The following is a 57,440-nucleotide window of genomic DNA, read 5'->3' as shown; positions in this document are numbered from 1 at the left end:
TGCCGGCGCGCAGACCCAGCGCCTGCGCCGCCTGCTCCGATAGCACGCCCCCTGCGGCGTAAGACGGCGCGAGCGGCGCGAACCACTCATGCGGAATTCCGAGCCGGGCGAGCAGCGCCGCGTCCCACACGCCGGCGGGATCGGCGAGCGCGGTGGCGCAGGCATCGGACGGATCGGTCGCGATCGCGCCGCCCAGCGCGACGCGCAGCCAGTCTTTCGGTTGCAGCGCCCAACGAGTGCGGCTCGCGGATTGCGGTTCGTGCAACACGATCCAGCGCAGCAGCGGACCGGCCATGCCGGGCGCAACCGGATTCGGCTGCGGCTCGGGCCACTCGCCGAGCAAGGCCAGCGCGCGCGTGTCGGGCCACAGCATGGCGGGCCGCACGGCTTCGCCCGCTTCGTCGATCAGCACGACGCCGTGCATCTGCCCGGAAAAGCCGATGGCCCGCACATCGCGGCGCAATCCGTCAGGCAAACGCGCGGCGGCTTCGCATAGCGCGCGCCACCACGTTTGCACCGACGTCTCGGCCCAACCCGCATGCGGCGTTTCGATTGCATAAGCGACGCTCGCCACCGCCCGCTCGCGACCGTTTTCGTCGACGATCGCTACTTTGAGAGAGCCGGTGCCGAGGTCGATGCCGAGAAAACTCATGGATGATTGTGCGTGAAATTGTGGACCGAGATGGGCACGCGAAAGCGTGCTCAAAAAGCGTATTTTCCCTGACCGGCGCACCGCTTCGGAAACGCGCCCGAATGCACGCAAACAATCCCGAATCGCGGGTTAACCCGTCTACGCTGCGAGCCGCGTCAAAACAGGACTATGCGCCCAGTGAGATACACCTCATTGATTCTCACACATATCGCGTCAAGCCGGGTTCGCACGGCGCGCGGCGTCGCATCGCTGCTGCAAGGGGCTGACCGCCGATGGGCGACGTTCACACCTTTATGTTGGCTTTCAAAAGGCGCGCTCGCATATCGTCACCGGGAATGCCGGAATAGGCCCCAGTGGTCTTGTTGCACCTTTTCGTCCCCGATACCTTGGAGCCATCCCAAAAACCAGATGGTGGAGACAGACGATATGCAATCGAACACGGTTCACCCGTGCGACGAGCGACTGCCCGCAGGCCAGTTGCTCACCCTCGGCATTCAGCACGTTCTGGTGATGTACGCCGGCGCGGTCGCGGTCCCGCTGATCATCGGCGCGGCGCTCAAGTTGCCGAAAGATCAGATCGCGTTCCTGATTAGCGCCGACCTGTTTTCCTGCGGCATCGCCACGCTGATTCAGACACTCGGTCTGTGGATTTTCGGCATCCGTCTGCCGGTCATCATGGGTTGCACGTTCGCGGCCGTCGGTCCGATGGTCGCGATCGGCACCAATCCTTCGCTCGGCATTCTCGACATCTTCGGCTCGACCATCGCGGCCGGTGTGGTCGGCATCCTGCTCGCGCCCGCCGTCGGCAAGTTGCTGCGCTTCTTCCCGCCGGTCGTGATCGGCGTGGTGATCTCGGTGATCGGTCTGTCGCTGATGGAAGTCGGCATCAACTGGGCGGCAGGCGGCGTAGGCAATCCCGATTACGGCAATCCGGTCTATCTCGGTCTCTCGCTGATCGTGCTGATGCTGATTCTGTTGATCAACAAGTTCGCCAAGGGTTTCCTCGCCAATATCTCGGTGCTGCTCGGTATCGTCGCGGGCTTCGTGATCGCGCTGGTGCTCGGCCGCGTGAACATGGAAGGCGTCACGCATGCGCCGTGGGTCGGCTTCGTCATGCCGTTCCACTTCGGCCTGCCGCACTTCGACCCGCTGTCGATCGCGACGATGGTCACCGTCATGTTCGTCACCTTCATCGAATCGACCGGTATGTTTCTCGCGGTCGGCGACATGGTGGATCGTCCGGTCGATCAGAAGACGCTGGTGCGCGGTCTGCGTGTCGACGGTCTGGGCACGTTGATCGGTGGCATCTTCAACTCGTTCCCGCATACCTCGTTCTCGCAGAACGTCGGCCTGATTGGCGTGACTGGCGTGAAGAGCCGTTTTGTGTGCGCCATGGGCGGCGTGATCCTGGTGCTGCTGGGTCTGTTCCCGAAGATGGCGCAAGTGGTCGCATCGGTGCCGCCGTTCGTGCTCGGCGGCGCGGGCATCGTCATGTTCGGCATGGTCGCGGCGAACGGCATCAAGGTGCTCTCGAAGGTCGACTTCGTGAAGAACCATCACAACCTGTTCATCGTCGCGGTCAGTATCGGGCTGGGTCTCGTGCCGGTGGTGTCGCCGCACTTCTTCTCGAAGCTGCCGCCGGCGCTCTCGCCGCTGCTGCATAGCGGGATTCTGCTGGCTTCGGTGTCGGCGGTCGTGCTGAACCTGATCTTCAACGGCGTGAAGAGCGAGAAGAAGGCACGCTGCGAAATTCGCAGCGCCGGTCACGATTTCGACGGACGCGGCGGCAATGAACCGCGAAGCGACGAGATGCTGCGCGCCGCGGACCTGCACTGAGCGGCACGCAATCAGGCGCCGCGCGAGCCACTTCGCGCGAGCGCCGCGGATAAAAAAAGCCACGGCATGCCGTGGCTTTTTTTATGACCGGCTGCGCACGACGGTTTCGCTGAAACAGAGAACCGCCGTGCGCGCCTCAAACTACAAGACTCAACCCGCCGTAGCCGCCGAAGCCGCCACCGGCGCACTCGCTGCGCCGTAGTCAACCGGTGCGTCGGCCGGACGCGGCTGATCGCCGTTATGCTCGACCCAGCCGCCACCAAGCGCCTGATACAACGTCACGAGGTTCTGCAGACGTTCCATCCGGGCAGTGACCAGCAACTGCTGCGACGAATACAGATCCGTCTGCGCGGTCAGCACCGACAGATAACTGTCGACGCCGTTCGTATAGCGCAGATTCGACAGATCCAGCCGGCGTTGTTCCGCAAAGGTATTGCGCTCCAGCGCCTGGATCTGCTGATCGTAAGTGCCGCGCGCCGCCAATGCGTCCGCGACTTCGCGGAAGGCCGTCTGGATCGCCTTCTCATACGTGGCGATCTGGACTTTCTTCTGGATGTTGGCGAGATCGAGGTTGGCGAGATTCTGTCCGCCCTCGAAAATCGGCAGCGTGATCGACGGCGCGAAGCTCCACGCGGCCGAACCCGGCTTGAACAGACCGCCGAGCGACGGACTCAGCGTGCCGAAGCTGCCCGTCAGCGACACCTTCGGGAAGAACGCGGCACGCGCTGCGCCAATGTTCGCGTTGGCGGCCAGCAGATTCTCTTCGGCCTCCATGATGTCGGGACGACGCGTCAACAGATCGGACGGCAGACCCGCCGGAATGTCCGTGAGCAGATTCTGGTTGTCCAACGTCATGCCCGGCGGCAGATCCTCCGGCAACGGCTCGCCGAGCAACAGCACGAGCGCGTTATCCGCCTGAGCCCGCAGACGCTGCTGCTGCTGCAGGTTGGCCAAAGCCTGCTCGACCACCGTTTGCGACTGACGCAGATCCAGTTCCGAACCCGTACCGTTGTCGAATTGCAGCTTGGCGATCCGATACGATTCCTGCGAAGTCTTCAGCGTGTTCTGCGTGACCTTCAACAGATCGTCGAGTTCGAGCACCGTCATGTACTGGTTCGCGACCTGCGAGACCAGCGAGATTTCCGCCGCCTTGCGGGCTTGAGCCGTGGCCAGGTACTGCGCCAACGCCTGATCCTTCAGGCTTTGAATCCGCCCGAAGAAGTCGATTTCCCACGACGCATTCAGACCCACCGAGTACGAGTTGGAAATCGTCTGGCCGAAGACCGACAGGTCCTTCGGTGTACGCGATTTGCTTTGCGAAGCCGCAGCGTCGAGCGTCGGCAGCAATTCGGCGCGAACGATCCGGAACTGCGCCGCCGACGCCTGCATGTTCAGCACCGACACGCGCAGATCGCGGTTGTTCTTCAGCGCGATCTCGATCAACCGCTGCATGCGCGGATCGACGAAGAAATCGCGCCAGCCGATATCCGCCGCGGCCTGGCCGTTGGCGGTGCGCGCGGCGCCGGTCGCGCCGGGCTGTTGCTGGACCGGCTGGGTCGCGCCCGGCTGCGTGTCGTACACGCCGCCGGTCGGGAAGGTGCTCGTCGTGGGCACGGCGGGGCGCTCGTACTTCGGCGCCATCGTGCACCCAGCGGCGAACAGCGCGACCGCCACTGCAATCAGAGAGTGTTTTTGCATCTCAATGTCCGTCCTTGCCCGAGCCTTCACCAGTTGAACCGCCACCTTGCGGGTCATGCGGATGGTGCTGGTTGTAGTGTGCGAGCGCCTCATCCGGGTCTTCCTTCTCACCGCCGAATTTCGCGCGGATCACCACGAAGAACATCGGGATCATGAAAATCGCGAGGAAGGTCGCCGTCAACATCCCGCCGATCACGCCGGTACCGATCGCGTGCTGGCTGGCCGAGCCCGCGCCGTTACTGATGGCGAGCGGCATCACGCCGAGAATGAACGCGAGCGAGGTCATCAGAATCGGACGCAACCGCAGACGCGCTGCTTCCAGCGCCGCCTCGATCGGCCCCATGCCTTCACCCTGCTGCAACTCGCGGGCGAATTCCACGATCAGAATCGCGTTCTTCGCCGACAGACCCACCGTGGTCAACAGACCCACCTGGAAGAACACGTCGTTCTCGAGCCCACGCAGCGTGGCGGCCAGCAGTGCGCCGATCACACCGAGCGGCACCACCATGATCACCGAGAACGGGATCGACCAGCTTTCATACAGCGCCGCGAGACACAGGAACACGACGAGAATCGAGATGCCGTACAGAATCGGCGCCTGCGAACCGGACTGGCGTTCCTGCAACGAGAGGCCCGTCCATTCGTAGCCGACACCCGCCGGCAGCTTCGCCACGAGCGCTTCCATCGCCGTCATGGCCTGACCGGTCGACTTGCCCGGCGCCGCCGCGCCCTGGATTTCCACCGCGGAAATACCGTTGTAGCGCTCCAGCTTCGGCGAACCGTAGGTCCACGTGCCGCTGGCGAACGACGAGAACGGCACCATGCCACCCGCGGTATTGCGTACGTACCACGCGTTCAGGTCTTCCGGTTTCATACGGAACGGCGCATCGCCCTGCAGATACACCTTCTTGATCCGGCCATCGGTATCGAGGAAGTTGTTCACGTACTGCGACGCCCACGCGATCGAGAACGTCTGGTCGATCGCGGACAGCGACACGCCGAGGGCCGAAGCTTTCTCGTGGTCGATGTTCACCTTGAACTGCGGCGTGTCATTCAGGCCGTTCGGACGCACCTGAGCCAGCGTCGGATCTTTCGCCGCCATGCCCAGCAACATATTGCGTGCTTCCATCAGCTTTTCGTGACCGACGCCCGCGCGATCCTGCAATTCGAAGTCGAAGCCCGCGGCGGTGCCGAGTTCAGGAATCGACGGCGGATTCACCGGATACACCAGCGCGTTCTTGTAGCTGCCGAAGTGCATGAAGAGACGGCCCACCAGCGCCTGCACCTTCTGGTCCGAGTGCTGACGCACCGCGTAGTCCTTCATCCGCACGAACACGAGACCCGCGTTCTGGCCCCGACCGGCGAAGCTGAAACCGTTCACGGTGAAGGTCGATTCGACGATGCCCTTCTCGGTATTGAGCAGGTAGTCGGACACGTCCTTCAGCGCGCGCGCCGTGGTTTCCTGCGTCGAACCCGACGGCGTTTGCACCAGCACGAACATCGTGCCCTGGTCTTCGTCAGGCAGGAACGACTTCGGCAACTTCACGAACAGCAGGCCAACCGCGAAGATCACCACCATATAGATGATCAGCCAACGGCCCGAGCGCTTGATCACGTGGTGCACGCCCGAGTGATACTTGTCGCGGCTCCGGTTGAAGGTGCGGTTGAACCAGCCGAAGAAGCCGGTGGTCTTTTCCTGGTGACCCTTTTCGATCGGCTTGAGGATCGTCGCGCACAATGCCGGCGTCAGAATCAACGCGACGAGCACGGACAGCACCATCGCCGCCACGATCGTCAGCGAGAACTGCCGGTAAATGGCGCCGACCGAACCGCCCGAGAACGCCACCGGCACGAACACCGCCGACAGCACGAGCGCCACGCCGACCAGCGCGCCGGTAATCTGATCCATTGCCTTGCGGGTTGCGTCACGAGGCGATAAGCCCTCCTCCTGCATCACCCGCTCGACGTTTTCCACCACCACGATCGCATCGTCCACCAGCAAGCCGATTGCCAGCACGAGCCCGAACATGGACAGCGTGTTGATCGAGAAGCCCACCAGACCCATGATCGCGAACGTGCCCAACAGCACCACCGGCACGGCGATCGTCGGGATCAGCGTGGCGCGCAGGTTCTGCAGGAACAGGTACATGACCAGGAACACCAGCACGATACCTTCGAGCAGCGTCTTGACCACTTCCTCGATCGACAGGCGCACGAACGGCGTGGTGTCGTACGGATACTGCACGACCAGACCGTGCGGGAAGTACTTCGACAGTTCGGCGACCTTCGCGCGCACCGCCTTGGCGGTGGCCAGCGCGTTCGCGCCGGTTGCGAGCTGAATACCGAAGCCTGCCGTCGGCTGGCCGTTGTACTTGGTGTCGAAGTTGTAGTTTTCGCCACCCAGCTCGATGCGCGCGACGTCCTTGATACGAACTTGCGAACCGTCCGTGTTCACCTTCAGCAGCACGTTGCCGAACTGTTCAGGCGTATTCAGCAGCGTGGCTTCCGTGATGGTGGCCTGCAGCACCTGGCCCGGCACCGACGGCGTGCCGCCGAGCGAACCGCCCGCGACCTGCACGTTCTGCGCCGTCAACGCGGTTTCCACGTCCACCGGCGTGAGGCCGAAGTTGGTCAGCTTGTTCGCGTCGAGCCAGATCCGCATCGCGTACTGCGAGCCGAACAGCGTCACCGTGCCCACGCCGTCGATACGGCTGACCGGATCCTGAATGTTCGACGCGACGTAGTTCGCCAGGTCGTACTTGTTCATGCTGCCGTCTTCGGACACGAACGCCATGACCAGCAAGAAGCTGCTGCTCGACTTCGTGACCTTGGTGCCCAGCTGCTGCACGGCTTGCGGCAAGAGCGGCGTGGCGAGTTGCAGCTTGTTCTGCACCTGCACCTGCGCAATGTCAGGATTGGTGCCGGCCGCGAACGTCAGCGTAATGGTTGCCGTACCCGAATCGTCCGAGGTGGACGACAGGTACAGCAAGTGGTCGAGACCACTCATCTGCTGCTCGATCACCTGCGTGACGGTGTTTTCCACCGTTTTCGCCGATGCGCCCGGGTACGTCGCGCTGATCTGCACAGCCGGCGGCGCGATGGTCGGGTATTGCGCAATCGGCAACGTAAAGACCGACGCGATACCCGCGAGCATCAGAATGATGGCGATCACCCATGCAAAAATCGGGCGATCAATGAAGAACTTTGCCATGAGGCGGGCTCCCTGTTATTACGCGCCCGATGCGGCGGAGGCAGGTTGTGCCGTCTGCGCAGCACCGCTGGCGGCCGGCGCGCCCTGAGCGGAGGCGTCGGAAGCGGGTGTGGCGGGAAGTTGCGCGGCGACGGTCTTGACCTGCATGCCGGGCTTCGCCTTGTCGGTGCCCTGCACGATCACGCGGTCACCCGGATTCAGGCCGCTTTCGACCACCCAGTTCGAACCGTAAGTGCCCGACGTAGTCAACTGACGCAACACGACCTTGTTGTCGTTACCGACGACCAGCGCGGTCGGCTGACCCTTCTGGTCGTGCGTCACGCCGACTTGCGGCACGACGAGCGCGTGGTCGTTGACACCTTCTTCGATGCGCGCGCGCACGAACATGCCCGGCAGCAGCACCTTGTCGGCGTTCTTGAAGATCGCGCGCACCGTGACCGAACCGGTTCCCTGGTCGACGGTCACGTCGGTGAACTGCAGCTTGCCCTTTTCCGAATAGGTGCGGCCGTCTTCGAGAATCAGCGACACCTTGGCGGCGTCCGGACCGCTCGTCTTCAGACGGCCTTCCTGCATCTCGCGGCGCAGCTTCAGGCCGTCGAGGCTCGATTGCGTCAGGTCCACATAGACCGGGTCGAGTGTCTGCACGGTGGCCATCAGCGTGGCGGCGCTAGCCTGCACGTAGGCGCCGGGCGTGACTTGCGAGATGCCGACCTGGCCGCTCACCGGCGACACGACGTCCGTGTAGCCCAGATTGATCTGCGCCGTGTCGACCGCCGCCTTGCCCGCGGCCACGTCTGCCGCGGCCTGGCCTTCCGAGGCCACCGCGTTGTCGTAGTCCTGCTTGCTGACCGCGTTGGCGGCAACCAGCACCTTGTAGCGATTGGCCTGCGCGGTGGTGGACACGAGGTTGGCCTGCGCCTTCGCGAGCGTTGCCTTGGCGTTGTTCAGCGTGGCGATGTACGGCGCCGGATCGATCTTGTACAGACGCTGCCCCGCTTTGACCTGGCTGCCTTCGGTGAACTCGCGGCGCAGCACGATGCCGTCGACCCGTGCGCGCACTTGCGCGACGAGGAAGGCGCTCGTGCGGCCAGGCAACTCGGTGACGACGGGCACGGCCGTCGGCTGGACAGTGACAACGCCGACTTCGGGCGTTTGTGGCGGCGGCGCAGATTGTTTTGGCCCGCACGCTGCCAGCAATACGGCAGCCGTCGCGGCACTGATTAAGCGGAATGGAACCCGTTCGACGCGCATGGAGCGACCTCTGTCTAAGACTGAGAGAATGAAAAAGTGCGTGCATCCCTACGCCGGGGACGGTTGCGCACACATGCGTCTCGCGACGCTGACCGGATGCCCCATGCACGCAAACCGAACCTGCTGGGCATCCTCAACGAAATGCGCCATACCGGGGAAATGCCGCACGGCGCCGCCCATTCCGGCACGGCGCAAAGAGCGTTTTGAAAGGCAACAGTGACGGATATTAACGTGTCGTCACGGCTTGGGCTATCCGATCGTGGGATGCTATTATATATACATTCACGAATGCATGTAAAAGTGCGTTTACATCTCTTGCGGGCGGGGGGCTCGCAAGATCGCTTCACAATTCGCTCAGGCGTAGTCAGATTGTCATCGGGCGCACTTAAAAGCGCCCGGGAAAACCCCACAATCAGGGCAGGTCATTCCAATATGGTCCGAAGAACCAAAGAAGAGGCGCTGGAGACGCGCAATAGCATTCTCGACGCCGCCGAGCGCGTTTTTTTCGAGAAGGGTGTTTCGCGTACGTCGCTCGCCGACATCGCGCAGGCTGCCGGCGTTACGCGCGGCGCGATTTACTGGCACTTCGCCCACAAGAGCGATCTGTTTACGGAGATGTTCGACCGCGTGCTGCTGCCGCTGGACGAACTCAAAGCCGCCTCGCTCGACCCCAACGAGCCCGATCCGCTCGGGCGCCTGATGGAAATCTGCAAGGTCTGCCTGCGCGACACGGCTAACGATCCGCGTCGCCGGCGCGTGTTCGACATCCTGTTTCTGAAATGCGAGCTGGTCGAGGAAATGGGCCCGGTGATGGTCCGCTATCAGACCAATATGCGCGAAGGGCTCACGAAAATCGAAGGCGGTCTGCGCAACGCCATCTCCAAGGGGCAAATGCCCGCGGATCTGGATACGAAGCTGGCGGCGGCCATGGTGCACGCGTTTGTCAGCGGTTCGCTGCGCGACATGCTGTTCCTGCCCGACGCCACGGATTTCGGCACCCACGCCGTACAGATGGTCGAAGGCATGTTCGACGCGCTGAAGCTGAGCCCGGCGTTGCGCAACGGGCATGCGCGGCGCACAGCCGGCGCTTAATTACGCCGCGGCCCGCCTGGCTCGGGCCTGCTGATTCGACGCATAGATATTGCCGCGCGGGAGCGCTGCCCCGCCCTCCACTGCCCCGATCCACTCGTCCGTGCTCGCCACCGCCGCGAAGCGCGACTGCAGCACCACGCTGAATACCCGGTGAATCTCCTGCGCGCTGGCGAAACCCGCGCTGTTTTCATACGGCACCGAGCCCGTCGCGTCGTGCAGAAACTCGACGGCGAGCCCGGCGTGAACCGCGTGGTTGATGGTCGACGCGTCGCAGTTGTGCGTCATATAGCCCGTGACCGTCAGCGTGTCGATTTGACGCGCGGCGAGCCAGTCGGCCAGATCGGTGCCGGTAAAGCCGCTCGGCAGGGACTTCTCCACGTAATGATCGCGAGCCCGCTCGCCCACCACCGGATGCAGTTCCGCCCCACTGCTGCCACGCGCGAATAACGGCGAGCTGGCCGGCGCCAGATTCTGCACGACAACGACCGGCACGCCCGCGGCGCGCGCCGCATCCATTGCACGGCCAATGTTGGCGAGCGAGCTTTGCACGTCCGGGTATTCGATCGGCAGATCGCCGCTCACGTATTCGTTCTGCACATCGATGACGATCAGCGCGCGGCGCGGTGTGGCGGTCATGGCAAGACTCCTCGGTCGGGTAAAGGGATGGTTGGCGCCGCGCAGACTGATCCGGTCGGGGTTGGCCTGAGAACGAGCCGCGGCGATAACTGCATTGTTCCCCCGCCGCCCACGTCGCGACAGCGACCCGAATGACAAGATTCGCTAGAATCGGGCCATCGTCGGATTTCACGAGGTGACTGATGGCCACGCCCGTTTCTTCTGCCGCGACGCACGGCGCAGCGCCCCGGCACGTCGTCGCGGTGGTCGCCTTCGACCGCATCAGTCCGTTCCACCTCTCGGTGCCGTGCGTAGTGTTCGGCGAGGACCGCAGCGGCGGCGGCGTGCCGGAGTTCGACTTCCGCGTCTGCGCCGCCGAAACGGGCGCGCTGACCACCACGGCCGGCTTTTCGATCGGCGTCACGCATGGACTCGAAGCGCTGGCCGATGCCGGCACGATCATCGTGCCGAGCTGGCGCGACCCAGCCGAAACGCCACCGGCCGCGCTGCTCGATGCGCTGCGCGCCGCCCATGCGCGCGGCGCGCAACTGGTCGGGCTGTGTCTCGGCGCATTCGTGCTGGCGGCCGCCGGCATCCTCGACGAGCGGCCGGCCTCGACGCACTGGGCATGGGCCGACGACTTCGCGCGCCGCTATCCGCGCGTGCGCCTCGACCCCAACGTGCTCTATGTCGACGACGGCAACGTGCTGACCTCGGCCGGCACGGCCGCCGGCCTCGACTGCTGTCTGCACGTGATGCGCAAGATGTGCGGCGCGCAAGTGGCCAATCATGTGGCGCGCCGGCTGGTGGTGCCGCCGCATCGGCAAGGCGGCCAGGCGCAATACGTTCAGCAGCCCATGCCGCCGAATGTGCGCGGCGACCGGCTGTCGGGCCTGCTCGACTGGGTCAGCGGGAATCTGGCATTGCCGCACACGCTCGACTCGCTGGCCGGGCGCGCGCTGATGAGCCGGCGCACTTTCACGCGACGCTTCCGGCTCGCCACCGGCACGACCGTGGGCGCATGGCTGCTGGCGCAGCGGCTCGCACGCGCGCAGCAACTGCTGGAGGGGACCGACGAGTCGGTGGAAGCGATCGCGGGAATCGCGGGCTTCGGCTCGACCGCTTCGCTAAGGCAACATTTCGCGGAGACGTTTCGCACGTCGCCGTCCGCATGGCGAAGAGAATTTCGCGGCGTCTAACCGCGCGAACGCGGCGCTAGTTGCGCCGACGACGTTTCGTAGCAGCCCAACGGAATTTCGTAGTCGCGCCGGCGCGACAGCAGCGATACGCGCCCCGCGCACCGGAACGACGCCAAAGCGACGCCAGAGCGACCCAGCGACGAATATCAATGCTCGCTGATCCAGCGCGCCACATACAACAGCAGCGCCACCAGAAAGATCATCGCCGCCCAGGCCCAGTTCGGCACTGCGTGCGGACTGGGCTCGTGATGCGAGACCCCGTGCGAGTGTCCATGCGACGCACTTGCCGCGCGACCGGGCAACGCATTGCCGTGGTCCGGGCGCACGCGCCGCGCCATGCCGCCGAGTGTGATCGGCCGCAGAAACACATGCTGACGGCGCACCGCCGAGCCCCGCGCACGGTTAGGCCCTTGCCCATGCTTGGCGCGCACGACAGCGTCGAACTCGGAGAAGAAGTCGTCGGCCAGTTGATGCAGGGCGTTTTCGAGTTGACGTGTCGGCAGTTCGGCGAGCGGGCCGGACGAGGTTGCCCAGATCGTGTAGTCGATCCGCGTGCCGCGCGCCTTGTCGGCGCCATGCCCGCCTTCGTCGGCGCGCAAGCGCACTTCGATCTGACCGCGCAACGCGCCGATGCCTTCGGCGCGCGCCTTGAAGTTGATGGTGCGGCGCTGCGCGTCTGCCGGGCCGGAATCCTGCCCGGCCACGTGGGCGCGTGCTTCATAACGCGCGCGCAGCGGGCCGAGCGGCACCGTCATGATCAGCTCGTATTCGCCATGCGCAAGGCGCGTGAACGACTCGCAGTTGTCGAGGCTGGCGCGTAATAGCGCGAGGTCTTGCAACGCCTCCCAAACCTCAGACGGCGCAAGCGGAATCCGTAACGCGTCGTTCAGTTCCATGGCAGCCTCCCCGATGAACGCGCGACAGCGGGATCAGGACGTCTGATCGATGCGGTCGACGCGCGATGCGTAAAACGCGAGATACCCTTTGATCGTGGCCGCCGACTCGAGCGGCGTTTCGTAGCTCCACACGGCGTTTTCGATCAGGCCGTCTTCCGTGCGCAGATGGAAGTACGACGCCTCACCCTTGAACGGGCAGTGCGACGTATGCGCCGATCGTTCGAGCCGCGCCATGTTCACGTCCGAACGCGGAAAATAGAACACGTCCGGCAAACCGGTTTCCGCCAGTGTCAGTCCCGCCTGCGTATCGGCCATGGTCACACCGCCGTGTATCACCCGCACCCGGTGATGGTTGCCGGTGATCACGATGGTGTGCCCGCCCGCACTCGTGCCCGGGCTTCCGTGAGGTGTCAAGGCATCGCTCATGTCTCGGCTCCGTGATGGTGTGCGGTCGTGCAAACAGTAAAGCCACGGGGCGTGCCCGTGGCTTCATTATCGGCCAAAGTCCGGCCGATTGCGCGACGTTCCTGCGCGGGGTACGAAGCTAGCCGCAACTCCGCGCAAAACGCCCTCACGCTTATTGCGTGTTCCAGTAGAACGCGGCCTTGGCGGTACCCTTGGCCGGGATCGTCACCGCCTTGGACTGGTCGCGATCCTTGTATTGCGCATGCACCGTGTAGCGGCCCGGGCGCAGTTTGACCAGCATATACGGCCCGCGTGACGTAGTCGTCAGCACTTCGCCGTTGTGCGCATCGACCACGCGCACGTGGACGTCGGCGAGAAAGTCGGAACCGGGGCCGGTGAAGCGCAGCGACAGTGGCCACTGGCTTTGCGCCTGCTGTAACGCCTTCGATTCGTCGAGGCCGACGCCGCCCGACACGAACGAGACATCGCCTTGCTGCTGGATTTGCGGCAAGCCGCCACCATTGGCATTACCCGCGCTGGTTTGATCGGTGGTCGTGCCGCCGGTCGTGTCGCTTGCCTGCTGCGCATACGCGCCACCCGCCAGACCGAGCGTGAGCGCTGCGCATACCGCAGCGGCTACGAGCCTTCGCTGATTGCGTTGGGTTTTCATCGGTTCGCTCCTTGTTGAGGTCTTATCCCTGCTTCTCCGGCACCCCGCGATGGGCCCGGACCAAGGTAGACGCAACCTGCGTGCCAAGCCGCCGGCGCGTCCTCTGGAAAACCGCTGCGCGCCACGCCGGGTAGCGCGCAACGCCCTGCTTCAATAGTTGGCACCAAATGAAAATTGCCGGTCCGCTGGCAGTAAATGCAACGGGACCGGCAAGCATTACTTCAATTCGCGGGCGAATCGGCTAGCCGTCGGTCAAACCGCCGCCCGGCCGCCGACCGGTACAGCCGCCGCGCTCACCCGATCAGCCGAGATCGACCGGGACGAAGATCTGCGCGTTGTCGCGCTGGATCAGCAACGCGATGCTGTTGCCGGCACCGGCGATCATCTGCTTCAACTGATCGACGCTCGAAATGGGCCGCCCGTTGACCGCCAGAATCACGTCGCCCGGCTGGATGCCGGCGCTTTCCGCCGCGCCGCCTGACTGCTGCACGAGCAGACCGTGCGACACCGACGCACCGCTCTTTTCTTCCGGCGTCAGCGGCCGCACTGCCACGCCGAGGCGGCCTTGCAACTGGGTCGGCTGATCGGCCTTGTCTGACGCCACCTTCGCATCCGACAACGAGCCGATGGTCACCTTCAGGTCCTTGGTGGCCTTGTCGCGCCATACCTGCACGGTCGCCGAACTGCCCGGCGCGAGACCCGCAACCTGCGACGGCAGATCGGACGAGTCGCCGACCGGCTCGCCGTTCACCGACAGGATCACGTCGCCCGGCTGCAGACCGCCCTTGGCGGCCGGGCCGCCCGGATCGACCGAGCTAACCAGCGCACCTTGCGGCTTCTGCATGCCGAACGAATCGGCCAGTGTCTGGTTCATGCCCTGCACCGCCACGCCGAGGCGGCCGCGACTCACGTGACCGGTCTTGACGATGTCGTCCTTGACCTTGATCGCTTCATTGATCGGGATAGCGAACGAAAGGCCCTGGAAGCCGCCCGTCTGCGAATAGATCATCGAATTGATGCCGATCACTTCGCCTTGCAGATTGAACAACGGGCCGCCCGAGTTGCCGGGGTTCACCGGCACGTCGGTCTGAATGAACGGCGTGTAGTTTTCGTTAGGCAGCGAACGCGACTTGGCGCTGATAATGCCCGAGGTCACCGTGTTGTCGAAACCGTAAGGCGAACCGATCGCGACGACCCACTGGCCGACCTTGCTTTGACGGGGGTCGCCGATCTTCACGGTCGGCAGATTGCTCGCGTCGATCTTCAGCACGGCGACGTCGGACTGCTTGTCGGCGCCGACCACCTTCGCGCGGAATTCGCGCTTGTCGGTCAGCTTCACCGTGACGACGTTCGCGCCGTCCACCACGTGCGCATTGGTCAGGATGTAGCCGTCATTGCTGACGATGAACCCCGATCCCAGGCTCGCGCTCGGCTGATCGGGCGCGTCGCCGCCGTCGCCGCCCTGCATGCCGGGCATGCCGCCGAAGAAGTGCTTGTAGAACTGGTAGAACGGGTCGCTCGGATCGATCGGCAACTGGTTGCCGCCGCCGTTGCCATTACCGGAATTGCCGCGCAGCGCCGTCTGCTTGACGACATGTTTCGCGCTGATGTTGACGACCGCCGGGCCGTAGGTTTCGACGAGGCCCGAGAAGTCGGGAATGCCGGTTTTGGCGGCGGCTTCGGCGGGCATCATCGCGGCTTGCGCCGGCGTGATCACCTGCGGCGCGGGCACGTCGCGATGCCCCGCCACATAGCCGGCGGAGAGCGCCACGGCGACAGCCACTGCAACAGCGCTGCGGGACAAGGTTTTCGCGTTCATCGTGTACTCCTGACTGGGAGAAAGAGACTTTGGATGTCTCGAAGCGTACGTGGCGTCACTTAAAAGAGTCTTAAGCAGCGACAGATCGCTTCCATCCTATTTTCGAGGCGCTATTGCAGCGTTGCACAAGCCTCGATCAAAGCCTCTTACGAACTGAAAGCCCGTCCTTCAAAAACGCACGCTGACCTGCAAGCCGCCCGCCGGCGATTCGTCGAGCAACACGGCGGCATGATGCTGCACGGCGATGCGGCGCACGATCGCGAGACCCAGACCGCTGCCCGCCACGTCGGTCCGCGCGCGGTTCGCACTGGCGCCCGCGCGATAGAAACGGTCGAACACGCGATCGCGTTCCTCCGGATCGATCCCCGGGCCGCTGTCGGCGATCCGCACGACCGGGTGTCCCTCTTCCACACGCAGAACGACATCCACATGTCCGCCGCGCGGCGTGTATTTGGTTGCGTTATCCACGAGATTGTTGAACATCACGCGCAGCGCGTCGGCGTCGCCGATCACGGTGGCGGACTCTGTCGCCTCGATGCCGAGATCGACGCCGCGATTCTGCGCGAGCGGCGCGTAAGCCAGCACACATTCTTCGAGCAGCGCGCGCAGATCGATCGCGTCGGTGGCGGCGAGTCCGTCCGGCTCGGAACGCGCGAGCGCCAGCAGTTGTTCGGCAAGACGCGTGGCGCGCGTCACCCCCGCTTGCAGATCGGCGAGCGCTTCGCTGCGGCCGGCTTCGTCTTTCGCGCGCGCCACGAGTTGCGCCTGAATCTGCACGGCGGCCAGCGGCGTGCGCAATTCATGCGCCGCGTCGGCGACGAATGCCTTCTGAATATCGAGCGCGGTGGCGAGCCGTTCGAGCAGCCCGTTCAGCGCGCGCACGAGCGGCTGCACTTCGAGCGGCAGACGCTGGTCCGGCAAAGGATCGAGTGCCTCGGGATGACGCGCGTCGAGTGCGCTCGTCACGCGGCGCAGCGGCCTGAGTCCGCGTCCGACGATCACCCACACCGCGAGCCCCAGCAACGGCAGCAGCACGATCAACGGCCACAGCGTGCGCAGCGCGACATTCGCGGCAAGCCGGTTACGCACGGACACCGGCTGCGCCAGCTGCACCACGTTATCGCCGACGATCGCGCCATACACGCGCCACTCGCCGCGATCCGTGTGCTCGGTCGAAAAGCCGAGCTCGGCGCGCGGCGCGAGCGGCGCACGCGGACGCGAGTAGTACATCAGCACGCCGTTGCGATTCCAGATTTGCAGCACGATGCCTTCGTCGCCGGTGTCGCGCGAACCCAGCACCTGCGAGAACGGTTCCGACGGCAGCGCCGCGGCGATCTGCTCCAATTGGTAATCGAAGAGTTCGTTGGCTTCGGCAAGCGCTTGCCGGTAAATCAGCCAACCCGCGATGCCGACACCGAGCAGCACCAGCGCCAGCAGCCAGACCAGCAATTGACGGCGGATCGAACGCATCGGCTCAGGCGTCCTTAGCGATCATGTAGCCCAGACCGCGTACGTTGCGGATCAGGTCCGCACCGAGTTTCTTGCGCAGCGCGTGAATGTAGACCTCGACGGTATTGCTGCCGATCTCCTCACCCCAGCCGTACATTTTTTCTTCGAGCTGGCTCTTCGAGAGCACGGCGCCGGGACGCGCGAGCAGCGCCTCGAGCAGCGCGAATTCACGCGCCGACAACGCCACCGGCGAGCCGTCGAGCGTGACCTGATGCGAGGCGGGATCGAGCGTCAGATTGCCGAGGCGGATGGTCGAATCGCTGCGCCCGGATTGACGGCGAATCAGCGCGCGCATGCGGGCGCCGAGTTCGTCGAGATCGAAAGGCTTGACGAGGTAGTCGTCGGCGCCGGCGTCGAGGCCCTTGACGCGATCCGCCACGGCGTCGCGCGCGGTGACGATCAGCACCGGCAACGCATGGCCGCGTGCGCGCAGCATGCGCAGCACGTCGAGACCGTCGCGCTTGGGCAGCCCCAGGTCGAGCAGTACGAGATCGTAAGGCTGGCTGGCCGCCGCGCTGAGCGCTGCTTCCCCGTCTTCCACCCAGTCGACCGCGAAGCCTTCGCCGCGCAGCGCCTTGCGCACGCCTTCGGCGATCATCCGGTCGTCTTCGACTAGCAAGATGCGCATGGTTATCCGTTCCGAATCGTTCGATGATGCCGCATTCTAGCGCCCGCCTCAGGCATGTGCGGCGCGTGGCGCATTTTCCACCGCAGCCTCGCGGCATGTCACTACAATGGGCGCTTTGCGTCGCGCGGCCGGCGATTCGTCCGTGTATCACGCGACGCCCTGCCGCAACCCGGATTACCGCGTGCCCCACGCCCTGACATTTTGCTTTTTCGCCCGTCCATGACGCACGCTTTTCTGTCTTATCTCGCACGCCGCGTGCGCCTTGCCGCGCAGCGTCCGGGTTTCCCGTCTGCTTCTACTGCTTCCACTGTTCCCACCGCTTGCGCATCTCGGCTGCCTCGCCGCTTCGCGCCGCGCGTGAGCGCCTGGCTGATCGCCTGCGTCGCGCTCGGCTGCAGCGCCTCGCTGCCGCTCGCCGCGCAGGCTCGCGTCAAGGCCGCGCATCCGAGCGTCAACGTCACCACGGTATTGCCGCCGCAAGTGATGGCCGGCTTGCAGCGCGCACACGTGCCGCTGTCGTCGATCAGCGTGGTGGTGGAGAAAGTCGGCGACCGCACGCCGATCGTCGCGCTGAACGCCGGCAAGCCGATGATGCCCGCCTCGACCATGAAGCTCGTCACCACCTACTCGGGGTTGTCGATCCTCGGCCCCGACTACCGCTGGCGCACGAGCGCCTATACGGACGGCACGGTCGACGCCAACGGCGTGCTGCACGGCAACCTCTACATTCAGGGCACGGGCGACCCGAAGCTCGTGCCGGAAGAACTGATCGATCTCGTCCAGAAGATTCACAAGGCGGGCATCAACGGCATAGACGGCGCGCTGGTGCTCGACAAGCGCTACTTCGATCCGTCCACGCGCGACCTGCCGCCGTTCGACGATGACGCCACCGCGCCGTACAACGTCGGCCCCGATCCGCTGCTCTACGCGTTCAAATCGCTGTCCTTCACACTGACGCCGTCGCCCGACGGCAGCGTCGCGATCGACGTGCTGCCCGCGCTCGCGCAGTTACAGATCGACAACCAGATGCACGCTGTCAACGGTCCATGCCGCGGCGATGCGGCCTCCGTGTCGCCCACCGTCACGCCGCAGCCGAACGGCACCGTCGTCGCCTCGTTCGACGGCGACTACTCGGTGCGCTGCGGCCCGCGCACGATCAACGTCGCGGTGCTCGATCACTCGGCATTTTTCGCGGGCGGTTTTCTCGCGCTGTGGCAACAGACCGGCGGCACGTTCAGCGGCGCGACGCGCGAAGGCGCCGTACCGGTGGGCGCCAAACTCGTGGCGACACACCAGGGGCCGATGCTGTCCGACATCGTTCGCGACATCAACAAGTTCAGCAACAACACGATGGCGCGCAATCTGTTCCTGACGATCGGCGCGGCCGAGGAAAAGGGTCCCGCCACGCCCGCCAAGTCGGCGCGTGCAATCGAGGCGTTTCTGCGCCGCGACAGCATCAACATGGAATATCTGACGCTCGATAACGGCTCGGGCCTCTCGCGCGACGAGCACATCACCGCACTCGCGCTCGCCGATCTGCTGCAACGGGCCAACGCGAGTCCGGTCGCGCAGGTGTTCGTGGAGTCGCTGCCGATCGCGGGCGTGGACGGCACCATGCGCAATCGGCTGACCAACCAGGGCGCGGGCGGCAACGCGCATATCAAGACCGGCACGTTGCGCGACGTTCGGGCAATCGCGGGCTATGTGGCCTCGGCTGACGGCAATAGTTACGTGGTCGTCAGCCTGATCAACGATCCGCATTCAGAAGCCGCTCGCGCCGCGCATGATGCGCTGCTCGAATGGGTGTACCAGGGCCCGTCTCAAGGTTTCACCAAAGTTTCCGATCCCGTCGTCGAACCGCGCAGCAGCAAGCCCAGGAAAAACCCGCACCAGCGCGGCGCTCACTGAGTGTTCCTTCTAGCGAAGCCGCGCGCGGCAACGTCCTCTAGCGTGTACGCTGTCGGGCAGTGTTTGAGGCGCGCGTAAAACGCTGGACGTGGCGCCGGGACCGCACACCGCTGACGGTCCACTCGAACAATAACGACAACACCGCTCGCGCACCGCGCGGCGGCCAGGGACCACGGAGGAAGACACCATGCAATTCGATGCCGAATTGCTGCTGCTCGCCATGGCGCCAGTCTTTCTCGCATGCATCGGCTGGGAGGCGTGGCACCTGTTGCGCACGCGCCCTGGCGCGCAACTCTATAGCTGGCGCGACACGCTCTGCAACACGGCGCTCGCGCTGATGCACCAGGGCGCCGACAAGCTCGCGTGGCTCGCCGTCATTCCCGTCTACGCGTTCTTCTACGATCACTACCGCATCTACACGTGGCAGGCGAGTTGGGTCTCGTTCGTTGTGCTGTTCGTCGCTCAGGATCTGCTCTACTACGTGTTCCATCGCTGCAGCCATCGCGTGCGCTGGCTATGGGCCGCGCATGTCGTGCATCACTCGTCGGAGCGCATGAATTTTTCGACCGCGTTCCGCCAGAGCCTGATGTATCCGATCGCGGGCATGTGGCTGTTCTGGACACCGCTTGCCGTGCTCGGCTTTCCGCCGAAGCAGATCGTCGCGATCGTGCTGATCAACCTGGGCTTTCAGTTTTTCGTGCATACGCAGGCCATCGGCAAACTCGGCTGGCTCGAATACGTGTTCAACACGCCGTCGATCCATCGCGTGCACCACGCGCGCAACGACCGCTATATCGACCGCAACTATGCCGGCGTGCTGGTGATCTGGGATCGCCTGTTCGGCAGCTATGTCGAGGAAGACGAGCGCGATGCGCCGGTCTACGGCATCGTCGAGCCACTTCACACGTACAACCCGCTGAAGGCGACGTTTCACGAATGGGCGTCGATGGGCGCCGACTTCGCGAGCGTGCGCGGCTGGCGCAACAAGCTGCGCGCACTGTTTGCGCCGCCCTCGTGGGCGACGGATTATCACGCGCGGCGCGCCGCCGGTTCATCGGCGTCGCACGCGGATTCAAGCGGAAATTCGAGCGAAGCGATTCGCGTGAATCAAGACCATACGGCCGCGTTTCAAACACCGCGCAGGCCGTAGAAGATTCTGTAAGCTGTCGTCACGCCGCCTAAGCGGCGGGCGCTGCCTGCAACACATGGCATAAGGGCCAAACATACGAGGAGATGTAGTCAACATGAAGCAAACAGCATCGCGGAAACAACATTGGCTGCGCGTGACGCAGATCGCCATTGCCAGCACGGCGTTCGCCCTGCTCGCGGCTTGCGGCGGGGGTAGCGACAACAACAATGCGAGCAGCACGCCTGCGGGCGGCGTCAAGTTGCAGGTCGTGTCGTTCGGCGACAGTCTCTCGGACGTCGGCACGTACGCGCCGGTGATTCAGGGGAGCTTCGGCGGCGGCCGCTTCACGACGAACCCGGGTGAAGTGTGGACCCAGAAGGTCGCGGAATACTACGGCGACACGTTGAAGCCGGCGTACCTCGGCGGCTTTGGCCAGCCGCTGGTCGCAGCGGGCGGCTACGGTTACGCGCAGGGCGGCTCGGACGTCGTGAACGCGCAAGGTCAAGGCTGGGCGCCCAACAACATGGCCGCGACGACCGTGCCGGTCGTGACGCAGGTGGCTAACTACCTGGGTGCGCATACGAGCTTCAATGCGAACCAGCTCGTGCTGATCAACGGCGGCGCGAACGACATCTTCCAGTTCGCGGGGACCACCACCAATCTGACAGCGCTCGGCGCCGCGCTCCAGACGCAATACCCGCAACTCGTGCAGGCCGGCAAACTGCCGAACTCGCAGGCGGGCCAGGTCGCGTTTATCGTCGGCTACCTGCAGCAGTTGCCCAACCCGCAGATCGCGCAGGCCGCCACCCAGCTCGCGGCGCAAGTGCAGACCATCGTCAACTCGGGCGCGACCCACGTGGTGGTGTCGACGGTGCCGGACATCGGCAATACGCCGCTCGGCGTGTCGGCCAACGCGTCTACGCCTGGCACGGCTGCGCTGCTGTCCGGGATTACCGCGGCGTATAACTACCTGCTGGTGCAGAACCTGACGGCCCGCGGCCTGGTGGGTACGGGCAAGGTCATCGTGGCCGACGCCTTCACGTGGCTGGATCAGCAGTTGCCGAACTACCAGGCGCTGGGCTTCACGGTGTCCAACACCGGCACGGCGTGTAACCTGGCGTCGATGCAGAGCAACGCAACCGCTTACGCCGCCGCGAACCCAAGCGCAACGAACGGACTGACCCCGGCTCAATACGGCGCACAGTTTGGTTCGTCGCTGTTCTGTTCGCCGCAGACCTACACGGTGGCTGGCGCTGACCAGACTTACATGTTCGCGGATACGGTTCACCCGAGCACGCACCTGCACGCGTTGTTCGCGCAGTACGTGCAGCAGCAGATCGCGGCAACGGGGTTGGGCAAGTAATCAGGTAACGCGGCAGGTAACGCGGCGGATCCGGCGATCCGCCGTCGCCTTTGCGACGATGACAGGCCCGGCTGAGTTCAACCGGGCGCTGTCGACGCTATCCCTGCGCTTCGAACGCAGCGGCCGCCCGCCCCAACCGGTCATTCACCGCGATCCACTCGATCGTATCCGGCAGCTTCTCGATAAGAATTCGCGAGACGTTCGCGCGGTCGAGCGCCCTCAGCAAGCCATATAGTTCACGCGCGTAGACATGCGGATCTTCCGGTGCGGCGATGAAATGCACGCCCTCGGCATCGGCCCAATGTCCCGCGCGGGAAGCGCGCGCAACCAATGCCACGCGCTCATCCGCTTGCCGCGCGGCAAGCAATGTCTCCAGCGCGTTGAACGGCAATAGCGCCAACGGCGTGCTCGGCGCGTAATGCGCCTTCAACGTGCCGGAAGCGCGCGGCGCAGTCGCGTCCGAGCCGTCTGGCAAACGCGGCGCCTCGCCGAGCACCTCGGCGATATCTTGCGGCGTCACGCGCCCCGGCCTCAACAACGCCGGAAAGCCGCGCGACAAATCCAGAATGGTCGATTCGATACCGACGTCCGACGCGCCGCCGTCCAGCACATGAATCGTGTTGCCGAACTCGTCCCGCACATGTTGTGCCGTGGTTGGGCTCACATGACCGAAACGGTTCGCCGACGGCGCCGCGACACCGCCATGTCCGCCGCGCAATGCGCTGAACGCCTCGAGCAAGGCTTGCGCGACCGGATGCGACGGACAGCGCAGCCCCACCGAATCCTGGCCGCCGCTGACTGCCGCCGGAATGCGCGCGGCGCGCTTCAGGATCAACGTGAGCGGCCCGGGCCAGAACGCGTCGATGAGCCGCTGTGCCTCCGCGGGCAAGTGCTCGACCCAGTAGTTCGGATCGCCGTGCGGCGCGAGATGCACGATGACCGGATGATTCGCCGGCCTGCCCTTCGCCGCATAAATCCGCGCGACCGCGTCGGGATTCTCCGCGTCGCCGCCGAGGCCGTACACCGTCTCTGTCGGAAAAGCGACCAGCTCCCCCGCGTCGAGCAGAGCCGCCGCGTGTTCGATCTGCGTGGCGCTCACAGGCAATGCGCCTTCGGCAGGTTTCTGTTGATCCGGCATGGCGCTCGTGTCAGCCCGTGATGATGTGCAGGAGACGCGCGCAATCGCGCGCAGCCGTGCGAGCTTCTTCGAGCGTAGCGGCCGTGAAGTTCACGTGGCCCATCTTCCGGCCACAACGCGCCTCCTCCTTGCCGTACAGATGCAAACGCGCTGCCGGCATCGCGGCGACTTCCTGCCACGGCGGCGTGACGGCCGGGCGCTTCGGGCCGTCGGGAAACCACACGTCGCCGAGAATGTTCAGCATTACCGCCGGCGAGTGCTGGCGCGTGTCGCCAAGCGGCATGCCGGTCATGGCGCGCACCTGCTGCTCGAACTGGCTGGTCGCGCAGGCGTCGACGGTGTAATGGCCGGAGTTGTGCGGACGCGGCGCCATTTCATTGGCGACCAGCGAACCGTCTTCGAGGATGAAAAACTCGACGCACAGCACGCCCACGTAGCCGAGCTTGTCGGCGATTTGCAGCGCGGCCTGTTGCGCTTGCTGGACCAGTGTCGGGCTCGCGTCCGGCGCCGGGACGATGGTGTGCGACAGCACGCCGTCGCGATGCGTGTTCTGCGCAAGCGGATAGACCACCGAGGCGCCGCTCGCCGCCCGCGCGATCAGCGCGGACACTTCGAACTTCAACGGCAAGCGCTTTTCCAGCACGCAGGGCACGCCGGCGAGCGAAGCATGCGCCTCGCGCACTTCCTCGGCGTTGCGCACGCGAATCTGGCCTTTGCCGTCGTAGCCGAGGCGCGCGGTCTTGAGAATACCCGGCAGCACGGCTTCGAGCCTGGCGTCGTCGAGTGCGGCCAGCGCGTCCGACGATTCGATCACCACGTGCGGCGCGACCGTCACGCCCGATGAGGCGATGAAGCGCTTCTCGGCAATGCGGTCCTGGGCCACGGCGACGCAGCGGCCGGCCGGACTCACGAAGGTGGTCCGCGCGAGGAAATCGAGGCTCGCGGCAGGCACGTTCTCGAACTCGGTGGACACTGCGGCGCACAGCCGCGCGAGTTCGGTCAGCGACGCTTCGTCGGTGTATGCCGCACGCAGATGGCGATCGGCGACGGCGCCCGCCGGACTGTTTTCGTCCGGATCGAGCACGGCGACGCGATAGCCCATGGCCTGAGCGGCAAAACAGAACATGCGGCCGAGCTGGCCGCCACCGACCATGCCAAGCCATGCGCCGGGCAGAATCGGTGAAACCGGTGTGTTGTCTGGGTTCATCTTAGTGGTCGGTCGCGGCCGGGTGCTGTGTGCAATGCGTGCTTGCAATGCGATGGCAGGCACCCGGCCGGGGGTCTGACAGGGAACGTCTTCAAGCAATCAGTCTGTGCGCTTACAGCGCCGGCAGCACCATGGCGTGGGCCGCTTCATTCTGGCGCACGCGGAATGCAGCCAGCTTTTCCGCATACTCGTTGCTCGTGCCGCTCAGGAGCGACACGGCGAACAGCGCCGCGTTCGCCGCGCCGGCTTCACCAATCGCAAACGTGGCAACCGGCACGCCCTTGGGCATCTGCACGATCGAATGCAGCGAATCGACGCCCTTCAGGTACTTGCTCGCCACCGGCACGCCGAGCACCGGCACCGTGGTCTTGGCGGCCAGCATGCCCGGCAGGTGCGCCGCACCGCCCGCGCCCGCGATGATCGCGCGAATGCCGCGCTCGCGCGCGCTTTCAGCATAGGCGAACATTTCGTCGGGCATGCGGTGCGCGGACACGACCTTGGCTTCGTAGGGCACGCCGAATTCCTGCAGAATGGCCACGGCGTTTTTCATGACTTCCCAGTCGGAACTGGAGCCCATCAGCACGCCGACAACCGGCGCGCCATGCGTGTGGGCGGTTTGAGCTTCACTCATCTTACGGCTTCCTTGTTTCTTGAGAGCGCCCCCGGGACCGTCGCTTCGCGCCGGGTTCCGGGAGGGCGATCCCTCAATCCCTCAAGGCGTCTTCCTTCGGGGCGAGGGACTTTCTTTGGCGAGGGACTTCCCGCGCAGCGGCACCCCTGCGGCGGCCTTTTCTCAGGCTGCGCAAATCCAGGCGGTGCGCGTAATCAGGCGAGCTTATGTCCGGTCAGGCGCTCGAGCGCTTCCTGATACTTCTCGCCCGTCTTCGTGACCACCTCGTCCGGCAGCTTGGGCGCCGGCGGCTCTTTCTTCCACGGCTGGGTTTCGAGCCAGTCACGCACGAACTGCTTGTCGAACGACGGCGGGTTGGTGCCGACCTGGTACTGGTCCGCCGGCCAGAAACGCGACGAATCCGCGGTCAGCGCCTCGTCCATCAGGTACAGCTTGCCGTGGTTGTCCAGACCGAACTCGAACTTCGTATCCGCGATGATGATGCCGCGCGTGGCCGCGTAATCAGCGGCTTCCTTGTACAGCTTGATCGAGATGTCGCGGATCGTGGCCGACAGTTCGGTGCCGATGCGGCGCTCCATCTCGTCGTATGTGATGTTTTCGTCGTGGTGGCCCATTTCGGCCTTGGCCGCCGGCGTGAAAATCGGCTCGGGCAGCTTCTGCGCGTTCTGCAGACCCGGCGGCAGTTCGACGCCGCACACCGAACCGGTTGCCTGGTAGTCTTTCCAGCCGCTGCCGGCCAGATAGCCGCGCACCACGGCTTCGACGAGGATCGGCTCGAGGCGCTTCACCACCACCGCGCGGCCCTTGACCTGCTCGACTTCGTCTGCCGCCACCACGGATTCGGGCGCGACGCCCGTGAGGTGGTTCGGCACCACGTGCTTGAGTTTTTCGAACCAGAAGTTCGCCATTTCGTTGAGCACGCGGCCCTTATTCGGAATCGGCTCGCCCATGATGACGTCGAACGCCGACAGACGGTCGGTCGTGACGATCAGCAACTGGTCGTTGCCCACCGCATAGTTGTCGCGGACTTTACCGCGGCCGAGCAACGGCAGCGAGCGGAGCGTGGATTCGTAGAGGGTAGACATCGTCGTGGTTCGCTAAAAGTGAGGCAAAAAGTGTGACCGGAACAAAAGGGAAACGCCGTTCCCCGGATGATGCGGGAACGGCGATCTAACGACAACCTGGCCAAACGGCCAGGCGCAGACATAGTGATAGCTTAGCGGACGACTTGCGCGAGCTCGCCCGATTTGTACTTCTCCGCGATTTTATCAAGCGTGACCGGCTTGATCTTGCCGGCCTGGCCTTCACAGCCGAATTGCGTGTAGCGCTCGATACATATCTTCATCGCCGCTTCGCGCGCCGGCTTCAGGTAGTCGCGCGGATCGAACTTGCCCGGGTTGGTCGCCATGTAGCGGCGGATCGCGCCGGTGATCGCCAGACGCAGGTCGGTGTCGATATTGACCTTGCGCACGCCGTTCTTGATGCCTTCCTGGATTTCCTCGACCGGCACGCCGTAGGTTTCCTTCATGTCGCCGCCGAATTCGCGGATTTCAGCCAGCAATTCCTGCGGCACCGACGACGAACCGTGCATGACCAGGTGCGTGTTCGGAATGCGCTGGTGAATTTCCTTGATGCGCTGGATCGACAGAATGTCGCCCGTGGGCTTTTTGCTGAATTTGTACGCGCCGTGCGACGTACCGATCGCGATAGCCAGCGCGTCGCACTGGGTCAGCTTGACGAAGTCGGCTGCCTGCTCCGGATCGGTCAACAGTTGCTCGCGCGTCATCGTGCCTTCCGCGCCGTGGCCGTCTTCCTTGTCGCCCTTCATGGTTTCCAGCGAACCGAGCACGCCCAGTTCCGCTTCCACCGTGATACCGATCGAATGCGCCGCTTCCACGACCTTGCGCGACACCTCGACGTTGTACTCGTACGATGCGACTGTCTTGCCGTCGGCTTCGAGCGAACCGTCCATCATCACGCTGGTGAAGCCGCTGCGGATTGCAGCCATGCAGACCGCCGGCGACTGGCCGTGATCCTGGTGCATCACGACCGGAATATGCGGATACGATTCGACCGCGGCTTCGATCAGGTGGCGCAGGAACGCCTCGCCCGCGTACTTACGCGCGCCGGCCGATGCCTGCATGATGACCGGTGCGTTGACCTTGTCGGCCGCCGCCATGATCGCCTGCACCTGCTCAAGGTTGTTCACGTTGAATGCCGGCAGGCCGTAGCCATTTTCAGCGGCATGGTCCAGCAGTTGACGCATTGATACGAGAGGCATGCTTAACTCCTTAGATTGAAACGAATTCTTGTGCCGTCGGCATCTTTTGGGCGATTTTATCGCGAAGCAAGCCGCATACCCGTTCACACCTTCCCTAAAGCGCGGAGCGGTCCTACCCGCTGCAACGCGCGATTGGAGCCGGTGCGCCGCCTCTCGCGGGGCATGGCAGCCTGCTTCGCCCAATCAACTGCGTGCCGATCGAGCCATGGGGGTCGATCCGATCAATACGGCTCGCCCACCCGTACGATCTTCAGCGTATTCGTACCGCCGGCTTGCCCCATCGGCTCGCCGACAGTCAGCACCACCATATCGCCGCGCGACGCGTAACCCTTGCTCACCACGGTTTCCAACGCCTGCTGCAACGCAGTGTCGCGGTCGGTGTTGGTGTCCAGGTGCAGCGACGTCACGTTGCGATACAGCGCCATGGCCCGTTCGCTGCCGACGCGCGGCGTGAGCGCGAAGATCGGCACGTGGGTCGAGTGACGCGACATCCACAGCGCGGTCGAACCGGATTCCGTCAACGCCACGATCGCCTTCGCACCCAGATGAAACGCGGTGAAGAGCGCGCCCATGGCGATCGACTGGTCGATCCGCGTGAACGTGCGGTCGAGGAAATCCTTGTCCAGCTCCGACTGCTCCGACTTCTCGGCTTCGATACAGATCGCCGCCATGGTCTCGATGGTCTGCACCGGATACTTGCCCGCCGCCGATTCCGCCGACAGCATCACCGCGTCCGTGCCGTCCAGCACGGCATTCGCGACGTCCGACACTTCGGCGCGGGTCGGCACCGGCGCGTGGATCATCGACTCCATCATCTGCGTGGCGGTGATCACGAACTTGTTCGATTCGCGTGCCATACGAATCATGCGCTTTTGCAGCGCCGGAACTGCGGCATTCCCCACTTCCACGGCCAGATCGCCGCGCGCCACCATGATGCCGTCTGATGCGTCGAGAATCCCTTGCAGCGCCGGAATGGCTTCCGCACGCTCGATTTTGGCGATCATCTTCGGCTTGATGCCGAACGGCGCGCCGGCGATGTTCGCCAGCTGGCGGGCCATTTCCATGTCGGTGGCGTTCTTCGGGAACGATACCGCGACATAATCGACGCTGAGCGACATGGCGGTGCGAATGTCTTCCATGTCCTTGGCGGTCAGCGCGGGAGCGGACAGGCCGCCGCCCTGGCGGTTGATGCCTTTGTTGTTCGACAGCTCACCGCCGATCTTGACGACCGTGTGGATCTCGTTGCCGATCACACGCGAGACGTCCAGCACGATCAGGCCGTCGTTGAGCAACAGCACGTCGCCCGGTTTCAGGTCGCGCGGCAGGTCCTTGTAGTCGAGACCGGCGCGTTGCTCGTTGCCGAGTTCGCAGTCCGCGTCGAGCACGAACGGCTCGCCGGCGACCAACATGATCTTGCCGTTTTCAAATTTGCCGACCCGGATCTTCGGGCCTTGCAGGTCCGCCATGATGGCGACTTCGCGGCCGGCCTGGCGGGCCGCCTCGCGCACGAATTCGGCGCGCTGGCGGTGGTCGTCGGCGGTGCCGTGCGAGAAATTGAGCCGCACCACGTCCAACCCTGCCTGAATCATTTGCAGCAGGATTTCCGGCGTATTGGAAGCCGGTCCGATGGTAGCGACAATCTTGGTGGCGCGATGCATGAGTCTCCTCGTCTGGGTGAGATCGCTGGAAAGAGCGCTGCGAGTCGGATGCGGAGGCTGCGCACCGAAGGATGCTGCCGGGGGCTGCGCGCCGGTTGAAACCAGCGTCGCTTTATGGGGTGAAGCGGTATTCGAGACCAGCACGGGGCGCGCTGGTGGGGGGACGAGTTCTTCGTCGGGGAGTTCTGCGGACGGCGAGGCGGTCTCTCCAGCATCTGCGCTGGACAATTCCGCTGCCTCACTGACAGTGGTCAACTCCGCGAACGCGAGGGACGCCCGGGATACTTCCTGCTGCTGGCTAGCTGAACCGACCGCGGCATCAACCGCGGACTCGAGCGCTGCCGGCGTGGCCGCGGAGCGCGCCGCGCGCTCCCCTGCCGATTCTGCCGCGAGATTGCGCGGCTTGCCGCCGCGCGCTTTTGCAGACTTTGCCGTTGGGGAGCGCGTCGCCACGTTAAGCCCGCGATTCCAGAACTTCGACCGCCGGCAGCTTCTTGCCTTCGAGGAACTCGAGGAAAGCGCCGCCGCCTGTCGAGATATAGCTGACCTTGTCGTGGATGCCGTACTTGGCGATCGCAGCGAGCGTATCGCCGCCGCCGGCAATCGAAAACGCCGCCGATTTGGCGATGGCGTCCGCCAGCGTCTTCGTGCCGTTGCCGAACTGGTCGAATTCGAACACGCCGACCGGACCGTTCCACACGATCGTGCCGGCCTTTTCCAGTTGCGCGGCGAGCACCTTGGCCGTTTCCGGCCCGATGTCGAGGATCAGGTCGTCGTCCTGAACGTCGGCGACTGCCTTGACTTCGGCCTTGGCGGTCGGCGAAAACTCCTTGGCCGTGACCACGTCGGTCGGGATCGGCACGGAGGCGCCGCGGGCTTTCGCGGCGTCGATGATGGCTTTGGCTTCGTTCACCAGATCGGCTTCGGCGAGCGACTTGCCGATCTTCAGGCCCGCGGCCAGCATGAACGTGTTGGCGATGCCGCCGCCCACGATCAGCTGATCGACCTTGTCGGCGAGCGACTTCAGAATGGTCAGCTTGGTCGACACTTTCGAGCCGGCCACGATCGCCACCAGCGGACGCTTCGGCGCGCCGAGCGCCTTGCCGAGCGCTTCGAGTTCGGCCGCGAGCAGCGGGCCGGCACATGCGACGGGCGCGTACTTGGCGATGCCATGGGTAGTGGCTTCGGCGCGGTGCGCCGTGCCGAATGCGTCGTTCACGTAGATATCACAGAGCTTCGCCATTTTTTGCGCGAGCTCGTCGGAATCTTTCTTTTCGCCCTTGTTGACGCGGCAGTTTTCCAGCAGCACGACCGAGCCCGGCGCGACGTTCACGCCGTTTTCGACCCAGTTCGCCACCAGCGGCACGTCACGGCCGAGCAGTTCGGCCAGACGCCTGGCGACCGGCGCGAGCGAATCTTCCGGCTTGAAGTCGCCTTCGGTCGGGCGGCCCAGGTGCGACGTGACCATCACGGCGGCGCCTGCGTCGAGCGCTGCCTTGATCGCCGGCACGGAGGCGCGGATACGGGTGTCTTCGGTGATGTTGCCTTGATCGTCCTGCGGCACGTTCAGATCGGCGCGGATGAACACGCGTTTGCCGGATAGCTTGCCTTCGGCGATCAGATCGGAGAGACGCAATACCTTGTTCATGGGCGTGTGTGTGCGAGTTGATGGAAAGGCGTTGGCGGACGGCGCGCGGCACTCGAACGCGGCGAACTCCAGCGCTCAGGCACGGTAGCGGCTCCACTGAGTCGGGTGCCGGCGGCTGGGCCGCGGCTTCGCGCGCCTTGCAGCGGCGCGGTTATCCCGGAAACGACCATTTTAACTGATCCACACTGCCTTCTGACCCGCACCTCGGCGAATGTCCCGTATTTGAAGGATGCGACGCGCATGCCGCGACGCAACATTTCCTGCCTCGCCAGCTACATGAAGAGGCGCAATAAGGTGAAGACGACCATTCCGACGACAATCGTGCCGAGCATGGTGCGCCGCCACAAAAACCACGCGAGACCCGCCAGCGTGGCGTAGAACTCATGGTTCGACAGCGCGAAAGACAGGCCGTCGGGCGTGGCCAGCACATCCGGCAACACCACGGCGGCCAAGGCCGCGGCCGGCGCATAGCGCAGCATGCGCTGAACGCGCGCCGGCAAAACGGTGCGCTCGCCGCCGATTAGAAACATCGCGCGTGTCACGGCGGTGACGAAGGTCATGCCGAAAATGGCCAGCCAGATCTGCGTGGACGTCATCGGGAACCTCCGGCGTTGTTGCGGATGCGGCGCAGGTCCGCGCGCTCGACCATCAGGTCGGCGGCGCTGCCCGCGACGATCGCCGCGATCACCGCGAGCGGCAGCGCGAGCCGGTACGGCAGGTCGAACGCGAGCAGCGACACCACGCCGGCAATCGTGACCGCGACCAGCGTGGAGCGCGTCGCGATCGCCGACACCATGATGGGCAGCAACGCCAGCGTGCCCGCGAGCGCGAGGCCCCAGTTGTCCGGAATCAGGCTCGCCAGCAGAATCCCGGCGATCGACGACACCTGCCACGACAGCCAACTGCACAGCGCCATGCCCCAGTAGTACGCCTCCTTGCCGGGCACATAGCCGGTCGGAAAGCTTTTCTTCTGGAACAGCAGGTAGATCACGTCGCCGTTGAAATAGCCGAGCACAATGCGCCGCCACATCGACAGATAGGAAAAATGCGGCGCCAGACCGACGCTGAAGATCACGAAACGCGTATTCACCATCGCCGCGGTGAGCAGCACGGTCCAGACCGGCAGCTTGGCGGCGAGCAGCGGCAGCACCGCCAGTTGCGACGAACCGGCATAGCACAGCAGCGACATGGTGAGCGCCTGCGGCAGCGTCAGCACCGACTTGCTCATGGCAATGCCGGTGACGAGGCCCCAGGAGAAAATCGCCATCAGCGTGGGCGAATAGTCGCGCGCGCCCTGGCGGAAGGCACGGCGATCTGTTTCTGACAGGCGAGCGAGCATGAAGCGAAACGCGGGCGCCAAAGGCGTCGCAATGAAGGGAAGTCGGCGCCAGGTCGTCAAGCACCCGCTGGCGCATCCGGATTTGATTTATGCGTGCGCTGGATTATAGCGTCCGGAATGTGCCCAAATGCCCGTTCCGTGTGCAAAAGACGCTAAAATGCTGGTCTTGGCGATACCTGCCATAGCTACGCCTAACAACGCACCTGCTGGAGAATCGTATGTCAATGGCCGACCGTGACGGCAAGATCTGGATGGATGGCAAGCTCATCGACTGGCGCGATGCCAAGATCCACGTGCTCACCCATACGCTGCATTACGGCATGGGCGTCTTCGAGGGCGTACGCGCCTACAAGACGGTAGACGGCAGCACCGCGATATTCCGGCTGCAGGAACACACCAAGCGTCTGCTGAACTCGGCCAAGATCTTCCAGATGGACGTGCCGTTCGACCACGCAACGCTCGCCGCCGCGCAATGCGAAGTGGTTCGCGAAAACAAGCTCGAGTCCTGCTATCTGCGCCCGATCATCTGGGTCGGTTCGGAAAAGCTCGGCGTCTCGGCCAAGGGCAACACCATCCACGTGGCGATCGCGGCCTGGCCGTGGGGCGCGTACCTCGGTGAAGACGGCATCGCCAAGGGCATTCGCGTGAAGACCTCGTCGTTCACGCGCCATCACGTGAACGTGTCGATGGTCCGCGCCAAGGCGTCGGGCTGGTACGTGAACTCGATCCTCGCCAACCAGGAAGCCATCGCCGACGGTTACGACGAAGCGCTGCTGCTCGACGTGGACGGCTACGTGTCGGAAGGCTCAGGCGAGAACTTCTTCCTCGTGAACAACGGCAAGCTGTACACGCCCGACCTGGCGTCGTGCCTCGACGGCATCACGCGCGACACGGTCATTACGCTGGCGCGCGACGCGGGCATTCAGGTGATCGAAAAGCGCATCACGCGCGACGAAGTCTATACCTGCGACGAAGCGTTCTTCACCGGCACCGCCGCCGAAGTCACGCCGATCCGCGAACTCGACAACCGCACGATCGGCTCGGGCGCACGCGGGCCGATCACCGAAAAGCTGCAATCGGGCTTCTTCGACATCGTGAACGGCAAGAGCGACAAGTACGCGCACTGGCTCACCAAGATTTAACGCGCGCGGCGCCGGTGTGAACCGGCGCAACGCACGCCCCCTGCATACAACGAGAATCCCTCATGAGCGAAATCAAGGAAATGCCGCTGGTCGAACTGTCGGCAAAAGACCTGCCGGCTTACTGCCCGAACCCGGCCATGCCGCGCTGGAGCGCCCATCCGCGCGTCTTTATCGACGTCACGCACGGCGAAGCCAAGTGCCCGTACTGCAGCACGCGTTACAAGCTGCGCGACGGCGAAGTGGTCAGGGGTCATTGAACACGGCGCACTGAGCATTGATTGCTTGTGGCGCCGCTTGCCAGGCCGAGCGCCCGCTTTATTGCGGGCGAGGTGGCAGGCGGTGTGGCGCGATTGCGCTGCGGGGTTCGCTTCGTAACCGGCTGCACGTGTCACGGTCTGGTTCGTGGTTCGACGGGCCAGTGCCGGTCATGCAACCGGCGGTGACCACGCCGGCGCGAACGCGCGGCGCGGGCCGAAAGCAGGCGCGCCACAGCAGGGCCGCCTCCGCGGTGCTTCCGGGCATGCCGGACGCGCGCCACGCGGGTCGCGGCCTTTCCCTTTTTACCTATCCGAATGCCACGCGCACAATTCGCGCGGGGCTTCGTTTCGACACCGGACACTCATTCTGATGCGTCGCGCGTTGGTTATCGCACCGAACTGGATCGGTGACGCATTGATGGCGCAGCCGCTGTTTGCGCGCCTCGTTAAATTGCATCCGCGCATCGTCATCGACGCGGTCGCGCCCTCGTGGGTCGCGCCTGTCCTCGAACGCATGCCGGAAATCCGCGACGTCTACGCCACCGATCTCGCGCACGGCAAGCTGCAAATGCTGCGCCGCTGGCAGTTGGCGAGCGACCTGCGCGACGTGGGCTACGACGCCGCCTACGTGCTGCCGAACTCGCTCAAGTCGGCGCTGATTCCGTGGATGGCGGGGATCAGGCTGCGCATCGGCTACACCGGCGAAAGCCGCTATGGCCTGTTGAACGTGCGCCACGCGAATCCGCGCAAGGACGAGCGCCCGCCCATGGTGGGCCAGTACGCCGCCCTCGCCTACGCGCCCGGCGCCAAGTTGCCCGACGACCTGCCGATGCCGCGCCTCGACGCGGACCTGAACGAAGCGTCGCGCGTCTCGGCGCGCTTCAATCTGGATACGCGCGTGCCGCTGCTGGTGTTCTGTCCGGGCGCCGAATACGGCCCCGCCAAGCGCTGGCCGCCCGAGCACTTCGCGGCGCTTGCGCAGATGGTGGGTCAGTCGTTCCCCTACACGCAGATCGTCGCGCTCGGTTCGCCGAAAGATGCGCCGCTCGCGCAGGCTATCGCCGAGAAAGCGCCTAACGTGCGCAACCTGTGCGGCCAGACCGCGCTGGGCGAAGCATGCGCGCTGATTTCGCGCGCCAATGCGGTCGTCACCAACGACTCCGGGCTGATGCACGTGGCCGCCGCGCTGCGCCGGCCGCTGGTAGCCGTGTACGGTTCGACCGATCCGCGCCACACGCCGCCCTTGTCCGAGCTTGCGAAGGTACAATGGCTTCATCTCGAATGCAGCCCCTGTTTTGAGCGCGAGTGTCCGCTCGGTCATCTGAACTGCCTGAAGCAGTTGAGCGCCGAGCAGGTATTTGGCGATTTGCGCGGCATGTTGCTGGCGCAACGCTAAACGCCGCTGATACTTGCACGCAACACCGCACGCCCCTGAGCGCGTCGCGTCATGTTCGCGCCTTGCGGCGCGGGCATTCTGGCGCTCGGGTGCGATTGTCCGGTTCCGGGCTGTCCCGCTGACCGCTGCCTTGCAACCGCGCGCCGCGCACAAGAGACTGACGAGCCATGCCACGTTTTGCCCATATCTTCGAAGCCGCCGCCGATACGCTGAACGCCTATTACCAGGCCGTCGCCGAGGTGAATATCGACAGCTTGATGGGTCTGTGGATCGATGAAGAGTTCGTCAGTTGCATCTGCGCCGACGGTTCCCACCTGCACGGCCTCGACAGCATTCGCGCCGGCTTGCAGGTCCAGCTCGAAGCCGCGCCCGTTTCCATCGAACCGCTCGACATCCGCGTCTACGACAGCCTCGGCACCGTGGTCTACGCGATTGCCGAAGCGCACCGCCCGGCCGATCCGAAGGCCACGCCGGCCATGGTGTTCACCACTTACGTGATGGTCCACGAACGCGGCGAATGGCGCATCGCGCATATTCACGCGAGTCCTATGCCCAATGAGGCCGCCAGCCAGTTCGCCACGAAAATGCGGCATGGCCAGGGGTCGCTGCACTGACGCGCGCCGCGCGTTTTACTTTTTGCGTTTTGAAGCAGGTATGAGCACGCCCCGCAGGCAGTCCCCGGCACCGACGGAAGTCCCCTCGCGCAATTCGGGAACGGCGCACGACAAATCCGCTTCTTCCGGCACCGCGCGCGCCGCGGCCGCGGTCGAGGCTGCCGTTGACGCCGCGGTCGAGGCCACCGTCGAGCTGCTCTACCGTGCGCCGCTCTGGCTGCCGAACCGGCACGCGCAGACTATCGTCCCGTCATTGTTCGCACGCCGCCCCGCGGTCTCGTTTCGACGCGAGCGCTGGGACACGCCCGACGGCGACTTCATCGATCTCGACTGGGTGGAGCACGACGCGCAGGCCCGATCAGCGCTCGCGCCCGGTGCTGCGCGTCGGGTTCCCGCCGACACCGCCCCGCTCTTCGTGCTGTTTCACGGTCTGGAAGGCAGTTCGGGTTCGCACTACGCCGCCTCGTTGATGGCGGCCGCGCGCGAGTGCGGCTGGCACGGCGTCGTGCCGCACTTTCGCAGTTGCAGCGGACCGCTGAACCGGATGCCGCGCTTCTACCATCTCGCCGACAGCAACGAAGTCGACTGGATTCTGCGGCGTTTGCGCGCCGCGCATCGCGGGCCGGTCGTTGCGGCCGGCGTGTCGCTTGGCGGCAATGTGCTGCTGCGCTGGCTCGGTGAGCGGCGCGAAGACGCGGCGTCGGTGATCTCAGCCGCCGCGGCGATTTCGACGCCCATCGACGTGCATGCCGGCGGCCGCGCGTTGTCGCAGGGCTTCGGGCTCGTCTACACGCGCAGCTTCCTGAAAACGCTCAAGCAGAAGGCCGAGCAGAAGCTGGTCCAGTTTCCGGGCCTGTTCGACCGTGACGCAATGCTGGCGAGCCGCACCATGTACGAGTTCGACAACGTGGTGACCGCGCCGCTGCACGGCTTTCGCAATACCGATGAGTACTGGAGCACGGCGACCACGCGCCCGTTGCTGCCGCATATTCAGGTGCCGACGCTGGTGCTGAATGCGCGCAACGACCCGTTCCTGCCGGCTGAAGCATTGCCGTCGCGGCATGAAGTGTCGGCGGCGGTGGAACTCGACCAACCCAGGCACGGCGGCCACGCCGGCTTTATGACCGGGCCGTTCCCGGGCCGCATCGACTGGCTGTCGCGGCGCGTGTTCGGCTATCTGGAGCGGCACCTCGATCATGGATGACATCGTCAAGCAGGCCTTGGCCAAGTGGCCAAACGTACCGAGTTGCACCGGGTGGCTGATGCTGGATAGGCGCGGCAACTGGCGCATGCGCGACGAGGCCGCCCAGGCAAGCGGAACGCCCGGCACGCCGATTCGCCACGAAGCGTTGCTCGGGTTCATCAACCGGAATTACGACGCCGACGAGCAAGGGCAGTGGTTCTTCCAGAATGGCCCGCAGCGCGTATATGTCGAACTGGGCTATACGCCGTGGGTGGTGAGGTTGTCGGCCGATGCCGGCGGCGCGCTCGCATTGCAGGATCAGGCCGGCGGCGCTTTCGAGCCCGCAGCCGTGTTCGTGGATGAAGAAGGCGGGATTCTGTTCACCGACGGCTCAGCGCCACCGAAAGTCGCGGTCTTGCACGATCATGATCTAGAGGTGTTCTCCGATCATGCAACGTTGGCGGACGACTCGATGAGCGGCGAGTTTCGCTGGAACAATCAGGTCGTGTTGCCGTTGCAGGCTGTAAGGCGGGGCGATGTTGCCGGGCACTTCGGGTTCGTGCCGAGTCCGGCCGCCTCAGCCGCTTAAGCACCCTACCGGCTCGCGCCGCAGCTGATTCCTGCGAGCGAGGCCGGATCAACGCGGCGAAGCTCAAGCGAGACCTAACTCTTTTCGTCCAGCCGCTCCTCCTTATAGCGGCTTTCCATCTCATGCAGTCGCGCGTCGACGGTTGCGAGGTCGTAGTAGCCAATCGCCTTCAGATCGCGCGCGTCCTTCAGTTGGCGGATCGCCGAAGGCCACGCGCCTTCGAGCGCGAACTTCTCAGCCATCGCGCGATGCCGCGTCAACGCATCGCCCGTGCCGGCACTGGCCTGCGCGAGATACAGCCACCAGGCAGGCTGATCGGGCTGGGCCCGCGTCTCTTTCTGCGCGAGCGCCTGGGCATCGGCAAAGCGGTGCAACGTCAGCAAGGTGCGGATATGCATGTCGATCGCGGCGTTCGACTGCGGCCAGCGTTTCTGCGCGAACTCGGCCAGACGAGCGGCCTCGTCGTCGCGCCCGGCACGCCGCGCGATGTCGGCGGCCAACACGTCGAGGCTCGGCGAACTCCGCGCAACTCCGCCCTCGGCCCGCTCGCCTGCCGCGAACGTGGCGCGACACGACGCCAATGACGCCAGCGCGTCGTCGTAACGCTCGAGCAGCATCTGCCCATACGCAATGCCATACCAGTTCGCCGCCACGTTGACCGCCGTGCGGTCCTCGATCTCGGAGCGCAAGCGCGAAATCTCATCCCCGTACTCGCTGCGCGACTGGTCTTGCAGCAAACGCGAGCGAGCGCGCACAAAACCGTACTCGGCCGATTGATGCGGTTGCCGGTAAGGCGCGCGGCGCGCACGGTCTTCCATGTCGGCGATCCGTTCGCCGGTCAGCGGATGAGTCCGCGCGTAGGCCGGCACGCCGGTGTCGCTCATTGCGGCGCGATCGAGGCGGCCGAAGAAGGTCGTCATCGCGTAGGGATCGTAGCCGGCGCCGGCGAGCAGCAGAAAGCCGACGCGATCCGCCTCGTGTTCGGCGGAACGCGAGAAACGCAACTGGTTGTCGACCGCATACGCCTGACCGCCGATCGCGATCGCGCTGCCCAGATCGCCACTATGCGCGAGCACGCCGGCGAGCACGCCGAACAAGAGGCCGGCGAGCGCCGCGTAGGTGCTGCGTTCGCCGGCCGTGATCATGCGCGAAATATGGCGCTGCAAGACGTGTCCCATTTCGTGGCCCAACACCGACGCGAGTTCGGATTCGGTCTGCGTCGCCACAATGAGGCCGGTGTTCACGCCGATAAAGCCGCCCGGCAGCGAGAAGGCGTTGATCTGCGTGTCGCGCACCGCGAACAGATCGAAGTCCGGACGATACCCGCCGATGTAGAGCGCGCTCGCCGCCGCGGCAAGTTTCGCGGCGACCGAGTTCAGGTAGTCGCGCACCAGCCAGTCGTCGAGATAGTCGGGGTCGCGGCGCAGTTCACGCATCACGCGCTCGCCGAGCTTGCGTTCAGCCTGCGGCGTGAGCGAGCCTGAACCACCGTTGCCGAGATCGGGCAATTGCTGCGTGACGATCGGCGCCCGCCAGTTGGTGTTCGCACCGGAATTGCCGGACAAGCGGCTCTGCGCCCCGCCGTACACGCCGAACACGCCTTGCGCGATATCGGACGGAATGAGCGGATCGCCGTAGACATCGGCCGGGCCGCTGACCAGCGGCGGCTCGGCGGATAGCGTGCTGGGCGCCAAGCCCGACACACCCTGAGATTGCGCAGACGCGCCCGGCGCCGTCGCCAGCGCGACAGACAGCAACGCAGCAAGGAACCGTTTCGGACGCATCACGAGGTCGATATGACGAGGTCGAAAAACGAAGCCCGCCGCTCGGACTAAGTTAGCGGGCATAGAACGATTGTAATCAGTCGTCACGCGAGTTCGGGTGATTCACGTCACGGTGACTGGCGTGGACCTGGCGCTCCCAACCGCTCGCTGCGCGGCATAATCCACATGAGTGTCGCCGATGACGCCCTTGCGCATCGGCCCGCACAAACGCGCTGCTGCCGCCGCCGGGCTGCGCCGCTGCTATGATAGGCGCCCTTTGAAGGAGCCCAACCATGCCTGAACTCACTCATTTCGACGCCGCCGGCCACGCGCATATGGTGGACGTCGGCGGCAAGCAGGAGACCAAGCGCATTGCGGTTGCGCGCGGCTCGATTCGCATGCTGCCGGAGACGTTCGCCCTGATCCGCGACGGCAACGCCAAGAAAGGCGACGTGATCGGTATCGCGCGAATCGCCGCGATTCAAGGTTCGAAGCGCACCGCCGATCTGATCCCGCTCTGTCATCCGCTCGCGCTGACGCGCGTGAAGGTGGATTTCGAACTCGATGAAACGCTGCCGGGCGTGCATTGCACGGTTCAGGTCGAAACGCTTGGGCGAACGGGCGTGGAGATGGAAGCGCTGACTGCCGTGCAGGTCGGGCTGCTGACGGTGTACGACATGTGCAAGGCGGTGGATCGTGGGATGACGATTACTGACGTGAAAGTGCTGGAGAAGCACGGCGGGAAGTCGGGGGATTGGGTGGCGGGGAGTTGACGGCTATTGTCGGCGGCGCGCCCCTGAAAATAGAGAACTCAATATCTAGGAATATCCATAAACCGCTGAAAGCTTTTTTCATAGCAAGCGGCGATTGCTTCTAGAGTTGCAGACGCAATATGGAGATTCTTTCTCGCAGGACGGGGTTGATGGCGACCACATTTCGTCATGTTTGATATAAACAGCCGCAAGTCCCAGTTTGTCGTCATCGCAATTGGCGCGAAGCCGGCCAAAACATCGGTCAATCAGATTAGCGGGTAACAGATCGACTGAAGTCTCCCATGGGTCTTCTACGGTGCCGGAATTGGCATCGATCACTCTCGTAACTAGAATTTTTCGCCAGTTATCTTCGGGGCTGGCGTCGGACGTAATAAGGTGAACGACTGCGGAATAAGGGAATCCGTGAGACAGCAACGCCTTGGCTTGAGAAAAACCATATTCATTTGGGGACTTTCCTTGCTTAGCAAATTTGGCACGAACAGCCTTCAGTTCAATTGCCAAGGTTTCGGACACAACCAGTTCATCATTCTCGTAAGGGACGACTAGTAAATCTATGTCGCCCGGAAAGGACATCGCTGGGAGAACACTGTTTGAGCGAACAAACCTACTGACCATCACACCGCCGTCTCGCCCTATCGAATCATAGAAGTTCGGCACTATCCCTCTGTAGCAAGCCCCAAAGAGACGGCGATTGCAGACAAGGCGAGCACCCAAAGCGATTTCGTCGTCTTTTTCGACCAATCGTTTAGGCAACACAATCGCCACTTCCCCGTCGCGAATTCGACGCGGTCGATTCTTTAAGGAAATTCGTAGGCTGTCCATTTGGTTTTGCGAAGTGCGGCCGATAACAAGTATCCGAGAAAATATCCGTCTCCGTAGACCTCTCAGAGAAAGGAAGCCGCGAACCGGCCCGAGCGACGACGTTCGCAGTGATCAGAAGTCACTTTGACGGATCGACGGTTCCTTGCTTCCCAGTGTAGGGATTCACACTCCCTTTCGACGACCAATTGTCGTATTTTGTCCCGTTCGGGTTGGTTTGGTGATGTCCGGCAACGTAAGTGCCATTGCTACGTATGTATCCGCGAAGTAGTGTTCACCGCCGCTACTTGAATGGTAACTACTGTGCCCGCCACCCAAGCCGCTGCCTCGTGCAAACGCAGTGGTGGAGATCAGGTATAAACAACAAACGGCCATGGATTTTATTTTCATGGTGGGTGCCCGAAGCTGGTTCGAATTGCAGTCAGGTTTCGTTCTGGCTGTTATTGACGCCATGCAATTTTATAACCTCTTCTTCATCCACCCTGCTAAAATCAGCAGTGAAAATGCAACATGCGATGCAAATCATTTTTTACCCAATCATTGAATGCAAGGCGCATATCGTTGAAAGAGCAATCTGCTACCACTGATTTGTCAGTTAAAATCAGCTGATCAATCGAGCGGGTTTCGAACATGCCGGTTTCTTGCCCTAGCTTCAAAGATGCGTTTCAGAACAACATGGCGGCACTGAACCTGCCGGCCCCCGACAGTCTGTTCTCGACCTACACCACAGCTATGACTAACTTGTCGGCGATGCTGAATGCACTGGCCAAACTTGGTCCTGGTGCAACGGTGGCGGAAATGATTGGTGCAACGACAGGGCTGGAAATTCTCGCCGCAATAGCCGGGATCACGGCAGCGGCTTATACAGGTGCGGTGATTGGCAGCCTGATCGTTGCCGCAAACTCATCATCGGTCTGCGCAACAAGCGCCCAAGTCGCGCCGACCGTAAGTCGATGGGCGGCTAGCAACGGCATGCGCATTTCCCCAGTTATGCTGACATTCTTGCAACGCCACCCGGAAGTCATGATCGCCGGTTCTCCGGCGCGGATGAGCTACGCTTTCCGCAATCGCGTGACAACAGCGAAGCAAAGGGCGGCGACAGTATGAACTGGATTCTCGACCGTATAGCATTGCTGCTGGCTGCTGTCGCCTGTGCACTCGGTGCATGGACGTTCTACCGGTACACCGGAGAATGGTCGGGTGCGATCATCATGACGGTGGTGATTATCGGGCTGTTTGTCGAGAACCATCGTCTTCGCAAGCTACTGACGGAACATGGCATTGAATCTCGCCCGCGTCGGCGTCGGAACACGTAACAAGGCCGTCACGCGAGGCGACGACTGAGGATTCAGACATGTGCGAGGCGGCGGATCGCGGGATGACGATCACTGACGTGCGCGCGCTGGAGAAGCATGGCGGGAAGTCGGGGGATTGGGTGGCGGGATGATGACGTGCGCGTCATCGCCCCGCTCGACCTCTAATGCTGTGAAGCTTTGAAGCTTTGAAACGAACGCAGCGGCTCAATCCTCGTCACTATCGTCGTCTTCATTCACGTCGCCCGGCGGCATACCGTAGCGCTTGACCAGTTCCGCCTTGAAACCAGTCAACGTCTTCTGCTCGTCGCAGAGCTGGTAGAGATAGCCCAGTTGCGACGGCCAGTCCTTCAGTTCCATCGCAAAGATCTTCAGGCGTTCGACGGTGTCGAACGCTGCCGCCTGATCGCCGCTCAACGCCTGCAGCACCGCATAGCGTCGCAATACCGTTTCGCCCGGCAGCAGCGCGATCGCCTGCCTATGCATGGCGAGCTTGTGTTGCAAATCCATCGAATTCATCGGCAAAAGCGTCGCCATGCCATAGCCGCCCCATGCCTGGAACAGGAACGACGGGTCGGCTCGATACTGGTCGGCGGGACGCGAGCCGTAGTACAGCACCTCGGCGCGCGCGTAATCGCGATACACCGGATACAGCGCCGCCAGTCCGCCGAACACCACCACGGCAAACGCGCCGAACGACACGCGTGCCGGCACGAGGCGCAGCGACCGGGTTTCCAGCAGGCCAAACACGAACATGGCCGGCAACAGGAAGAACATGTATTGCTGCGGATATTCGACCAGCGCGTGCATGACCAGCACACCGATCAGCGCAATGCCGAACACGCGCGCTGAGCTTTGCGGAGCGCGCACCACCCGCACGAGCCATGTGATCAGACCGGACAGCACGATTGCCAGACCAATCAGGCCGGTCTTCGCGAGCAGGTCGATGAAGATGTCGTGTGAATTGTTAGCGATCTCGACAGCGCCCAGCGATTTCACGAACTCGTACTGGTAGCTCGGAAATTCACCCCAGCCGACACCCAGCAACGGATGCGTCTTGAACATCGTCCAGCCGTACTTCCACAACGCGAGACGCGGCGCGATCTGGCCGGCGTCCTTGAAGCGTTCCGCTGCGGACTGCCCAAGCTCCAGGTGATAGCGAACATTGGCCCAGCGAATCAGCGCATTGACCACGAAAAACAGCACGGCCAGCGCGATCGGAATGATCCACTCGCGATTGCTGCGGCGCAGTTGCAGCTGATTGCGGGTCTGCGCGAACGCCATCCAGAAACCCGCCACCACGATCACGCCCATCTGCAGCCACGGACCCCGCGAGACGGTCAGGGCAAGGCCAACCGCGAAAATCGTCGACACGAGAAACCAGATGCTGACGGCAATTCGCCGCGTCTGCACGAGGAACAACGCGCCCGCCATCGCAAATGCGATATAGGTGGCGAGGTGATTGGCCTGAGCCATATTGCCGAACGGCCGGCGCTCGACCGTCACGTTATAGGCAACGACGAGCGGCGAGACGCGCGTTTCGAGGTGAAACAGCTGGATGACCTGGCAGAACACCGCAAACAGCCCGCCGACGATCAACGCGCCGGCTGCCCAGCGCAGCGCGGTCTCGTTGAGCTTGACCCGCGTGAACCCATAACCGGCATGCGTCGCCATGAAGGCCGCCAGCAGATAGCCGCCGCCGAGCCAGTTCATCGACGGCTGCGAGACCGGCAACAGCACCGATTGCGCCACTAGCAACAGCCCGAACAGCAACGGCACCAGCGCGACTACCGGCGACGCGAACGTCACGCGCGGCCTCGCGCTCGCGATCAGCAGCACGACACCCGCGCCGGTCAGCAGATACAGCGCGAGTGCGGTGAATTCAGCGTAAAAGGTCGGAATCGGATACGTATGGTTGACAACTGCATAAGGCAGCACCAACGCGAGAGCCAACAGAATGAAAGACAGGTAGCGCGCGAAAGGGGTGGGCATCGAGTAACCGGTGGGCGTCAGGTAGGGTAGCCCCCCTTCCTTGCGGAAGAGGGGCCCCCTAAGAACCGTACGTGCGAGTTTCCCCGCATACGGCTCAAGCCTACATATTTCTTTTACAAAGCCCCGTCAGTGCAACGACGGAGCCGGCTTAGTTACCACAAGTTTACCAACGTGTACCTGCCGGTGGCAGTCGGGGTGCAGCAAAACCCTGTTGGACAGAGCGTCGGTCCCGCCATGCATCCGATATTCCAGATGATGGTCGTGCCAACTGGTCTCGTTCGTCAGAGCCCAACCACAGTGCGCGCACATCCCGCCCTGTGATTTGTACAGCGCCACCCATTGCTTGCGATAGCGCATTGAATACTCCATGCGATCCTGCCGCAATTGCTCGCTGTACTGCTCCCACAATGGATCAAAAGGATTGAATTCCCCTTTGACCTTCCTGTGGCGCCTGATGTCCGTACCGCTGATCTGGTACAGCTCAAGCAAACCCTTGCTGCCGTCCTCTTGAACTACGGGAGCGGCGAACACCCAATGCCGATTGCCGATCGAGTGAAAGTACTTCCGTTTCACCCACTCCGCGTTCTTGTTTGGATGCCTCCGCTTCGACCACCGCCAGAGCCTGTAAAACACCAACGACTCCATGCGGCTATACGCCTGCTTGGCTACTACAGGGCTGTGATATTGCGCCCAGCCTCGTAGCATCGGATTCAGCAATCGGATTAACTCCTCCTGCTTCACCGCTTTGTGACCGCTGATCGTATCCGCCACCTTGCGATAGAACGTCTGCACGTTCTTCCTGCTCGGCTTGATGAGTAGCGTCCCCGAGTACTTACGGAAATTCCACCCAAGGAAATCAAAGCCTTCGTCAATGCGGACGATCCGGGTTTTCTCCTCCGATAGTTGCAGTCCCCGTGTTTCAAGGAAGGCTTCTATCCAAGGCCGGACTTCCTGTTCCAGCACCTCTTTCGAGTCGCCGGTGATAACGAAGTCGTCCGCGTATCGCACCACATTTACTTTCAGCTTCTTCGCTTTCCCGATCCCAAATTTCGCACCAAGGTGCGCAATCAGTTCACGTTCCAGCCCGTTCAGCGTCACGTTTGCCAGCGTCGGGGAAATGATGCCTCCCTGCGGCGTACCGGCCTCCGTCGCCTGTAGCTGCCCTTTGTAAATCAGGCCAGCCTTCAGCCATTTGCGGAGGATCACGCTGTCCATCGGGACATGGTTTTCCAGCCACTTATGGTTGATGTGGTCAAAGCATCCCTTGATATCCGCCTCAAGTACCCATTGCGCTGAACTGCGACGGGCCATGACAACGAAAATTTGAGACATGGCATCAGCCGTCGAACGGTTGAGCCTGAACCCATAGGAGTTCGGGTCACTCGTCGACTCTGCTACCGGCTCCAAGCCCAGCAGATACAAGGCTTGCATCGCCCTGTCCCGCATGGTGGGAATGCCCAGAGGGCGCTCCTTCCCATTGGCCTTGGGGATAAAGACCCTCCGTAAAGGCAGAGGCTTATATCCATGCCGCTTCAACCTGCCGACAGCAAGCCATCGGCTTTCAGGCGAGTCCCATAGCTCGCGATCGACTCCAGCCGTTCGCGCACCCTGGTTCTGCGTAACACGTCGCACCGCATACAGCTTTGCGGACAACGTGCGGGTCAGCATCCGTTGCAAGGCTTTCACCCTGCGCCAGTTACCTTCCCGCGTCGCCTTCGCAATTCGAATCTGCATCCCTCTCACGTTCCGCTCAACTCGACGCCAATCGATGGCGTGCCAATTGTCCGGCGCGTGGGAAAGCGCAGATCCGGTCTTTCGACCAGATACTTTCATGCTGCTCTCCTACCTTGGATTAGATCCCCGGCAGAAGGCGCATCTCCCCCAGCGGGGAAGACACACCCCGCTGGGGAACAACAGACACCTCAATATGAGCGCATGCACTCACATCTCGGACAAACTCCTCAATACGGGCGCATGCGCCCGCATCTAACCAAGTGACAGAGGGTAGTCAGCCGTCTTGCGACGGTAGACCAGACGGAAGTCTGCCCGCTTTCGCGTGGGGTGATGTTCCAACCCCTATCCGGACCGTTACAGCCCGACCTTCGCTTTGTCCGTCCTCCCATACCTGCACAATCAACAGCGTCCCTTACGGTTCGCTTGCCAGCCTGACTGCGCTGGCAACCATACAGGCTTACCACGTTCCCGGCATGTCACACGACTGACGTAGGTTCTGCCTCTTCCCCGGTGGCTAGGTGACGACGTAATCCGACGGTTGAGCGGATTAACCAGCCACGTACCTTTTGGTTAGAGCCCAATGTTCAAGCAGCTTTGGCTCCTCAGTGCTTGCGAGGTTTATCAGCAGTTCACTTACGTTAACCCTATCAGCCAGCCTAGCTCCTCAACCCCCTTGCTGCTGGGAGTATCCAGATCGCTCCTCGCGGAATCGATCTGCCCGAAACATCCGAGGGCTACATTGTCAGAAGAGCTTCACACCCCACCGTTACCAGTGACGCATGTCTTCTTAGGCTACTGCTGGTCGTACAGCAGGTTCACTATCCTCGCCGTACAGCTGACGAGGCCAAACAATGACACACCGAGCTTTCGCTCGTATCGGTTCGCGAATCCATTGCCGCTGACGGCGCAGGAATTACATACATCACTCCACCCTGTCGGCGGAGGTGAAGCCGCTGACGGGGCGGAACCTGACGGTAATCAGGTCAATGCAATGCGAGCTCTCGGAGAATGTGCTCTACCGAGACTCGTATGAACGAGACCCGGCAAACCTCTACCGGCTCTCGCTTCGCTAAAAGAGATACCCCGCTTCTGAGCAGTTGCGTCGAGGGACTCACGCCCCTTCCCGATGCTCCACGTGATATCTTCGCGACCGGTTAGGCTCATACCGACGCCTCCTTTGCCGCTAGTCGATGCCCCTTACGTTGGGGCTACCCGGACACGAGCATGCGTGTCGCACCAACCGGCGCACTATACAAAAAAATTCTCCTGCTGTGCGCCGGCCGGGCTGAAATATCCCGGAAATCAGCCTTTTACGTGCGAGCGACTACGCTTTGGCCCGCGCTGCCCGTCATCTCGCCGTCACTCAAGAACGGCACTCCGGCGGGGCGAGATTCGACGCCAGGCTAGGCGTATCGGCAGGTGCCGGTCCGCCACCCGGCGCCGGCAGTGAGGATACCGTTTTACCGCCCGCGAAACATTCCCACGTGAGCGCTCCCGCCTGCACCGCGCCCTTGCTCAGCGCCACGCGCGCAGTCGGCGCGTCCGCATTGTCAGGAACCGACGGCACGAGCGTGAGCGTGTTCGAACCCGCGGGCGCGACTCGCGTTGTGAAGGCGACGGTAATCTGGCCGGTGTCGTCGTCGACCCGGATCGACTCGACATTGCGAGTGGCAGGCGGCGAGGCGTAACCGCCACTGAACGCATTGCCGCTCGCAGCGTTTTCAGCCACGGCCAGCCGTGCGGACGCCGCCAGCGAAAGCCCTTCGCCGACGCGGCTGCGCGCCAGATAGTCCTGATACGCGGGAATCGCATAGGCGGCGATCACGCCGACGATTGCCAGCACGATCATCAGTTCGATCAGCGTGAAGCCGGAACCGAGGCGTCGGCAGGCACGCGCCAGCCGCGCAGGCCAGCCCGCCCGGCCGAATCGCGCGCGCGGGGACAGCAAGGACTGGGAGTAAGGGGAATACGGCAAAGTAACGATCGTCGGCAGGCTCCTGAAACGAAAAACGCCTGCTCCGCGGATTGGGAACAGGCGTTTCAATCGTATCCAGTAGCGCTCTCGTCACACAGTCAGCCGAACGGCTAACGTTGCGGCGTGGTTCGGTTCAGCTTCGCAGCGGCGCATGAGACGCGCTCGCATCGGCGCCGAAGGCTCACGCCGCTGCGCGATTGGCATTGCGACGCTTGAGCAGATAACCGAGGATCACCACGAACAACGCACCCGCGATGCTCATGCCGTATTCGGCCCACGGCGTATCGAGGATCGGCCAACGGTCGCCAGCCGGGTCGTTGACGATCAGGCCGCCCGCAATCCAACCCAGCAACGCGGCGCCGAGTGTGATGACGATCGGGAAGCGATCGAGCAGTTTGAGAACCAGCTGACTGCCCCACACGATCAACGGAATGCTCACCACGAGGCCGAAAATCACCAGCGCGAGACGGTGTTCGGGATCAGCGGACTCGGCCGCGCCCGCAATCGCGATCACGTTGTCGAGGCTCATCACCGCGTCCGCGACAATGATGGTCTTGATCGCCGACATCAGCTTGTCAGCCGGTTTGACGTTCTCATGCGCGTCGTGCGCCGGCGCCATCAGGCGCACACCGATCCACAGCAGCAACAGGCCACCGGCGAACTTCAGCAACGGCACATCGAGCAGCACGACTGCGAACGCGATCAACGCCACACGCAGCACGATAGCGCCCGCCGTCCCCCACAACACGCCCTTCGTGCGCTGCGACGGCGGCAAATTACGGCAGGCCAGCGCGATCACGACGGCATTATCGCCACCCAGCAGGATGTCGATGACGATGATCTGAATGACAGCGCCCCAATGGAGCGTGGCGAAGAACTCGAGCATGGTTGAAAGAATAAGAAAAAGTCCGGCGCGCGGCCAATAAAAAAGCGGAGGAGTCTACACTCCCCCGCTTTTTGAACCGCACGCTCACGAAAGGGTTTCGTAAGCGTATCAAAAAACACGCCGTGACTGCGCGTGAATTTCGACTTACAGCATTGCCTTCAGAAGACGCGCCATTTCCGACGGGTTCTTCGTGACCTTGATGCCGCACGCGTCCATGATTTCCAGCTTCGCTTCAGCCGTATCCGCACCGCCCGAGATCAGCGCGCCAGCGTGGCCCATGCGCTTGCCCGGAGGCGCCGTGACACCAGCGATGAAGCCGACCACCGGCTTCTTCATGTTGTCCTTGATCCACTCAGCAGCATTGGCTTCGTCCGGACCACCGATCTCGCCGATCATGATGACGGCGTCCGTTTCCGGATCGTCGTTGAACATCTTCATCACGTCGATGTGCTTCAGACCGTTGATCGGGTCGCCGCCGATACCGACTGCCGACGATTGGCCGAGGCCGATCGCCGTCAATTGGCCGACTGCTTCGTACGTCAGCGTGCCCGAACGCGACACGACGCCGATGCGGCCCTTGCGGTGGATGTGACCCGGCATGATGCCGATCTTCAGTTCGTCCGGCGTGATCGTACCCGGGCAGTTCGGACCGAGCAGCAGCGTCTTGCGGTTTTCAGCGCGCATACGAGCCTTCAGCTCGATCATGTCACGGACAGGAATGCCTTCCGTGATACAGATCGCCAGATCCAGATCGGCTTCGACCGCTTCCCAGATCGCAGCAGCAGCGCCTGCCGGCGGAACGTAAATCACCGACACGGTTGCGCCCGTTTCAGCCTTGGCTTCAGCGACGCTAGCGTAGATAGGAATACCTTCGAAGTCTTCGCCTGCGCGCTTCGGGTTCACGCCTGCAACGTACGCTTCGCGGCCGTTTGCATATTCACGGCAAGCACGCGTGTGGAACTGGCCGGTCTTGCCGGTGATGCCCTGCGTGATGACCTTGGTGTCTTTGTTAATCAGAATCGACATGTATTGACCTCTGTTCGTTTGGCGTCGCGCCATTGCGCCGCGCGGCAAGGCATTCTTCGCCCGCGCCGCTCATGCGCCATTTACGCGCCGCCATTCGTAATCCTGGTAAACGCGCTCGGGACGAGGCTTACGCCTTGCCCGCAGCGGCCGCGACGACCTTCTGAGCCGCTTCTTCCATGCTGTCTGCCGCGATGATCGGCAGACCGGATTCAGCGAGCATCTTCTTGCCGAGGTCTTCGTTCGTGCCCTTCATGCGGACCACGAGCGGCACCTTCAGCGAGACGGCCTTCGACGCCGCGATCACGCCTTCCGCGATCACGTCGCAGCGCATGATGCCGCCGAAAATGTTGACCAGAATCGCAGTCAGGTTCGGGTTCTTCAGCATGATCTTGAACGCTTCCGTGACCTTCTCGGTCGTGGCGCCACCGCCCACGTCCAGGAAGTTCGCCGGTTCGCCGCCGAACAGCTTGATGGTGTCCATCGTTGCCATTGCGAGGCCGGCGCCGTTCACGAGGCAGCCAATGTTGCCGTCGAGCGAGATGTACGCGAGGTCGAACTTCGACGCTTCGACTTCAGCCGGATCTTCTTCGTCCAGATCGCGATACGCGACGATTTCCGGGTGACGGAACAGTGCGTTCGAATCGAAGTTGAACTTGGCGTCCAACGCGATGACCTTGCCGTCGCCGGTCAGGATCAGCGGGTTGATTTCCGCGAGCGATGCGTCGGTTTCCCAGAATGCTTTGTACAGGCCTTGCAGGATCGCGCGCGCTTGCGGCAGCGAAGCGGCGGGCACGCCGATCTTCGTGGCCAGTTCGTCGGCTTCAGCGTCTTTCAGACCGGTTGCCGGGTCGACAGCGATCTTGTGGATCAGCTCAGGCGTCTTTTCCGCGACTTCTTCGACGTCCATGCCGCCTTCGCTCGATGCCATCACGACGATCTTCTGCGACACGCGATCGATCACGAGGCCGACATACAGTTCCTTCTTGATGTCAGCGCCTTCTTCGATCAGCAGGCGATTCACCTTCTGGCCTTCCGGGCCGGTCTGGTGCGTGACGAGCTGCATGCCGAGGATCTGTTCCGAGTACTCGCGAACCTGATCCAGCGACTTGGCGACCTTCACGCCGCCGCCCTTGCCACGGCCACCCGCGTGGATCTGAGCCTTCACGACCCATACCGGGCCGCCGAGCTCTTCCGCGGCCTTGACCGCATCATCCACCGAGAAGACCGGCTTGCCGCGCGGTACCGCGACGCCGAATTTCCGCAGGATTTCCTTACCCTGGTACTCGTGAATCTTCATGCGTGATTCCCTTCAGTCTGAGAGTTGGATTGAACTTCGTTTCCGCTGCCGTCGTTCATGCCGGACGCGTTGCCGCCTTCGCCTGCCTGGCGGACTGCCCCGTCGCCTGACGATGCCGCGCGATCCGCTGTATACGGAGCGCGGCCATACCAGCGCGGATAAAACTGCTGCACCGCCTCGCCGTCGAAACGCAGCGCGTGGCAGCGTCCCAGCTGGAATGGCGGTTTGTCGTTGGAATGCTCGCCTGTGCTGTTAGACGATTCGCCCCCTGAACCCGCGTTCGCGCCCGGCGTGCTGTCACCGGTGTTCCACACGTCGCCGGCGAATGCCTGAATCGCGGCGGTCGGCAGGATCGCGCACAACTCGGTGAGATGCGTGCAACCCACCGTGCCGCCGAGCAAACGGGCAGATTCACGACGGAAGTTTTGGCGGAGATTGAGCCCGATGAGGGCACGGTAGGCGGGATTGCTGGCTTGGCACAACCCTGGATAGGGCACCCAGTCGGACGACGCCTCGGCGTCGACGACATTGAGCTTGCGATCGATGGTGATGCGAAGCCAGAGTTCATGGATCGGCTGACCATTGGGCCGGACGCCCGACGCAAGCACCACATCACGCGGTTTTTCGTCGGTCAAGCACGCTTCCACATCCCACAGGCCATCGGCTCGCTCGTAGGCTTCCGCTCTGATTGCGCGACGATGGCGCAACTGACGGGACACTGGCGGGGAGAGCGGCATGCGGGAAGGAAAGGCCGGATTGGAAAACCCATGAATTTTAGCATACTGGGTATTTGAGACAGGTCGGAATGCGCGGTGGCGCGCCACAGGCGGCTGAGCGCGGAAGACACCGTCCCAACGGGCTTAGACGCGGGACACAGACCGATGCGGTTTAGTCGCCGGCCTACTCCTCGTCAATCCCCTTGAGGATTTTGCCGATGGTTGCACCCGAAAATCCGCGCGAAGCCAGAAAGCGGGCCTGCTTGGCCCGCTCGGCGGGCGTTTCGGGAAGCCGGCCGAATTTCTTGCGCCAGACGGCCTGGGCACGCGCGAGTTCGGTTTCGCGCAATTGCGCACTCGCCTCTTCGACGAGGGTCTGGTCGACCGCATGCTGCTTCAGTTCGCCGACGATACGGCTCGCACCCAGCCGCGACGAGCGGCGATGGATCAAGCTTTCCGCGAAGCGCGAATCGGACAGCCAGTTTTCGGCTTCGAGCGAATCGAGCAAGGTTTCGAGCGAATCAGTTTCCTCGACGAACGGCTTCAGCTTGCGCGCGAGTTCGGTGCGACTGTATTCGCGGCGGGACAAATAGCCGAGCGCGCGCCCTTTCAGCGACCGTGCCGGACGTTGGGATTTTTTGGCTTCGTCTTGCCCGGGTTTCGCCTCACCTGGAACGCGACGCGAGCGGGTGTAGGTGGTCTCGGAGGGATCCGAGCCGGATGACGGGGAGGATTCAAACTGAGCGCGCTGTGGGCTACGGCCCGCAGCGCGATCGTGTGCGTCGAACGATTCGAATGGATCGAACGACTCGTTGTCTTCATCACGCGGGCCGTCCGCGTGGCGTCCGGTATCGGACAACGGCCGGCCCTTGCGTATCACGTGATGGTTACTCTTCTTCGTCTGCGACTTCTGCGCCTGCGCCGGTCACCGCTTCAGCCATGGCATTCACGCCCAGCGACTCACGGATACGGTTTTCGATCTCGCGAGCGATATCCGGATTTTCGCGCAGGAATTCACGCGCGTTGTCCTTGCCCTGACCAATACGTTCGCCGCTGTAGCTGTACCACGCGCCGGCCTTGTCGACGATCTTGGCCTGCACGCCCAGGTCGATGATTTCGCCCTGACGCGAGATGCCTTCGCCGTACAGAATGTCGAAAATTGCTTCCCTGAACGGTGGCGACACCTTGTTCTTGACAACCTTCACGCGCGTTTCGTTGCCGATCACTTCGTCGTTCTTCTTGATCGAACCGATACGGCGAATGTCCAGACGCACCGACGCGTAGAACTTCAGCGCGTTACCGCCCGTGGTGGTTTCCGGATTGCCGAACATCACGCCGATCTTCATGCGGATCTGGTTGATGAAGATGACGAGGCAGTTCGTGCGCTTGATCGTGCCGGTGAGCTTGCGCAGCGCCTGCGACATGAGACGCGCTTGCAGACCCGGCAGCGAGTCGCCCATTTCACCTTCGATTTCAGCCTTCGGCACGAGTGCCGCGACCGAGTCGATCACGATCATGTCGATCGAGCCCGAACGCACCAGTGCGTCCGCAATTTCGAGCGCCTGTTCACCCGTGTCCGGCTGCGACACCAGCAGGTCGTTCACGTTCACGCCGAGCTTGCCCGCGTACTGGATGTCCAGCGCGTGTTCCGCGTCGATAAACGCCGCCGTGCCGCCGATCTTCTGCATTTCGGCAATGACTTGCAGCGTCAGCGTGGTTTTACCGGACGATTCCGGGCCATAAATTTCGACCACACGGCCACGCGGCAAACCGCCGACGCCCAACGCGATGTCGAGGCCGAGCGATCCGGTTGAAACCACCTGGATGTCTTCGACTACCTCACCTGCGCCGAGCCGCATGACCGACCCTTTGCCGAACTGCTTTTCGATCTGCGCGAGTGCGGCAGCGAGTGCCTTGCTCTTTTCAGCAGTCAGTCCAGCCGAGCCTTTCTTGCTTTCTTCCATGAATCGTCCTTTGCTATGATGAACGGCGTCTGAGGCAGATGTGCAGGTCACTTTTGAAGGACAGCACACGAAACTCAGATACTGTATAAAAAAACAGTAGTTTTGGCAAGCGCGATTCTCATGCGAACACGCATTTTTACCGTCGCGCCACCCCACTACCCACAATAATTTTCGGAGACCGCTGTGCGCCGGGGGACATCCCGCGGTGCCGGCAAGGCCAGGCTGGCGCACCATGCGAATTCTGATTGCCGAAGACGACAGCATACTCGCGGACGGTCTGGTTCGATCACTCCGCCAATCGGCCTATGCCGTCGACCACGTGAAGACCGGCGTTGAGGCCGACACCGCGCTGTCCATGCAAACTTTCGACCTGCTGATCCTCGATCTGGGCCTGCCGCGCATGTCCGGGCTGGAGGTGTTGCGCCGCCTGCGCGCGCGTAACTCCAATATGCCGGTGCTGATTCTGACCGCCGCGGACAGCGTCGACGAACGCGTCAAGGGTCTCGACCTCGGCGCCGACGACTACATGGCCAAGCCCTTCGCGCTGAACGAACTCGAGGCACGCGTGCGCGCCTTGACGCGGCGTGGCGCGGGCGGCGGCCCGACGGTCGTGCGGCACGGATCGCTGTCGTTCGATCAGGTCGGCCGGATCGCCTACATCAACGAGCAGGTGATCGACCTGTCCGCGCGCGAGCTGGGCTTGCTCGAAGTGCTGCTGCAACGGATCGGCCGGCTGGTCTCGAAGGAACAACTCGTCGATCACCTGTGCGAATGGGGCGAGGAAGTCAGCAACAACGCCATCGAGGTCTACGTACACCGCCTGCGCAAGAAAATCGAGCCGAGCGGCGTGCGTATCATCACCGTACGCGGGCTGGGCTACTGCCTCGAGAAAGCGGCTGCGCCGGCTAACGCGAGCACCAACGCCATGAGCACGCCCCCGCCCGCCGAGCCTGAACCGCCCGCCTCGCCGCCGTCCGGCCCGATGCCGGCGAGCCACCACTACAAATAGAGGACGCCCATGTCCGCACGCGCAGACCGCGCTACGGCGCACGCGGCGGACCTCGACGAGGCGCGCGACGAGCGCTACGCCAACCCGTTCGCCCCGCCCGACGAAACCGAAGCTGCCGCCGAAGCACGCCCGCGCTCGCTGTTCGGCGAGATTCTCGACTGGATGCTGGCGCCGCTTCTGCTGCTGTGGCCAATGAGCCTCGCCGTCACGTATCTGGTCGCCAAGTCGATCGCGAACGGCCCGTTCGACCGCGCGCTCGAAACCGACGCTTACGTGCTCGCCCGCCAGATCCATCCGGTCAACGGCGTGGCCGAGTTGTCGCTGCCCGATTCCACTCGCGATTTTTTGCGCACCGACAATGTGGACAGCGTGTTCTACCAGGTGCTCGGCACGCGCGGCGAACTCGTGGGCGGCGAGCGCGATATGCCGTTGCCACACGAGGAAGACCGGCCGCAGCCGGGTCTCGTCGAATTCCGCGACGACGTGCTGCGCGGCAATGACATTCGCGTCGCCTATACCACGGTCGAGTTTCCGCAGACGCCGGGTGCGCAGCCGGTACTGGTGCAGGTCGCCGAGACGCTCGACAAACGCAGCCAGCTCGCCAACGACATCATCAAAGGCGTGATCCTGCCGCAGTTCGTGATTCTGCCGCTCGCGATCCTGCTCGTGTGGTTCGGCCTCTCGCGCGGCCTCGCGCCGCTGCACGCGCTGCAAGCGCATATCCGCGCGCGCCGCCCGGACGACCTTTCGCCGCTCGAAGCGCGCCGCGCGCCGCCCGAAATCGAGCCGCTCGTCACCTCGTTCAACGATCTGCTGACGCGCCTCGAACAGAACATGGAGCTGCAAAAGCGCTTTATCGCCGACGCCGCGCATCAGATGAAAACGCCGCTTGCCGGCCTGCGCACCCAGGCCGAACTGGCACTGCGCCAGGACGCCTCCGCCGAAGTTCACCGCTCGCTCGAACAGATCGCCACCAGTTCGGAGCACGCCGCACGGCTCGTCACGCAGTTGCTGGCGCTGGCGCGCGCGGAGAACCGCATGTCGGGCCAGATTTTTACGCCGGTCGAAGTGACGGAAGTGGCGCGCAGCGCGGTGCGCGACTGGGTTCAGGCCGCGCTCGCAAAGGAGATGGATCTCGGCTACGAGGGGCCAGACGAGCCCGTCGAAGTCGACGGCAATCCGGTCATGCTGCGCGAAATGCTGTCGAATCTGATCGACAACGCCATCCGCTATACGCCGCCGAGGGGGCGCATCACCGTCAGGGTGCGGCATGATGCGCCGGCCCGCCTCGTCCATCTGGAAGTCGAGGATACGGGGCTCGGCATTCCGGTCGCCGAGCGTTCGCGGGTGATCGAGCGCTTCTACCGGATTCTCGGCCGAGAAGGCGACGGCAGCGGCCTCGGGCTTGCGATCGTGCGCGAGATAGCGACCATGCACGGCGGCGAGCTGACGATCGACGACAACGTGTATCAAACCTCGCCGCGGCTTGCCGGGACGCTCGTACGTGTCAGCTTGCACATCCACGAGCGGGACAGGACTTACCCTAACGCCTCCTGAAAGCGCACACGCGCCATCTCAATATTAAGAAACTTTGACTGCGCATTGCGCGATTTTGAATATTAATTGACGCGCGTTGAATGAAATCGCGCTGTACGCCGCAAGCTGCGATTTCACCTCCCCACGTCAGTACGCCGTAAGTTTCCACTCCAATAATCGGTTTCACGGGAACGCCGTTACCGGCGGACCGCGTGCATATCAATATTGGAGACGACATATGGCTACCGTTGGCGGGCAAATCTCGCACGTGCCGATGACGAGCGAAGAGAAACGGGTGATCTTCGCATCGTCGCTGGGCACGGTTTTCGAGTGGTACGACTTCTATCTGGCCGGCTCGCTCGCGGCCTTCATCAGCAAGAGCTTCTTCTCCGGCGTCAATCCGACGGCCGCCTTCATCTTCACGCTACTCAGCTTCGCCGCCGGCTTCGCGGTCCGGCCGTTCGGCGCGATCGTGTTCGGGCGGCTCGGCGATCTGGTTGGGCGCAAGTACACGTTCCTCGTGACGATCGTGATCATGGGCCTGTCGACGTTCCTCGTCGGCTTTCTGCCGGGCTACGCATCGATCGGTATCGCCGCGCCGGTGATCTTCGTCGCCATGCGGATGCTGCAAGGTCTGGCGCTCGGCGGCGAGTACGGCGGTGCCGCCACCTACGTGGCCGAACACGCGCCGGCGGGTCGCCGCGGCTTCTACACGGCCTGGATCCAGACGACTGCTACCCTCGGCCTGTTCCTGTCGCTGCTGGTGATTCTCGGCGTGCGCACGGCAATGGGCGAAGAAGCGTTCGGCGACTGGGGCTGGCGCATTCCGTTTGTCGCGTCGATCCTCCTGCTGGGCGTGTCGGTGTGGATTCGTCTGCAACTGCATGAATCGCCGGTATTCGAGCGCATCAAGGCAGAAGGCAAGACCTCCAAGGCGCCGCTGACCGAAGCTTTCGGCCAGTGGAAAAACCTGAAGATCGTGATTCTCGCGCTGATCGGCCTGACCGCCGGCCAGGCGGTGGTCTGGTACACGGGCCAGTTCTACACGCTGTTCTTCCTGACGCAGACGCTGAAGGTGGACGGCAGCAGCGCCAACATCATGATCGCGATCGCGCTTCTGATCGGCACGCCGTTCTTCCTGTTTTTCGGCTCGCTGTCGGATCGTATCGGCCGCAAGCCGATCATCATGGCCGGCCTGCTGATCGCCGCGTGCACGTACTTCCCGCTGTTCAAGGCGCTGACGCACTACACCAACCCGGCGCTGGAAACTGCAACCGCGAAGGCGCCGATCGTCGTGATCGCGAATCCGGACGAGTGCTCGTTCCAGTTCAACCCGGTCGGCACCTCGAAGTTCACGAGTTCCTGCGATATCGCCAAGAGCGCGCTCTCGAAGGCCGGCCTGAACTACGAGAACGTCGCCGCGCCGGCTGGCACGCTGGCGGAGATCAAGGTCGGCGATACGGTGATCAACACGTACGACGGCAAGGCCGCCGACGCCAAGGATCAAGGCAAGGCGTTCGACAAGACGCTCGCGACGACGCTGAAGACCGCGGGTTATCCGCCGAAGGCCGATCCCTCGCAGATCAACTGGCCGATGAGCGTGGTGATCCTGACGATCATGATGATCTACGTGACGATGGTCTACGGCCCGATCGCGGCGATGCTGGTGGAGA

Annotated in this window: 50 protein-coding genes and 1 pseudogene (2 of these 51 only partly in view); 20 read left to right on the top strand and 31 right to left on the bottom strand. The window is 63.4% G+C overall.

What is annotated here, in order from left to right; genetic code table 11:
* A protein-coding gene (locus tag P0D71_RS09400; RefSeq protein WP_408479789.1) for a xylulokinase crosses the window boundary here: on the bottom strand, positions 1–652 show its beginning. 794 nt of this gene lie to the left of the window's left edge; the window shows 652 of its 1,446 coding nt (coding positions 1–652); the start codon lies at positions 650–652; the stop codon falls past the left edge of the window.
* Between the two features lie 426 nt (positions 653–1,078).
* Between P0D71_RS09400 and P0D71_RS09395 the strand changes: the two genes are divergently transcribed.
* Positions 1,079–2,488, top strand: coding sequence for a nucleobase:cation symporter-2 family protein (locus tag P0D71_RS09395; RefSeq protein WP_091801041.1), 1,410 nt, complete (start codon positions 1,079–1,081; stop codon positions 2,486–2,488).
* Between the two features lie 150 nt (positions 2,489–2,638).
* Here P0D71_RS09395 and P0D71_RS09390 read toward each other — a convergent pair whose 3' ends face one another.
* Genes P0D71_RS09390 through P0D71_RS09380 form a run of 3 tightly spaced genes read right to left on the bottom strand, consistent with a single transcriptional unit; the run spans position 2,639 to position 8,648 of the window.
* Positions 2,639–4,186: an efflux transporter outer membrane subunit gene (locus P0D71_RS09390; RefSeq protein ID WP_408479788.1), complete on the bottom strand. Its 1,548-nt coding sequence runs from the start codon at positions 4,184–4,186 to the stop codon at positions 2,639–2,641.
* 1 nt (position 4,187) lies between these two features.
* The gene (locus P0D71_RS09385) at positions 4,188–7,397 is read right to left on the bottom strand and encodes an efflux RND transporter permease subunit (protein ID WP_091799442.1); all 3,210 of its coding nucleotides are present in this window, start codon (positions 7,395–7,397) and stop codon (positions 4,188–4,190) included.
* 18 nt (positions 7,398–7,415) lie between these two features.
* Positions 7,416–8,648 (bottom strand): efflux RND transporter periplasmic adaptor subunit, encoded by a 1,233-nt coding sequence (locus tag P0D71_RS09380; protein ID WP_408186540.1) that lies wholly within the window; start codon positions 8,646–8,648, stop codon positions 7,416–7,418.
* A gap of 432 nt (positions 8,649–9,080) precedes the next feature.
* Between P0D71_RS09380 and P0D71_RS09375 the strand changes: the two genes are divergently transcribed.
* Positions 9,081–9,740, top strand: a complete 660-nt coding sequence (locus P0D71_RS09375; protein WP_408351595.1) for a TetR family transcriptional regulator — start codon at positions 9,081–9,083, stop codon at positions 9,738–9,740.
* On the opposite strand, the gene P0D71_RS09370 is transcribed toward P0D71_RS09375, so the two are convergent.
* Positions 9,741–10,376, bottom strand: a complete 636-nt coding sequence (locus P0D71_RS09370; protein WP_408479787.1) for a cysteine hydrolase family protein — start codon at positions 10,374–10,376, stop codon at positions 9,741–9,743.
* A gap of 182 nt (positions 10,377–10,558) precedes the next feature.
* On the opposite strand from P0D71_RS09370, the gene P0D71_RS09365 reads away from it, so the two are divergent.
* Positions 10,559–11,554 (top strand): helix-turn-helix domain-containing protein, encoded by a 996-nt coding sequence (locus P0D71_RS09365; protein WP_091799430.1) that lies wholly within the window; start codon positions 10,559–10,561, stop codon positions 11,552–11,554.
* Positions 11,555–11,700: 146 nt separating this feature from the next.
* Here P0D71_RS09365 and P0D71_RS09360 read toward each other — a convergent pair whose 3' ends face one another.
* The 6 genes from P0D71_RS09360 to P0D71_RS09335 all read right to left on the bottom strand — a co-directional run bounded on the left by P0D71_RS09360 (position 11,701) and on the right by P0D71_RS09335 (position 17,481).
* Positions 11,701–12,450: an SRPBCC family protein gene (locus P0D71_RS09360; protein ID WP_091799427.1), complete on the bottom strand. Its 750-nt coding sequence runs from the start codon at positions 12,448–12,450 to the stop codon at positions 11,701–11,703.
* Between the two features lie 33 nt (positions 12,451–12,483).
* Positions 12,484–12,876: a DUF427 domain-containing protein gene (locus P0D71_RS09355; RefSeq protein WP_408295980.1), complete on the bottom strand. Its 393-nt coding sequence runs from the start codon at positions 12,874–12,876 to the stop codon at positions 12,484–12,486.
* 151 nt (positions 12,877–13,027) lie between these two features.
* A complete protein-coding gene (locus P0D71_RS09350; RefSeq protein ID WP_408186544.1) occupies positions 13,028–13,525 on the bottom strand; it encodes a peptidase associated/transthyretin-like domain-containing protein in 498 nt (165 codons plus the stop codon).
* Between the two features lie 301 nt (positions 13,526–13,826).
* Positions 13,827–15,344 carry a DegQ family serine endoprotease gene (locus P0D71_RS09345; protein ID WP_408186545.1) on the bottom strand — a complete coding sequence of 506 codons (1,518 nt, stop codon included), beginning with the start codon at positions 15,342–15,344 and terminating at the stop codon, positions 13,827–13,829.
* Between the two features lie 168 nt (positions 15,345–15,512).
* Positions 15,513–16,814, bottom strand: coding sequence for an ATP-binding protein (locus tag P0D71_RS09340; RefSeq protein WP_408479786.1), 1,302 nt, complete (start codon positions 16,812–16,814; stop codon positions 15,513–15,515).
* Between the two features lie 4 nt (positions 16,815–16,818).
* Positions 16,819–17,481 (bottom strand): response regulator, encoded by a 663-nt coding sequence (locus P0D71_RS09335; protein WP_091799410.1) that lies wholly within the window; start codon positions 17,479–17,481, stop codon positions 16,819–16,821.
* 219 nt (positions 17,482–17,700) lie between these two features.
* On the opposite strand from P0D71_RS09335, the gene dacB reads away from it, so the two are divergent.
* From dacB to P0D71_RS09320, 3 genes are all read left to right on the top strand, one after another.
* Entirely contained in the window at positions 17,701–19,389 is a 1,689-nt protein-coding gene (dacB, locus tag P0D71_RS09330) for a D-alanyl-D-alanine carboxypeptidase/D-alanyl-D-alanine endopeptidase (RefSeq protein ID WP_408479785.1), read from the top strand.
* A gap of 187 nt (positions 19,390–19,576) precedes the next feature.
* Complete coding sequence (locus P0D71_RS09325) at positions 19,577–20,539, top strand: sterol desaturase family protein (protein ID WP_091799404.1); 963 nt, start codon at positions 19,577–19,579, stop codon at positions 20,537–20,539.
* A 94-nt stretch (positions 20,540–20,633) separates the two neighbouring features.
* Complete coding sequence (locus P0D71_RS09320) at positions 20,634–21,881, top strand: SGNH/GDSL hydrolase family protein (protein ID WP_408479784.1); 1,248 nt, start codon at positions 20,634–20,636, stop codon at positions 21,879–21,881.
* A gap of 97 nt (positions 21,882–21,978) precedes the next feature.
* Here the strand turns inward: P0D71_RS09320 and P0D71_RS09315 are convergent, their stop codons facing one another.
* The 9 genes from P0D71_RS09315 to P0D71_RS09275 all read right to left on the bottom strand — a co-directional run bounded on the left by P0D71_RS09315 (position 21,979) and on the right by P0D71_RS09275 (position 31,783).
* A complete protein-coding gene (locus P0D71_RS09315; RefSeq protein ID WP_091799396.1) occupies positions 21,979–23,019 on the bottom strand; it encodes an L-threonylcarbamoyladenylate synthase in 1,041 nt (346 codons plus the stop codon).
* A 10-nt stretch (positions 23,020–23,029) separates the two neighbouring features.
* Positions 23,030–24,226, bottom strand: a complete 1,197-nt coding sequence (locus P0D71_RS09310) for a 5-(carboxyamino)imidazole ribonucleotide synthase (protein WP_091799393.1) — start codon at positions 24,224–24,226, stop codon at positions 23,030–23,032.
* A 112-nt stretch (positions 24,227–24,338) separates the two neighbouring features.
* A complete protein-coding gene (gene purE, locus P0D71_RS09305) occupies positions 24,339–24,857 on the bottom strand; it encodes a 5-(carboxyamino)imidazole ribonucleotide mutase (RefSeq protein WP_007180510.1) in 519 nt (172 codons plus the stop codon).
* Between the two features lie 194 nt (positions 24,858–25,051).
* On the bottom strand, positions 25,052–25,942 hold the full coding sequence (locus tag P0D71_RS09300) for a phosphoribosylaminoimidazolesuccinocarboxamide synthase (RefSeq protein ID WP_091799390.1): 891 nt from the start codon (positions 25,940–25,942) through the stop codon (positions 25,052–25,054).
* A 131-nt stretch (positions 25,943–26,073) separates the two neighbouring features.
* Complete coding sequence (fba, locus tag P0D71_RS09295; protein WP_091799387.1) at positions 26,074–27,138, bottom strand: class II fructose-bisphosphate aldolase; 1,065 nt, start codon at positions 27,136–27,138, stop codon at positions 26,074–26,076.
* A gap of 221 nt (positions 27,139–27,359) precedes the next feature.
* Complete coding sequence (gene pyk / locus P0D71_RS09290; protein WP_091799384.1) at positions 27,360–28,796, bottom strand: pyruvate kinase; 1,437 nt, start codon at positions 28,794–28,796, stop codon at positions 27,360–27,362.
* Between the two features lie 454 nt (positions 28,797–29,250).
* Positions 29,251–30,444 (bottom strand): phosphoglycerate kinase, encoded by a 1,194-nt coding sequence (locus P0D71_RS09285; RefSeq protein ID WP_408186550.1) that lies wholly within the window; start codon positions 30,442–30,444, stop codon positions 29,251–29,253.
* 272 nt (positions 30,445–30,716) lie between these two features.
* Complete coding sequence (locus P0D71_RS09280; protein WP_091799378.1) at positions 30,717–31,040, bottom strand: AzlD domain-containing protein; 324 nt, start codon at positions 31,038–31,040, stop codon at positions 30,717–30,719.
* The gene (locus P0D71_RS09275) at positions 31,037–31,783 is read right to left on the bottom strand and encodes an AzlC family ABC transporter permease (protein ID WP_408479783.1); all 747 of its coding nucleotides are present in this window, start codon (positions 31,781–31,783) and stop codon (positions 31,037–31,039) included. The genes P0D71_RS09280 and P0D71_RS09275 overlap by 4 nt, the downstream gene beginning before the upstream one ends.
* 218 nt (positions 31,784–32,001) lie before the next feature.
* Here P0D71_RS09275 and P0D71_RS09270 point away from each other — a divergent pair, with 218 nt between their 5' ends.
* From P0D71_RS09270 to P0D71_RS09245, 6 genes are all read left to right on the top strand, one after another.
* Entirely contained in the window at positions 32,002–32,925 is a 924-nt protein-coding gene (locus P0D71_RS09270; protein ID WP_408186551.1) for a branched-chain amino acid transaminase, read from the top strand.
* Positions 32,926–32,987: 62 nt separating this feature from the next.
* Positions 32,988–33,182 (top strand): zinc-finger domain-containing protein, encoded by a 195-nt coding sequence (locus P0D71_RS09265; protein ID WP_042321180.1) that lies wholly within the window; start codon positions 32,988–32,990, stop codon positions 33,180–33,182.
* Positions 33,183–33,552: 370 nt separating this feature from the next.
* Complete coding sequence (gene waaF, locus P0D71_RS09260) at positions 33,553–34,578, top strand: lipopolysaccharide heptosyltransferase II (protein ID WP_091799373.1); 1,026 nt, start codon at positions 33,553–33,555, stop codon at positions 34,576–34,578.
* Positions 34,579–34,745: 167 nt separating this feature from the next.
* Positions 34,746–35,192, top strand: a complete 447-nt coding sequence (locus tag P0D71_RS09255; protein ID WP_091799370.1) for a nuclear transport factor 2 family protein — start codon at positions 34,746–34,748, stop codon at positions 35,190–35,192.
* 40 nt (positions 35,193–35,232) lie between these two features.
* On the top strand, positions 35,233–36,396 hold the full coding sequence (locus P0D71_RS09250) for a YheT family hydrolase (RefSeq protein ID WP_408479782.1): 1,164 nt from the start codon (positions 35,233–35,235) through the stop codon (positions 36,394–36,396).
* Complete coding sequence (locus P0D71_RS09245) at positions 36,389–36,964, top strand: DUF2946 family protein (RefSeq protein WP_091799367.1); 576 nt, start codon at positions 36,389–36,391, stop codon at positions 36,962–36,964. Before P0D71_RS09250 ends, P0D71_RS09245 begins: the two co-directional genes overlap by 8 nt.
* A 74-nt stretch (positions 36,965–37,038) precedes the next feature.
* On the opposite strand, the gene P0D71_RS09240 is transcribed toward P0D71_RS09245, so the two are convergent.
* Positions 37,039–38,748, bottom strand: a complete 1,710-nt coding sequence (locus tag P0D71_RS09240) for a M48 family metalloprotease (protein ID WP_408479781.1) — start codon at positions 38,746–38,748, stop codon at positions 37,039–37,041.
* 272 nt (positions 38,749–39,020) lie between these two features.
* Here P0D71_RS09240 and moaC (P0D71_RS09235) point away from each other — a divergent pair, with 272 nt between their 5' ends.
* Positions 39,021–39,500, top strand: a complete 480-nt coding sequence (gene moaC / locus P0D71_RS09235; protein WP_408479780.1) for a cyclic pyranopterin monophosphate synthase MoaC — start codon at positions 39,021–39,023, stop codon at positions 39,498–39,500.
* A gap of 78 nt (positions 39,501–39,578) precedes the next feature.
* Here moaC (P0D71_RS09235) and P0D71_RS09230 read toward each other — a convergent pair whose 3' ends face one another.
* Positions 39,579–40,322 carry a hypothetical protein gene (locus tag P0D71_RS09230; protein WP_408479779.1) on the bottom strand — a complete coding sequence of 248 codons (744 nt, stop codon included), beginning with the start codon at positions 40,320–40,322 and terminating at the stop codon, positions 39,579–39,581.
* A gap of 370 nt (positions 40,323–40,692) precedes the next feature.
* Between P0D71_RS09230 and P0D71_RS09225 the strand changes: the two genes are divergently transcribed.
* The 4 genes and pseudogenes from P0D71_RS09225 to moaC (P0D71_RS09210) form a co-directional block, all read left to right on the top strand.
* Complete coding sequence (locus P0D71_RS09225; RefSeq protein WP_408479778.1) at positions 40,693–40,863, top strand: hypothetical protein; 171 nt, start codon at positions 40,693–40,695, stop codon at positions 40,861–40,863.
* A gap of 86 nt (positions 40,864–40,949) precedes the next feature.
* Complete coding sequence (locus P0D71_RS09220; protein ID WP_408479777.1) at positions 40,950–41,426, top strand: hypothetical protein; 477 nt, start codon at positions 40,950–40,952, stop codon at positions 41,424–41,426.
* Positions 41,423–41,635 carry a hypothetical protein gene (locus P0D71_RS09215; protein ID WP_091799351.1) on the top strand — a complete coding sequence of 71 codons (213 nt, stop codon included), beginning with the start codon at positions 41,423–41,425 and terminating at the stop codon, positions 41,633–41,635. Before P0D71_RS09220 ends, P0D71_RS09215 begins: the two co-directional genes overlap by 4 nt.
* 35 nt (positions 41,636–41,670) lie before the next feature.
* Positions 41,671–41,766, top strand: a pseudogene (gene moaC / locus P0D71_RS09210) (cyclic pyranopterin monophosphate synthase MoaC); the annotation flags it as partial.
* Between the two features lie 73 nt (positions 41,767–41,839).
* Here the strand turns inward: moaC (P0D71_RS09210) and P0D71_RS09205 are convergent.
* The 9 genes from P0D71_RS09205 to recA all read right to left on the bottom strand — a co-directional run bounded on the left by P0D71_RS09205 (position 41,840) and on the right by recA (position 53,222).
* Positions 41,840–43,624 (bottom strand): PglL family O-oligosaccharyltransferase, encoded by a 1,785-nt coding sequence (locus P0D71_RS09205; protein WP_091801032.1) that lies wholly within the window; start codon positions 43,622–43,624, stop codon positions 41,840–41,842.
* Between the two features lie 126 nt (positions 43,625–43,750).
* Complete coding sequence (gene ltrA / locus P0D71_RS09200) at positions 43,751–45,457, bottom strand: group II intron reverse transcriptase/maturase (RefSeq protein WP_408479776.1); 1,707 nt, start codon at positions 45,455–45,457, stop codon at positions 43,751–43,753.
* Positions 45,458–46,721: 1,264 nt separating this feature from the next.
* Positions 46,722–47,258 (bottom strand): pilin, encoded by a 537-nt coding sequence (locus P0D71_RS09195; protein ID WP_408479871.1) that lies wholly within the window; start codon positions 47,256–47,258, stop codon positions 46,722–46,724.
* Positions 47,259–47,514: 256 nt separating this feature from the next.
* Positions 47,515–48,219, bottom strand: a complete 705-nt coding sequence (locus tag P0D71_RS09190) for a TerC family protein (RefSeq protein WP_091799345.1) — start codon at positions 48,217–48,219, stop codon at positions 47,515–47,517.
* A 144-nt stretch (positions 48,220–48,363) separates the two neighbouring features.
* On the bottom strand, positions 48,364–49,245 hold the full coding sequence (gene sucD, locus P0D71_RS09185; RefSeq protein WP_091799342.1) for a succinate--CoA ligase subunit alpha: 882 nt from the start codon (positions 49,243–49,245) through the stop codon (positions 48,364–48,366).
* Between the two features lie 127 nt (positions 49,246–49,372).
* Positions 49,373–50,542 carry an ADP-forming succinate--CoA ligase subunit beta gene (sucC, locus tag P0D71_RS09180; protein WP_012434252.1) on the bottom strand — a complete coding sequence of 390 codons (1,170 nt, stop codon included), beginning with the start codon at positions 50,540–50,542 and terminating at the stop codon, positions 49,373–49,375.
* Positions 50,539–51,279 (bottom strand): DUF2889 domain-containing protein, encoded by a 741-nt coding sequence (locus tag P0D71_RS09175; RefSeq protein ID WP_091799338.1) that lies wholly within the window; start codon positions 51,277–51,279, stop codon positions 50,539–50,541. Before P0D71_RS09175 ends, sucC begins: the two co-directional genes overlap by 4 nt.
* Before the next feature lie 163 nt (positions 51,280–51,442).
* Entirely contained in the window at positions 51,443–52,138 is a 696-nt protein-coding gene (gene recX / locus P0D71_RS09170) for a recombination regulator RecX (protein WP_408479775.1), read from the bottom strand.
* 7 nt (positions 52,139–52,145) lie between these two features.
* A complete protein-coding gene (gene recA, locus P0D71_RS09165) occupies positions 52,146–53,222 on the bottom strand; it encodes a recombinase RecA (protein WP_042321135.1) in 1,077 nt (358 codons plus the stop codon).
* A gap of 232 nt (positions 53,223–53,454) precedes the next feature.
* On the opposite strand from recA, the gene P0D71_RS09160 reads away from it, so the two are divergent.
* The 3 genes from P0D71_RS09160 to P0D71_RS09150 all read left to right on the top strand — a co-directional run.
* Entirely contained in the window at positions 53,455–54,231 is a 777-nt protein-coding gene (locus P0D71_RS09160) for a response regulator (RefSeq protein WP_408295935.1), read from the top strand.
* A 9-nt stretch (positions 54,232–54,240) separates the two neighbouring features.
* The gene (locus P0D71_RS09155) at positions 54,241–55,788 is read left to right on the top strand and encodes a sensor histidine kinase (protein ID WP_408479774.1); all 1,548 of its coding nucleotides are present in this window, start codon (positions 54,241–54,243) and stop codon (positions 55,786–55,788) included.
* A gap of 217 nt (positions 55,789–56,005) precedes the next feature.
* Positions 56,006–57,440, top strand: partial view of an MFS transporter gene (locus P0D71_RS09150; RefSeq protein WP_408351659.1) — the 5' portion only. It continues 224 nt past the right edge of the window; only the first 1,435 of its 1,659 coding nucleotides appear in the window; its start codon is at positions 56,006–56,008; its stop codon lies off the right edge, out of view.

Origin of the sequence: Paraburkholderia sp. RL17-383-BIF-A, assembly GCF_046028015.1 — a bacterium.
In the GTDB taxonomy this organism is placed as follows: domain Bacteria; phylum Pseudomonadota; class Gammaproteobacteria; order Burkholderiales; family Burkholderiaceae; genus Paraburkholderia.
The sequence above is the reverse complement of the archived record's forward strand: the minus strand, read 5'-3'. Positions and strand labels throughout refer to the sequence as shown.

What these genes read in the sequence shown, in the direction of transcription:
- P0D71_RS09395 (WP_091801041.1), top strand. Translation starts at nt 1,079, where the DNA reads ATGCAATCGAACACGGTTCACCCGTGCGACGAGCGACTGCCCGCAGGC.
- P0D71_RS09390 (WP_408479788.1), bottom strand. Translation starts at nt 4,186, where the DNA reads ATGCAAAAACACTCTCTGATTGCAGTGGCGGTCGCGCTGTTCGCCGCT.
- P0D71_RS09385 (WP_091799442.1), bottom strand. Translation starts at nt 7,397, where the DNA reads ATGGCAAAGTTCTTCATTGATCGCCCGATTTTTGCATGGGTGATCGCC.
- P0D71_RS09380 (WP_408186540.1), bottom strand. Translation starts at nt 8,648, where the DNA reads ATGCGCGTCGAACGGGTTCCATTCCGCTTAATCAGTGCCGCGACGGCT.
- P0D71_RS09375 (WP_408351595.1), top strand. Translation starts at nt 9,081, where the DNA reads ATGGTCCGAAGAACCAAAGAAGAGGCGCTGGAGACGCGCAATAGCATT.
- P0D71_RS09370 (WP_408479787.1), bottom strand. Translation starts at nt 10,376, where the DNA reads ATGACCGCCACACCGCGCCGCGCGCTGATCGTCATCGATGTGCAGAAC.
- P0D71_RS09365 (WP_091799430.1), top strand. Translation starts at nt 10,559, where the DNA reads ATGGCCACGCCCGTTTCTTCTGCCGCGACGCACGGCGCAGCGCCCCGG.
- P0D71_RS09360 (WP_091799427.1), bottom strand. Translation starts at nt 12,450, where the DNA reads ATGGAACTGAACGACGCGTTACGGATTCCGCTTGCGCCGTCTGAGGTT.
- P0D71_RS09355 (WP_408295980.1), bottom strand. Translation starts at nt 12,876, where the DNA reads ATGAGCGATGCCTTGACACCTCACGGAAGCCCGGGCACGAGTGCGGGC.
- P0D71_RS09350 (WP_408186544.1), bottom strand. Translation starts at nt 13,525, where the DNA reads ATGAAAACCCAACGCAATCAGCGAAGGCTCGTAGCCGCTGCGGTATGC.
- P0D71_RS09345 (WP_408186545.1), bottom strand. Translation starts at nt 15,344, where the DNA reads ATGAACGCGAAAACCTTGTCCCGCAGCGCTGTTGCAGTGGCTGTCGCC.
- P0D71_RS09340 (WP_408479786.1), bottom strand. Translation starts at nt 16,814, where the DNA reads ATGCGTTCGATCCGCCGTCAATTGCTGGTCTGGCTGCTGGCGCTGGTG.
- P0D71_RS09335 (WP_091799410.1), bottom strand. Translation starts at nt 17,481, where the DNA reads ATGCGCATCTTGCTAGTCGAAGACGACCGGATGATCGCCGAAGGCGTG.
- dacB (WP_408479785.1), top strand. Translation starts at nt 17,701, where the DNA reads ATGACGCACGCTTTTCTGTCTTATCTCGCACGCCGCGTGCGCCTTGCC.
- P0D71_RS09325 (WP_091799404.1), top strand. Translation starts at nt 19,577, where the DNA reads ATGCAATTCGATGCCGAATTGCTGCTGCTCGCCATGGCGCCAGTCTTT.
- P0D71_RS09320 (WP_408479784.1), top strand. Translation starts at nt 20,634, where the DNA reads ATGAAGCAAACAGCATCGCGGAAACAACATTGGCTGCGCGTGACGCAG.
- P0D71_RS09315 (WP_091799396.1), bottom strand. Translation starts at nt 23,019, where the DNA reads ATGCCGGATCAACAGAAACCTGCCGAAGGCGCATTGCCTGTGAGCGCC.
- P0D71_RS09310 (WP_091799393.1), bottom strand. Translation starts at nt 24,226, where the DNA reads ATGAACCCAGACAACACACCGGTTTCACCGATTCTGCCCGGCGCATGG.
- purE (WP_007180510.1), bottom strand. Translation starts at nt 24,857, where the DNA reads ATGAGTGAAGCTCAAACCGCCCACACGCATGGCGCGCCGGTTGTCGGC.
- P0D71_RS09300 (WP_091799390.1), bottom strand. Translation starts at nt 25,942, where the DNA reads ATGTCTACCCTCTACGAATCCACGCTCCGCTCGCTGCCGTTGCTCGGC.
- fba (WP_091799387.1), bottom strand. Translation starts at nt 27,138, where the DNA reads ATGCCTCTCGTATCAATGCGTCAACTGCTGGACCATGCCGCTGAAAAT.
- pyk (WP_091799384.1), bottom strand. Translation starts at nt 28,796, where the DNA reads ATGCATCGCGCCACCAAGATTGTCGCTACCATCGGACCGGCTTCCAAT.
- P0D71_RS09285 (WP_408186550.1), bottom strand. Translation starts at nt 30,444, where the DNA reads ATGAACAAGGTATTGCGTCTCTCCGATCTGATCGCCGAAGGCAAGCTA.
- P0D71_RS09280 (WP_091799378.1), bottom strand. Translation starts at nt 31,040, where the DNA reads ATGACGTCCACGCAGATCTGGCTGGCCATTTTCGGCATGACCTTCGTC.
- P0D71_RS09275 (WP_408479783.1), bottom strand. Translation starts at nt 31,783, where the DNA reads ATGCTCGCTCGCCTGTCAGAAACAGATCGCCGTGCCTTCCGCCAGGGC.
- P0D71_RS09270 (WP_408186551.1), top strand. Translation starts at nt 32,002, where the DNA reads ATGTCAATGGCCGACCGTGACGGCAAGATCTGGATGGATGGCAAGCTC.
- P0D71_RS09265 (WP_042321180.1), top strand. Translation starts at nt 32,988, where the DNA reads ATGAGCGAAATCAAGGAAATGCCGCTGGTCGAACTGTCGGCAAAAGAC.
- waaF (WP_091799373.1), top strand. Translation starts at nt 33,553, where the DNA reads ATGCGTCGCGCGTTGGTTATCGCACCGAACTGGATCGGTGACGCATTG.
- P0D71_RS09255 (WP_091799370.1), top strand. Translation starts at nt 34,746, where the DNA reads ATGCCACGTTTTGCCCATATCTTCGAAGCCGCCGCCGATACGCTGAAC.
- P0D71_RS09250 (WP_408479782.1), top strand. Translation starts at nt 35,233, where the DNA reads ATGAGCACGCCCCGCAGGCAGTCCCCGGCACCGACGGAAGTCCCCTCG.
- P0D71_RS09245 (WP_091799367.1), top strand. Translation starts at nt 36,389, where the DNA reads ATGGATGACATCGTCAAGCAGGCCTTGGCCAAGTGGCCAAACGTACCG.
- P0D71_RS09240 (WP_408479781.1), bottom strand. Translation starts at nt 38,748, where the DNA reads ATGCGTCCGAAACGGTTCCTTGCTGCGTTGCTGTCTGTCGCGCTGGCG.
- moaC (WP_408479780.1), top strand. Translation starts at nt 39,021, where the DNA reads ATGCCTGAACTCACTCATTTCGACGCCGCCGGCCACGCGCATATGGTG.
- P0D71_RS09230 (WP_408479779.1), bottom strand. Translation starts at nt 40,322, where the DNA reads ATGGACAGCCTACGAATTTCCTTAAAGAATCGACCGCGTCGAATTCGC.
- P0D71_RS09225 (WP_408479778.1), top strand. Translation starts at nt 40,693, where the DNA reads ATGGATTTTATTTTCATGGTGGGTGCCCGAAGCTGGTTCGAATTGCAG.
- P0D71_RS09220 (WP_408479777.1), top strand. Translation starts at nt 40,950, where the DNA reads ATGCCGGTTTCTTGCCCTAGCTTCAAAGATGCGTTTCAGAACAACATG.
- P0D71_RS09215 (WP_091799351.1), top strand. Translation starts at nt 41,423, where the DNA reads ATGAACTGGATTCTCGACCGTATAGCATTGCTGCTGGCTGCTGTCGCC.
- P0D71_RS09205 (WP_091801032.1), bottom strand. Translation starts at nt 43,624, where the DNA reads ATGCCCACCCCTTTCGCGCGCTACCTGTCTTTCATTCTGTTGGCTCTC.
- ltrA (WP_408479776.1), bottom strand. Translation starts at nt 45,457, where the DNA reads ATGAAAGTATCTGGTCGAAAGACCGGATCTGCGCTTTCCCACGCGCCG.
- P0D71_RS09190 (WP_091799345.1), bottom strand. Translation starts at nt 48,219, where the DNA reads ATGCTCGAGTTCTTCGCCACGCTCCATTGGGGCGCTGTCATTCAGATC.
- sucD (WP_091799342.1), bottom strand. Translation starts at nt 49,245, where the DNA reads ATGTCGATTCTGATTAACAAAGACACCAAGGTCATCACGCAGGGCATC.
- sucC (WP_012434252.1), bottom strand. Translation starts at nt 50,542, where the DNA reads ATGAAGATTCACGAGTACCAGGGTAAGGAAATCCTGCGGAAATTCGGC.
- P0D71_RS09175 (WP_091799338.1), bottom strand. Translation starts at nt 51,279, where the DNA reads ATGCCGCTCTCCCCGCCAGTGTCCCGTCAGTTGCGCCATCGTCGCGCA.
- recA (WP_042321135.1), bottom strand. Translation starts at nt 53,222, where the DNA reads ATGGAAGAAAGCAAGAAAGGCTCGGCTGGACTGACTGCTGAAAAGAGC.
- P0D71_RS09160 (WP_408295935.1), top strand. Translation starts at nt 53,455, where the DNA reads ATGCGAATTCTGATTGCCGAAGACGACAGCATACTCGCGGACGGTCTG.
- P0D71_RS09155 (WP_408479774.1), top strand. Translation starts at nt 54,241, where the DNA reads ATGTCCGCACGCGCAGACCGCGCTACGGCGCACGCGGCGGACCTCGAC.